The following is a 57,671-nucleotide window of genomic DNA, read 5'->3' as shown; positions in this document are numbered from 1 at the left end:
CACCTGGCTCCATGTCCTTCTCTGCAATTACGCCATCCTCATCATCGTCTGTGTAAACCTGACCATCGGCTTCCTTAACTGCCATGGCGTATGACTGGATAGCTGTCTCTTTATCAAGAATCAACTGGTAAAGTGGATCGTCCTTAATGTGACCCTTCTGAGTATCAACAACTTCACCATTTTCATCTGTTACTGTGATATCAACATTTCGATTCTGTAACATATCATTGACATCACCGTCCTCACCAATGATTTCAGTAATATCTGAATCTACTTTTGTGATTTCATCAATGTATGTCTGAAGTCCTTCTGCTGCAGATGGCTTTAAAAGCTTAACCTGGAAAGGCACTCCTGTGATTGCATTGTCATTTGTATCTGAGAAATAGATTGTCAAATCCTTTTCAAGGGATTCGCTAGTGAGTACAACGCTTTTGAAAGCTGGGATGTAAACGTCCTCTGCGGCTGCCTCTTCCTCAACTTCTACTTCTTCAACGACCTCTTCGACATCATCATGCATAATAGCATAGATTCCTGCGCCGCCTGCACCAAGTGCAGAAGCCCCCACCACTACAGCCAAAGCAATTCTTGCTGCTTTGCTGGTGGCAAAGAAAAATCGTATGCTCTCCAATATTCCTCTCATATTCATCATCTCCCAATAATTCTTCTAGTCTACTCCATGTTGTCTGAAATACACTGTAATGCTGCTGCTACAACCTTATCCATGTCGTAGTATTTATACTGACCAAGGCGTCCTCCGAAGATTACACTCTTCTCGCTTTTGGCACGATTTGCGTACTCCTCGTAAACTGCATTGTTCTTATCATTGTTAACTGGATAGTAAGGCTCCACACCTGGCTGCCATTCAGAAGAATATTCCTTTGAAATAATGGTAGTAGGCTGCTGTCCAAACTCAAAATGCTTGTGCTCGATAATACGTGTGTAAGGCACATCTGCCGCTGTATAATTTACAACTGCATTTCCCTGATAGTTATCGCAATCAAGTTTCTCTGTCTCAAAACGAACAGAACGATACTCAAGCTCGCCGTAGCAGCTACCATAGTATTCATCAATCTGACCTGTGAATACAAGCTTGCCCCAGCTTACCTTTGTTCCATCGTTGAGCTCGCCCTCTGTTGACTCGGGCGCGTTCTCCACGCCACCAACCATATCGAAATAATCCTGGCTGAGAACAACATCTGCGCCCTCAAGCATCTTCTCCACAATCTGAGTGTAACCACCCATAGGGATTCCCTGGAATCTATCGTTGAAATAGTTGTTATCGTATGTAAATCTGAGTGGCAATCTCTTGATGATAAAGGCTGGAAGCTCGTCACATGGGCGTCCCCACTGCTTCTGTGTATAACCCTTAATAAGCTTCTCGTAAACATCTGTACCAACAAGTGAAAGTGCCTGCTCCTCAAGGTTCTTAGGCTCTGTGATATTGAGCTCCTTAATCTGCTCTGCAATCTTTGCCTTAGCCTCTGCTGGAGTCTTGATTCCCCACATCTTAGAGAAAGTATTCATGTTGAATGGGAGATTGTAAAGCTCATCTCCATAAACTGCAACTGGGGAATTAATATAATTATTGAACTCAGCGAACTGGTTCATATAATCCCAAATCTTCTTGTCGCTGGTATGGAAAATATGTGCTCCATAAACGTGCACATTAATTCCATCCTCTTCTTTTGTGTAAATATTGCCGGCAATGTGGTCTCTACGGTCAATAACTAAAACGCTCTTACCACGCTTGAGAGCCTCATGGGCGAAAGTCGCACCAAAGAGGCCCGCGCCGACTACAAGATAGTCGTAATTTTTCATTTTATTTTCCTGAATACATATCGTTATAGTACTTCTGATAGTCACCAGATGTTACATTCTTCATCCAATCCTCGTGCTCGAAGAACCAAGCGATTGTCTTCTTGATGCCTTCCTCGAAGCATGTCTCTGGATACCAACCGATTTCAGCCTTAATCTTATCTGGAGCGATAGCATAGCGTCTGTCATGACCCTTTCTATCTGTTACATACTTAATAAGCTTCTCTGATACAAGCTCCTTACGTGGGTCTCCCTCTGGAAGCATCTCCTGAAGTGTGTCAAGGATGATGTGGATAATCTGGATGTTCTGCTTCTCGTTGTGACCACCAATGTTGTATGTCTCGAAGAGCTTACCCTGCTCTTGAACCATATCGATTCCCTTAGCGTGATCCTCTACATATAACCAGTCACGTACGTTCTTTCCATCACCGTATACTGGAAGATCCTTGCCCTGAAGCGCATTGTTGATGATAAGTGGAATGAGCTTCTCTGGGAACTGGTAAGGGCCATAGTTGTTAGAGCAGTTTGTAATGTTTGCAGGGAACTTATATGTATCCATGTAAGCCTTTACAAGCATGTCTGAGCTGGCCTTTGAAGCTGAGTATGGTGAATGTGGATCGTATGGAGTTGTCTCATAGAAGAAGGCGTTATCGTCATCTGGAAGTGATCCATAAACTTCGTCTGTAGAAACGTGAAGGAACTTCTTTCCCTCCTTGAATGAGCCGTCTTCCTGCTCCCAAGCTTCCTTAGCACAGTTGAGCATTACAGCTGTACCAAGTACGTTTGTCTGAACGAATACTTCTGGGTTAACAATTGAACGGTCTACGTGAGACTCTGCTGCGAAATGAACTACACGGTCGATATCGTTCTCCTGGAAGATCTTTCTGATTGCTTCCTTGTCGCAGATATCAGCCTTTACAAATGTGTAGTTGTCACGGTTCTCGATGTCCTTAAGGTTCTCGAGGTTACCAGCGTATGTAAGCTTATCAACGTTGATGATTCTAATCTCGTTGTCATACTTCTTAAACATGTAGTGAATGTAGTTAGAGCCGATGAAACCTGCTCCACCTGTTACTAAATAAGTTCTCATTAATTTATGTTCCTTTCTTTTTAAACGTAATCTTTTGCTTTTGCAATTAATCTATTATACGCAGAGAATAAACTGCGGATAGATGCTCTTGTAATATTTGAGCTTACGCCAACACCGAATGTTGTGTTGCCGTGACGCTCGTCACGCATTTCAATATATGCTGCAGCCTTTGCACCTGAGCCCTGTCCCTGTGAAAGTGTATGCTCGGTGTAATCGATAAGTGTGAACTCAAGCTCTGGTACACACTGCTTGATTGCAAGCTTAACAGCATCGATAGGTCCGTTTCCTTCTGCCTCTGAATGGAATTTCTCTCCATTGTAGCTGAAGTCGAGGACTGCAACTGTATCGTCTGTCTCTTTGCTATCCTGAATAACAACATATTCAAGAGTAAGTGGCTCCTTGTTCTCAAGATACTGAGACTTGAATGCCTCCATAATGCGCTGTGGTGTAACCTCGCCGCCCTGCTTTTCAGAAATGTACTGAACAACATCGGCAAACTCACGCTGCATCTTCTTAGGAAGCTTGTAGCCGTAAACTGTATCCATAACAAAGGCTACGCCACCCTTTCCAGACTGGCTGTTGATACGAACCACAGGCTCGTACTTACGTCCGATATCTGCTGGATCGATTGGAAGATATGGAACCTCCCAGAACATATTCTGACGATCCTTCATAGCGCGGACGCCCTTATTAATAGCATCCTGGTGTGAACCAGAGAATGCTGTAAACACAAGCTCACCTGCATATGGGTGTCTTGCGTCTGTAGGCATTTTTGTAACTCGCTCACAAATCTCAACGATTTCCTTGATATTCTCAAGGTGAAGCTCTGGGTTAACACCCTGTGAGAACATATTGTAAGCGATTGTAAGGATATCTACGTTACCAGTACGCTCGCCGTTTCCAAGAAGTGTTCCCTCTACACGGTCTGCGCCAGCAAGAAGTCCAAGCTCTGTAATAGCAACACCTGTTCCTCTGTCATTATGTGGATGAATTGAAAGGATGATGTTTTCTCTGTCCTTGAAGTGTGTGCTCATCCACTCTATCTGGTCTGCGTAAACATTAGGTGTGTTCATCTCCACTGTTGCAGGGAGATTGAAAATGATTGGTGCAGGAGTGGCTTTATTCCATGTGTCCTGCACTGCTGTACAGATATCAAGTGCAAACTCTACCTCTGTACCTGTAAATGACTCTGGCGAATATTCAAGCTGTAAGTTGCCATCAAATTTATCAAGACGGTCTTTAACCATCTGTGTACCCTTCTTGGCAATCTCAATAATCTCGTCCTTTTCAGCGTTGAAAACAACATCACGCTGAAGTGTGGATGTTGAATTGTAAATGTGGAAAATTACATTTTTGATTCCTTTGATTGCCTCAAATGTACGGTCGATTAATTCTTCTCTACACTGAGAAAGTACCTGAACCTTTACATCATCAGGAATCTTATTTTCAGCAACTAACTGTCTTAAAAAATCAAATTCAATTTGACTGGCTGCGGGAAAGCCTATCTCTATTTCTTTGAAGCCTAGCTTAATTAGGAGGTCGAATAGTTCCATTTTTTCGTCAACCGACATTGGTTCGACGAGAGCCTGATTGCCGTCACGTAGATCAACTGAGCACCAAATTGGAGCCTTGGTAATCTGCTTGTTTGGCCAAGTACGCTCTGGAAACTGTAACACTGGGTTCGCTTTGTAACGCTTGTAGTTCAACATTGTTCTTCCTCCTAAAACTATATAACTTTATTCTCCAAGACCTTCCTCAATAGATGAGACAAGGTCATCAAGAGCCTCCTTTTCGTCTGCACCTTCGCAGAGTAATTCTATTTCTTCACCGCTTTTAACACATGCTCCGAGTACGCTTAATACCGACTTTGCATTTGCTTCATAGTTGTCGTTGGTTTTAAATGTAACTTTAGAACCATATTTCATGGCTATCTCGCAAAGTAGTCCCGCTGGGCGTAGGTGAAGTCCCGTCGCATTTCTAATCTTAACTTTTTGTGAAACCATATAAATTCTATTCTCTAAATAATCCCAAAATCCTAATTACAACATTGTGCTGGTGATTAACTCAGCTAATTCTTTTGCATCTGCCTCAATCTCAGCCTGATTCTTTCCCTCGATCATGACACGAACAAGTGGCTCTGTGCCTGATGGGCGGATGAGCACGCGGCCTTCGCCTGCGAACTTCTCCTCAAGCTTCTTGATTGCATCTGCAATCTCAGGATACTCCATGTAGCTTTCCTTCTTGTGGTTTGGCACCTTGGCATTTACAAGTGCCTGAGGTAATACCTCCATGATAGAAGCAAGCTCTGAAAGCGACTTACCTGTCTCAACGATAACCTTGAGAAGGTGAAGTGCTGAAAGTAATCCATCTCCTGTGGTGTTGTCATCTAAGAAGATAACGTGACCACTCTGCTCGCCACCGATGTTATATCCGTTTGCAAGCATGTTCTCTAATACATATCTGTCACCAACCTTTGTGATTTCAAGGTTGATTCCCTGCTCCTTAGCCATAAGTGTGAAGCCAAGGTTTGTCATTACTGTAACAACGCAGGTATCCTTCTTGAGGGTACCATTGTCCTTCATGTGCTTTGCGCAGATTGCCATAATCTGGTCACCGTCAACAAGGCGTCCCTTCTCATCTACTGCAAGCATTCTGTCGGCATCGCCATCAAATGCGAGACCAACCTGAGCATTCTCAGCAACTACACGAGCTCTAAGCTCATCCATGTGAGTACTTCCGCAGTTGCTGTTGATGTTTGTTCCATCTGGATTGTTGTGGAGTGTGATAAGCTCTGCGCCAAGCTCTGAGAGACATGCGACGCTTGTGCGATAAGATGCACCTTCTGCACAGTCTATAACAATCTTTAAACCTGATAAATCAAGTGGAACTGTCTTCTTAAGGAAATCTACATACTCACGACCAAGGTCGAAGCGGTATTCAATCTTTCCAATCTCAGCACCTGTAGGAAGGTTAACTCCCTTCATGTCTGATTCGATAAGGGCCTGAATCTCATCCTCAAGCTCATCTGAAAGCTTAAAGCCATCACCGTTGAAGAACTTGATTCCATTAAACTCCATTGGGTTGTGGCTGGCTGAAATAACAACGCCGGCATCAACCTTGTGCTTACGTGTAAGGTAAGCGATTGCAGGTGTTGGAAGAACTCCAACATATACTGCGTTTGCACCAACTGAGCAGATACCTGCCATAAGTGCAGAAGCAAGCATTGTACCTGAAATACGTGTGTCACAGCCAACAATGATTGTAGGCTGGTGGCTTGCTTCCTTAGTAAGTACATAAGCGCCTGCCTGTCCAAGTGCACATGCAAGCTCTATTGTCAGCTCTGAGCCAGCTACTCCTCTGACTCCGTCTGTTCCAAATAATCTTCCCATTATTAATCCTCATTTCTTTTTATCACTGCCTACTGAGACTAATTGTTTGTAGCCTCGATAACTGTAACAGTGACAGATGTATTTTGAATGGTAATACCATCAAAATTATCAAATTGTAATACTGCATTCTGGCCTTCGCCAACACTGAGTCCTGAGCAATCGATGTAGCCCTTAACATTCTCAGCCTTAAGTGCTGCCAAATCCTCCTCCGTACCGAAAATATCTACGGTGATTGCTTTGGCATCAAGTGAAACAGCCAGTCCCTCAGGAACACCCTTCAGCTCGATATTCTCGGCTGGGACACTGATTGTAGACGCTGTCTCGTTAGACATTGTTACATAAATTGCAACCTTCGATGAGGTGCCCTCTGCAAGCTGTACACCATCAGGCAGATAAGATGAAATATCAACTGATGTTGTAAATGAGCCTGTAAGGTTTGACAGATTGATAACTGTTTCTGGAATGGTGATGTTGCTAACTTCATTGAGTGCGCTAGGCTCACCAATAATCATTACAGATGATGGATCTGTCTTTATGCTTCCAAGTGTAAGCTCAGGGGAAAGAATTCCGCTTGTCTTAACCACTATGTCTACTGCCTTCGTATTTACGAATGAAACGCTGACGCTTACTGTAGATACTGACATATTGAGCTGTGATGTATCTACTGTCTCGCCCTTTGCATCGTAAAACTTTGGAATAACATTTTCTGTGAAGTTGCTTGTAACACCTGTGATGTTGGCTGAAGCAACTACAGTGTCAATTTTATTCACAATATCCTGTGGACCGGTGACAGTGATAACTGTTGGGCTGCAGGTAACTTCCTCAACTGCAAGCTCCGGTTCAAGGGTGCCGCTTGTCTGTGCACTAATGACGAATCTCTCTGTCGTTAAATCCTTAAGGTTAACGTACAGATAATTCTGTCTGCTGGAAATAGTGATGTAGTTTGCGTATGACTTGGCTGCGATTGTAACCGGCACACGCTCGCTATTTTCCAGATTGTTCATATCAGCCACTGCAGAGAAATCTGATGGTGAAAGCTTCTCTATGATAGAACGCTTTGCTGTAACTCTGAAGCTGACTGTATTTACGCCATCCTTAATCTCGTATAGCTTTCCTGCCTGTGTAAGCACATCCTCATTTGTGACTGTAACAACCGAGGTGAATGTTCGTGTCTGCTTAGGGTCGTCGATATTTACAACAACAAGCCAAAGCAGGAACGAGAATATGATTGCTAGAATCTTAATTCCTACATTCTTTGTGAGGGCATTAATTATTTTCTGCTGCATTTATTTGCCCTCCTTTTCAGTTTGTGTGAAAGCCTCTACTGCTTCCTCAGGACTCTGGAGACGTTTGAGCTCTGCAATAAGCTCGTCCTCCTTTACATCGCGAACGATGCGTCCCTCTCTTGCGTAAGAAACAGTACCTGTCTCCTCTGAAACAACAATTGTGAGGGAATCTGAAACTTCACTGATTCCAACTGCCGCTCTGTGTCTGGTTCCAAGGTCCTTTGAGAGAGCCATATTGTCAGACAGTGGCAGGTAGCAGGTAGCCGAAACTACTCTGTCCCCTCGAACGATGACAGCTCCATCGTGAAGCGGAGTGTTCTTTTCAAATATATTGATAAGCAGCTGTCTAGAGACTACTGCATCAATGCCAATACCTGTACGCTCAAACTCAGTGAGCTGCATATCCTTTTCTACCACGATAAGGGCACCTGTCTTAACAGCTCCCATCTCATAGCAGGCGGTAACAAGACCTACGATTGTAGAATCGTCGAATTTCTTTGCACCTGTCTTAAGAATATTCCACGTGAACAGTGATGTTATCTTTCTGCGACCAATCTGCTCAAGTGCACGACGAAGCTCTGGCTGGAACACCACAATAAGCACCGTCACCGCAACTGAAACCAGCTTCTCACCCAACCACAGGATGGTGTTCATCTGGAATATAGCTGCTATAAGGAAGAACAGCATAATAATCAGCACGCCTCGGATAAGCATCCAAACGCGGCTGTTCTTAACCCAGACCAGCAGGTGGTACATAAAGTATGCAATTATGAAAACCTCGATTACATCTGTGATGGAAACATCGGGAATATTTACATTGAAATAATCATCGATGAAGGCATCAACAGCGTTTACAAAATCAACCACCGGATTTCCTTCCTTCTACCCTAAAGGGTTTTATATTTTCTTAACTTCCTTATCCTCTTCTGCAATACGAATCTTTGGAACAGCTGTGACGTAGTAATAATAATCATCATCCTCAAACTGAACCTTCTCGATTCGAGAATAATCCAAATCTAGTACGAAGTAATTCAAAATGAATCCAACTGCAAATACTAGAATATTTCCCAAAATAAGTCCCGGAATCTCACCCTTCTGGCTGGTGAGTAGGTAGCCTGCAAGCATAATGATGAATTCAACAGTAACACCTGCTGCATTAGCAACCATCCAAGACATATTTATGCTAGACTGTCTTAACATGTAAACAACCAAAAACATAGCTGCCATGGCGATAATGAAAAACCAGAACATGCGATTCTTCAGCATCTGCTCCTGAACAAGTGAGAACACTGAAACATCAGAAGTCTCATCCACGATAGCTGTGGTATTATCCTTAATAACATGGAGATAAAAAGCGATAACTGAGCCACAAATAACCGATGTAAGCTCGTTAACATTTGACATTAGGCCTGTGGCCAGTGACATAACATATGGCGCACCAAAGGAATAGCAGATTGGCACTGTAACCATATTAGAAGTGACCTTGCTTCTAAAATAAGCGCAAACAAGGTAACCCACTACCACCAAACCAAGTGCAACCACTGCAACCATTGGTGAAAGGGATACCAAATCTATCAATAATACAATTGTAAGAACGAGCGATACTCCCTGAATAGGGAAAAACGCACAGACGAAAGCGATAATAATGGAAACCCAAATCTGACTGATGTGCTTATTGTGACCGAAATTAGCTCGGATACACATAAGACCAACAAATGCCACCAGGGCGCTCCATATTTTTAAGAAAAGCATTTCTCTCGAAAGTACAAATCTTCGTACATCATCTCGTAATCTAATAAAAGCGTTCATTTAGAATTCCTCTAGTCCTTTTTTATCGTCGTAATCTCTGGCAAGGAGTGGGCGTGTCTGCTGCACTTCTGCCTCGTACATATGATTGAGCTTTGAGTATTTCACTGCAAGCTCCTTGATAAGGCGTTTGCCGCGCTTGTAGCGCTTCGCTGCTCTTGCTCTGGCTGAGTGAACATGAATAATAATGTAGGCTGCGTATACTAACAGCCCTGCCAAAGCTATCATTAATATGTACATTGTTGTGATATTCTCAAGAACGTTGCTAACCAGATATAAAACAATGGCCGCATATATAACACCATAGAAAAGAGTGCCTGCAAGGAAGCCTCCCCATCCATGAAGCGCAATATATTCTTTCTTAGAATAGCGAAGCATAGGCTGATACTCATGACCCATTTCCTTTTCGAAAATGGCCATAGCAGTCATATGCTTGACGCGATCTTCATTTATCATAAACAATTATCCTCTGTCTTCTACACCTAGTAATTCAGAATCAGTATAGCATAAACAGTTTCTAAAAAAAACACCTACCGAGATTACCCGGCAGGTGTAAACATCGATTTAGTTTATTTTAGATAAAGCGCATCTTGTTCTCTTTCTTTGGCTTCTGTACTGGAGGTGGTGGAGCCTGTGGCTTTTCAATAGACTTAGACAAAGCATCAGCTGTCTTATTCTTGCAATTCTCACAGTATTTACCTGTTCTGATAGTTGCCCCACAGATTTCACACTCGATACCAACTGGAGAATCATCGGCAAACTGAAGACGCTCTTCACGGATCCACTGACGAATCTGGTTAGTGGTTACCTCATTAGCATCAGAAATTTCCTGAATGGAAGCACGTGGATTCTCTCTGATATACTCTTTGGTATTCTGGAACTTCTTCTCGATATCAGCGCGGCAAGCCTCACAAATATTTGGGCCACCTAAATAGTTAAACAACCTTCCACATGTTTTACAGTTACGCACATCCATAGATGATACCTCCTAAATTTACTGCATCTCACCAATGCAGATGCTCATGCCATAGACCTGTTCCATTCCCCCTTGCTTAAGCACTTTAGCCACTTCATCCATTGTTGTACCAGTTGTGTAAATATCATCAACTAATAGCACTTTTTTAAATTGTACATCATTTTCCTGCAAACTAAAAGCTTTTAACAGATTTTTCTTTCTTTTTATGGCATTTAACTGTTTCATTGCCTCAGTATCTTTATCTCGTTGCACAATTTTATCAGCCATGGGGATACCTGAAATCTCGCTCAAAGCCCTTGCAAATACCGCTGCCTGATTATATCCTCGACGTTTTTCCTTATATTTATACATAGGCACAGGCACTATTGCCTCGATTCCATTTTTCTTTATCCAGTCTCCATAATAGTAAAGGCCGTGTCTAGCAAAAGTTTTGGCATAGCACCTTCTGTTTCCATATTTAAAACGATACATGGCGGCCTTCATATCCCCAGTGTACTGGTAGATTGCCTTGTTTTGAATAAAGGTTCTTGTGGTGCAAACACAATTTCTACAAAACTCCGCTCTATCATCTGAGATAGGGGTGCCACATTTCATGCAGGCAACAGGTCCAACCAGCTTTACTTTTGAACTGCAGGTAGCGCAAAACCCAATTTCTTTTTCTATTTTTAATAAAACTTTATCACAAGCCACGCATCGTTTTGGATACAATACACCTAACAAGGGGGCTATAATACTCTTTATATGTAAATACATTCAATACTCCTTGAAAAAAACAAATCACTACATATATAATTTAGTAACCAAATAAAAAAGGAATTTTAATATGAAAAAACGATTTTTAAGTTTGATTTTAATAGCAACCATGGCATTTTCCATGACCGCTTGTGGAAAAAAGACTGCTGAGCAGCCTGCTAATGAGGTAAAAGATGAATCTGAAAATGATTCGTATTGCTATAATATATCAGCCCTTTTATCAGAAGACAATACCTATAATCAGGTTTTACTTCAGGGCTTCACAGATTGTCTTACAGATTATCTTGGAGAGCACCATTTCAAAATCACTAAAGAAGCTGTTGACGAAGAAAATTCCAGCGACATGCTTGTGGCTCATACCATTTCAAAGTCACCAGATATGATTTTCACAGCTGGTAAATCCACTCTTCTTTCTGCAAAGAAAGGCACAGAGATTATTCCTATCGTTGCCACAGGCATTGTAGATTTTAAGGGCACACTTCGAATTGCCAGCCTTAATGGTAAATCTTGGGACAAGACTACAGGCACTAATGTTACAGGTGTCAGCAGTAAGCCAAGCATCGTTGATCAGGTTTCACTGATGATAGAGGCTACAAAGGATTTACAGACAGTTGGAATTCTCTTCTCAGCAGATGATACTGATGCCATCTATCAGAATGAGATTTTCGAGGCCTACTTAAATCAGGCAGGCATCCCTTGGAAGGAATATTTGATTCCATCTCCAGTAGAAACTTCTATTAGTAGTGAAGAGGAGCAGAACTCTACAGCTCTTTCAGCCAGCAAGTACGTTGCTTTCTCGGCTAAGCAGGGCATGAATAACGATATTATCTCTCTAGATGACAGCGCAGACCCAGGTCTCAATTCTACTTCATCTACTAGAGTTGCTTTAGTTTCTGAATTCTGGGAGGGAGGAAAGGTCCTTCCTGTTACTGAAGAAGTTTCTGAAGATGAGAGTGCAGAAGCAAAAGATACTACTGACAAATCAACTAAAGATTCAAAGTCTTCTAATGAGGAAGAGGAAACAGTTCCTACTCTTGAAGAGCTTATTTCAGAAGTTTGCAATGAGTGTTCCGCTATTTATATTCCTTATGGAAGCACTCTTTCAAGCGAGATGGAAACTATCGGAAATATTACAACCGCAGCTGGTGTTACTGTAGTTGCTGGTGATACTGAAGTTGGCGAGCATGCTCTCGTTACACTTTTCCAGGATCCTTACACTCTCGGTTATGCAGCTGGAAAGAAGGCTGTTAAGGTCTTCAACGGTGATGAGATTTCATCAATAAAGATTGGTTCAGGCGATGGTGATGACGCCGTTAAGCTTTACAACGGAACAATCGCAGAGAAATTCGAAATGGAATTTCCAAAGTCTTTCAAGGAGCTTAACGAATTCCTTGATACTTATGAATATGGCAGTACTACCACAAGGTACACTGCTTCGGGGGAAGAATAATTTATGATTCTACATGTAATCAAATCCAACATTTATTCCGGTGCGGAAAATGTTGTCTGTCAAATAATCAAAGGACTTTCGGACAAGGAGGAGTTCATTTATATGGCTCCTCACGGTCCTATTGAGGACAAGCTCAAATCTATCGGTTTGTACGATTGCTACTACGGCATTGAAAAACTGGATGCCACATCTATAAAGTCAGCAGTCGATAAATTTCATCCTACAGTGGTTCACGCCCATGATTTCACCGCCAGTGTTCTTTGCGGTCTTGCACTAAAAGGCAGTGTTCCAATTGTTTCCCACTTACACAACAATCCACCATGGATAAAACAGCTTAATACCAAATCCCTTTCTTATCTTTTTGCCTGCAGATATTTTAACCATATCCTTATGGTTTCAGATGCTGTAAAAGATGAGTACAGATACACTTCAAAGATTAAGTGTCCTATCAGTATTGTAGGGAATCCATTCTCTGTTGACGGTGTTGTTTCTCAGGTAGATAAGGACGCTGATGCTTCTGCCCTTTCAAGCGACATTCTTTTTGTAGGTCGTCTTGTGGAACAGAAGGATCCTCTTCGTTTTGCAGAGATTGCAAAGGAGCTTATTAATTCTGGCGACGTTAACACCGCCAGAGTTATCGGTGATGGAGAACTTTTTGATTCATTAGCTAACTTCGTGTCAGAGAATCAGCTTGAAGGAAAGCTTATTCTCGAGGGATTTAAAAAGAATTCCTACGATTACATGGCTAACACTAAAATTCAGATTATGCCTTCAAAGTGGGAAGGCTTCGGGCTGGTAGCTTTGGAGGCAATGTCTTTAGGCCGTCCAGTTCTTGGCACTCAAAACGGAGGTCTGGTGAATATAATTGATAGTACTTGCGGAAGTGTTTGCGCTTCTACTTCAGATTATGTGGATGCCGCCAGAGAATTATTATCTAATCATCAGCTTTACGACAGCAAATCTGAAGGTGCTAAAGCCCGAGCATTAGAATATAATAACATCAGCGAATACTGTGATAAACTTTACAAAATATACGAGGACGTCAGATGACAAAACAAGAATATAAAAGAATTCTCAGATGTGATTATTTAAGATATTCAAAGGATACTTCCCTGGTGGGTCGTATCAAAACATATATGATGAAGCCTGGTTATTGCTGGTGCCATTGGTACAGAAAGTTCTGTTATCTAAACAGCAAACCTTATCTAAAGCCATTGGCTTTTTTGACTAGGCTTCACTTCCATAACATATCCGTGAAATTTGGAATAGACATTCCAAGCCATATTGTGCCTATAGGTGAAGGCTTTTACATTGACCATTTCTCATGCATAGTCGTTCACACCGATGCCATCATCGGAAAGAATGTGACTATCCGTCAGGGCTGCGTTATTGGAACAAACGGACGTGGTGTTCCTGTAATTGAAGATGGGGTAGACATTGGGTCTGGCTGCGCCATCATCGGGCCAATAACTGTGGGAGCCGGAGCAATCATTGGAGCGCATTCAGTAGTTACTCATGATGTACCAGCTGGCGCAACAGTTGCTGGCAACCCAGCTCATATTCTACATATCGATTAATTATCTGACAACATTACAAAATCTTGTATGTTTACAGAAATCTTTTTGTATGGTATTATGATAGTAGCTATAAGTATCGATATCTATGTCCCGACTTAGACAAAGGATTGTCGAAGGTTATATTATCAAGGAAGAAAGGAGGGACGTCTCATGGCACGCATAGATGCAGCGTACAACTATTTCATGACCACCTATGGTAGCAACATAGGCTCTCGTTATGAATCCCATAAGAAAAGTGAGTTACGCGACACCTACAACAAAATAGTGAAGGCCAACAAGGACGCTCCTCTGTACAAAATAAAGGATATGGAGGACACTGGGCAATTTGCAATTGACATCAAAGAGCATGCCAATTCTATGTCTATGTCCTGCTCTAAGCTTTCTTCCGCTGGGGACAGCATAGAAGATCTCCTTAAAAAGAAAATCGCTTCATCTTCAGATTCAGAATCAGTAGAAGCCGTATTCGTTGGCGATGATTCTGTTAATGCAGATGATTTCACAATAGACGTTCATTCACTTGCTCAGCCACAGATTAACATGGGCAACTTCCTTCCTGCAGAAGGACATAACTTCGAGGAAGGCCAATATGCCTTTGATTTAGATATTCGTAATCATTCTTATGAATTCCAGTACAACGTTAACGCTGGCGAGACTAATCAGACTGTACAGCAAAAAATCATCCGCTTGATTAACAGCTCTGATGTTGGTTTGAACGCATCCCTTATTACTGGAAGCAATGGCGATAATGCTATTCAGATTACTTCGAAAGCTACAGGCTTACCAGAAGGTAGTACTACTTTGTTTAACATCACTTCTGATACTTCTTGGAATGAGCTAAATACACTGGGTATCGACAAGACTATTCAGGATCCAGTAAATTCCAGCTTCACCTTAAATGGTAATGAACATTCATCTATGTCCAATACCTTCACCGTTAACAAAGCTTACGAAGTTGCCCTTAAAGCTCCTACTCCTGAAACTGTTAAAGTAGGTCTTATGAAGGATACCGAGGCTCTGACAGATGGTGTGAGCCAGTTGCTGACCAGCTACAACGGAATGATTAACATTGGACTTAAGTACAATGGTGTTCATCAGAATCGCACCCTTTTAAATGAAATTTCTTCTATAGCAAAGGGTATGCAAAGCAGCCTTGAATACGCTGGTATCCATATCGACGAAATGGGACATCTCATTCTCAATGAATCCCAGCTGTCAAAAATAATAAACAGCGATGATAGATACGAAGCTTTCACGGTTCTTAATGAATTAAAAGCAGCCATCAGCAGGGCTGCCTCAAAGGCTTCCATTAATCCGATGGCTTACGTAGATAAAGCTATAGTAGAATATAAGAATCCTGGCAAATCACTAACCGCACCTTATGCTACCAGTGCTTACTCAGGAATGTTAATGAATTATGGTCTCTAGAATTTCTTTAATGCGCTGCTCGTAAGAGCAGTGCATTTTTATGTGCTCATATCCCGTTCGGGCAATTTGCTCTCTTTCAGTATCATGGCGCAGGTAATAATCCACCTTCTCATACAAGTCCTTTTGATTGTAATACCAAACGAGATGCTTCTCATTCTCGAAGAACATAGGTAGTTCAGCCTGAAAATTTGAGATACAGAATCCACCTGCTCCTAAAATATCGTAAACACGAAGTGGTACTCCACTTTTGATGTTTGGGATTGTCATATTTAAATTGATTTTGGAGCCTCGGAATACCTTTGGCATTTCCTCCCAGTAATCTACACTGCCCCTGTAATTAACCTTGATTAAATCCTTTATATTTGAATTGGTGTAGATACTCACATCATGGTGTTTTGACAACTCTATCAATATGCTTCTGCGCTGCTTTTCTGCTATCTTAAATCCAAGGGTTGTTACTGAGAAAATCAAATTCAAATCAGACAGAGAATCCTCTGATTTTTCCAGCTCAAAATACTGCTGCAACTCCATAAGAATTTCAGGAGTAAGCATCCTGTCGATGATATTGATTCCCTGTAAGTCCTTCTGGGCTTCCATGGTAGCTTCAAAATATCCACGGAGATACTCAGGTAACGTAAACTCCATCTTGTCATAGGAATTTTTCTCATAGAGAGAGCCCACGAAGCTTATCTCATTTTTGTATAAATCCAAATCTGTAGAATTCTCAAAAAGATAATCCAACCTTTCTGTATCAACGGCTAACGGTAGATGATAGACATGGTCTGCTCCCATCCCCTTAAACTCTTCTACATTGGTCAGATCAAACAAAAAGATTCTATTTACATCATTAAATACAGATTTATGGTACATGGAAATCAGAGGGTTATCGCAACTCCAGCAAACGTACAAGAGTCCCATCTCCTGACAGACATTGGAGATAAGCGGAAAGTAATTCACCGTGAAGAAAAACTCATATACGTCTTTACAAATTATTTCTCTGAGCTTTCCTGCAAACTCTTCATCCACATCATAATTGAGGAGGTCCTGATAGACCTCCTCCACTTCATAGCCTAACTTTATGAAGGTGTATTTTATATCTTTATAATTGTAGGCTTTCCAGCGGTACATTAATATTTTCATACTATACCCCACCAGTTACACTAACAAGCATAATATTTCCCCGCTCAACTAACATGTTTCGCTAAGGAAACATTATAGCTTGTTAGCTACTGGTTCATCTAAATATGCAGTGTTTCTACTCCATATGTATTCTTAATGGCCATGATAAGTTCCTGATACGTAGCAACTGCCTCATCCACCTGCCCCGCCGCATCCAATTCTGCTATCTGGCGAAGGATGGCATCTTCCAGATCGTACATTTCCTGGAATTTTGCTGGGTCTTTTGCTTTAAGATTATCCAGCATCTGCTTTCGGCCATACATATCTGCCAACTGACTTACAGCTGGGTTCATCATAGGGCGTCTTCCAATCATGTCCTTTATATATGACAGTGCTTTTGGTACCTCCTTGCTTTCACACTCAATGAAATCATTTATATCGCATCCCAGCTTGGTTTCCTGAGCCAGGGTAAAGGAAGGATTCTCAGATGGGAATAAGGAATCATGTGCTCGCTGCCATTTTACTACCGCCTGAGCGTAGGCTCCTAAAACATCCAGCAGTTGCTTGTAACTGTCCCAGCTGTCTACATTTGCAATCTGCCTTTCAAGGATACGTACATCCATGAAAAGGTTCATTTCCTTCTCACCATCAGTAGTTTTGAAGGCGTTCCTTATATTCAACAGACCTTCCTCATCAAATTCTTTCACTATGTCATCAATAATCTTTTCAAGGAGATTTCTGAAGCCCTCACTAGTGAAGAACTTGTTCAAAACATCCCTGATTTCTTTTTTATAGCCAACCTTTGCTGCCTCAGCAACAAGGGTCGTAACAAAACCTCTATTAAGTCTTACCACCTTTGAATCCCAAGTTATTCTTCTGTAATAGTGCACTAGAGGTCCATAGTCGTTCTTTCTAAGACCGCAGGTCATGGCGTAGCAGTACATGAGGTTCATGTTGGTTTCATTGAAAGTATCACTGGAGAATATTCCGCCCTGGATGAACATTAATCCTCGGTCATTACCAACCTTCTCATATACATCAAAATAGAATTTAATCTCCTCTTCGCACTTATCATTCTCGTCTCTTACGAAGTAGACCTTTGCCGCATAGAATGCCAACTTCGCCATTGGAAGTGGGAAAATCAAATCCTTCTCCTTCACTTCCTTGTAAAAATCCAGGATTTCATCCAGCATCTCAAGTCGAGCCATGGCAATAACAACACCACAGGCAAAGCTACCACGATATTTATATTTTATATCTTCCTTTGTTTCACCTGTCTTTCTGAAGGTAGCCATACAAAGGTCCAAAAGCTCCTGATTGTATTTGATTGCCTTATACTCCTGAGCCAGCTGATATGGCCAACGTAGCTCGTCAGGCTCCTCTTCCATCATTTCTTTAAGCAGCGGGATATTTCTGAGGGAATGCTTAACATTATCTTCCTCAGACTCATAAACGTATCCGAAGTGTCCTGCTCTGGCATCCATGAACATAGTATTTCCAGCGCCAGGATATATGTACTCGTGGATTTTTCCCTTGAAGCATACATCAGGATCCACACGGCACATTCTCATGACCTCTACGTCCTCATATTCCTTGGCTTCAAAGTCCAGATAATTTCTCTGGAAGTAGCCCCCCACGTTGTAGTTTGTGCATTTTGGGTCTTTGAAAAACTCCACAATATAAGTGGTATCAAGAAACCACTCGTCATCATCTATATATAAAAACATTTTTCCATTGGCCTGATCCAGCTGGAAATTCCTAGCTGCAGCAAAATCATTTACCCATGAAAATTCAAAAACCTCATCGGCATATTTTTCGATAATCTTTCTGGTCTCCTTAGAGCAGCCAGTATCGATAACCTGGAGCTCTGAATCGATTGCCTTACGAATAGGCATCAAAGATTTAAGGCAGCGCTCTGTTGTATCTGGCCTGCCACAGCATAAAAGTGAAATTGTAAGAAGTTTTGTCTTAGGTTTGTTATTCATTTTTTTCTCCGCCCCATAATCACCAAAAGGCTCGTCATGTGACGAGCCTTACTTTTTTATTATTAGTATGTTCCGATTACTAGTGGTCTGTACATTTCCTCTCCTTCTTCAAGTGGTCCTGCACTGCTTAAGCAGGAATCAATCAACCGATTGATTTCATTGCTAACGATGCGCTTCTCTCCGGGAGCGTCTACCAATCCTCTAAAGTCGTAAATATCAATACTTCTAATTTCTACTATTCTGTTTTCTATCTCACTAATAATGTCGCAAATCTTGTGATCAATTCTAACTTTTCTGTCCATTACTAAAACTGTATCACTAAGGTTTTCACTTATATCGTAAACCATGTTGCAGTAGTTTTCAAATTTTTCTACGATGTCCGAGTAATCCATGCCCATTGATTCTAAGTACTCACCAAGTACTAATGCTTTCTGCTGGCAGGCGATGAGGACTTTTAAGTCTTCTGCATCATTTCCTGTACCACCCTGTGCGAATCTTGTGTTCGCTGTGTAAAGCTCCAAAACCATTGTTAACATCTTGTTTCTTGTAAAGTATGCCATAAGCCTTACCTCTTTCTATCTATGAATCCATCTATGATGGAGATGTTTTCTTCGTTAAATATTTATTAAATTGTCCTTCTTAGTAATTTCCCCACCTCGATGAGGTGGGGAGTGAGATTATGGTATTTTGTAAACAGGTGTTACTGTAGGAGATTCATAACACCCTGTGTTGCCTGATTAGCCTGAGCCAGCATTGACTGTCCTGCCTGCTGTAAGATATTGTTCTTGCTGTACTCAACCATTGTATCAGCCATGTCTGTATCACGGATACGAGACTCTGCAGCTTCTGTGTTCTCAACTACGTTGTCGAGGTTTCTAATTGAGTGCTCTAATCTGTTCTGGATTGCACCAAGTTCTGCACGCTGTGCTGATACTCTCTGAATTGCATCGGCGATTGCGTCGATTGCGTATGTTGCAGCCTTACCTGTTGCGTCTGATACGTTGATACCGTTAATACCGATTGACTTAGCGTTCATAGCTTCGATAGTAACGTTAATCTTATTTGTCATGGCTGCGTCTGCACCTACGTGAAGGTTAAGTGTAAGTGCGTTCTGGATATTTACATAACCCTTGTTAAGTGTGAAGCTGATTGATGTAACTGTTGTCTGTCCAGTCTCACCACCGATAGTCTTCTTTGTCTCTGTGATTTCCCACATATCAGTACCAGTATTACTTGCTGCCTTATCTGCCTTTGCTGCTCCGTCTGTAGCACCTACTGAAGAAGCTGCCTTAAGCTCTGTGAGAACCATCTGGTAAGCTGTTGTTGCCTTTACAAGAGTAACGTTTGCATCATCAATACCTGTTGTTGGGTTGTATGATGTAGAGAATCTCTGTACTTCATTACCGTTGTATTTAATAACTGAACCCTTAGTAATGAGCTTGTTGAGGTATCCGTTTGTTACCTTTGCGTTAGCTACATCAGATCCGATTTCATCAGGATTAATTGTATATGTCTTTCCATCGATTGAAATTGTATCGCCCTGATCAAGCTTCCAGATACCTGGGTCATCCTCTGTTGTACCACCACTTAACTTATCCTCAAGGTGAAGTGCTCTTGCTGCCTCAGCGTTTGTTGAAGCACCGATTGTGTACTGAACACCACCGATTCTATATCTTTCACCAGCTTCAAGAGATTCCATTGTGAATGTAGCTCTTGTTGTATTCTGGATAAGAGTTCCATCAAGACCAGCGTCATGAGCTGCGATGTACATTCTCTTTAATCCGATATCGCCCTTAAGAAGGAATGTCTCGTTGAACTTTGTTGTAGAAGCGATACGATCGATTTCCTGTGTAAGCTGGTCAATTTCGTTCTGGATATCATCACGATCTGATTCTGAGTTTGTACCGTTGGCTGCCTGTACTGCCAGCTCGTTCATTCTCTGAAGCATGTCATGAACTTCTGTGAGGGCACCTTCAGCTGTCTGTACTGAAGAAACACCGTCTGAAGCGTTTGTAGATGCCTGGGTCAAACCACGAATCTGTTTTCTCATCTTCTCAGAAATTGAAAGACCTGCTGCATCATCTGCTGCTCGGTTAATCTTATAACCACTTGAAAGCTTTTCAGTACTCTTTGACTGAGAGTCTGTTGTAATGTTCAATGTTCTTGAAGCATTAGCTGCCTGCATGTTATGTTGTACTACCATAATAATTCCTCCATGAGATTCTGCTAAATCCTTTTAGCATTTAAATCCGTTTTTCTGATAGCCCAACATCCGTGTCCGGCCCTGGTTATTTAATTTGTTTTCTAATAAGATTCGAATTCGATTTTGTAAGGGTTTTGCTGTTTGTAATTGTTCCTTACACCTTATTTATCGATACCAATGCACAAAACTTTACCCCTTTTTAGAAAAAACTTTAAATTGTCTAATAATTCCCACCATATCAACTATGTAATAAAAAAGCCGCAAACCCTTGAAAATAAAGGATTTGCGGTCTTCGTAAATACGTTAAAAAAAGTAACAAAAATTCCTGTAAATTTTTATTAAAAACACCTCAAGGGGAAGGCTATTTCTTTTTATCCATAAATGCCGGGTCATCTACCTTATTATGAGCCATCATGTTCTTATAATATGATGAAACTACATCGCCAGATTTCTTTACTTCACGAACTTCTTTTTTGATGTTTGAGAAACGGGTCTTGGCATATTCTTTGTTCTTATATTCTGTAGCCTCCACATCTGCAGTAAGTTCTGTAATCTTTCTTATTAAATCCTGCATAAGACGAATCTCATCTGCATAAGTAGCTCTATCTTCATCTAAGATAGCCTTCACACGATTGAAAAGCTGCTCGAAGCCATCATCTAACATAACAATCCTGTCGATAAGCTCCGACTTCATATTCATATTCTTCTCCAAATCATCAGGTGATGTATTTGGGTCCTGCAAAATCGCAGCCTGCTCCTTATTTCTTATAAGAAGTACCTCCAAGATATCCACCTTCTTCTCCAGAGACTCCCGTAGCATCACTACATAATCCATATTTTCCATAAGCCCCTCCAATAAAATATGGCTCCCCGTAGTACGAGGAGCCACGTTACGTTTACGTGTTATCCAGCCTGCTGCCCATCCAACTTCTTTCCGTTGGCCGTGAGCTTCATAACATCCTTCCAGGTGTCGCGCATGGTGCGCAGGTGCTTCAGCACCTCCCTTAAGGTTTCTGGATCCTTATCTATCATAGCATGTCTTAAACAGCTCCTAAGATAAGAATACACAGCATGGAAATCCTTTGCAACAGGATATTTATCATCAAGGGTAATCTCAAACTCCTCGATAATCCTGTCTGTCTTGCGGATATTGTTGTGTGCCTTCTCAATATCCTTATTTTCACATGCAACAATAGCTATATTACAAAACTTTATTGCGCCTTCATACAGCATCAATGTCAGCTCTGCGGGACTAGCTGTCAATATCCTGTTTTTTGCGTAAGCATCATACCCATTCATTGGTGTCATATAAACCGCCTCCTCGTAAATCCTTTTTGCTGTCTATACTTACTAGTCTCATCATCCACCAAGCATTGATGTAATTGAAGATGAACTGTTCTGCAACTTAGCCAGTGCCGACTCCATTGCTGCAAACTTCTTATAGTAAGCGTCTTCCATATCTGTTACTCTGTCAGCCCAAGTCTTAATAAGCTTTGAGTAATTAGAATACTCTGAAGCCATTTCCTTGTCGTTGTAAACCGTATATACGGATTTAACAGATGTGGACTTCATCTTAGCATCCAAATCATTGTACAAGCCTGTTGTAAGCTGCTTTAAAAACTCGATAACAGACTCAGGATCCTCTGACAAAGCAGCTCTAAGCTTGTCCTGCTTTCCAGAAGTCTTTGAATCCTCCGAATCACCATCGATATGGTAAGCATAGCCCTCATTCTTTTCTGCATTCAGGCTACCAAGAGTGTGGATTCCCAAAGTACCACTTAATGACCATGTCTTTCCATTGATTTCATAGGTCTTCATCATGGCCATCGTCATGGTAGAGATGATACCACTCAAACTTGTATCTCTACGAAGCAAGGAATCTTTTATCTTCTGCTCCCACTTTTCGATTTCGCTTTCGGACATCTCATTCTTCTCATCATCTGTAAGAGGCTCGTAGTCCTTGGCAGAATCGGCATTGTAGAGCTTCTGCATTTCGTTCATCAAGCTGTTGTACTGACTAAGGAAATCCTTAATCTTGTCATATAAAGCATCTGTATCGTTAGATACAGTTATTGAAAGCACCTCATCCTCTCCAGTCTCTCCTAATGCCTCTACTGTCAGTCCATTTACAGTAATGGAATTAGTGCTGCTGGTGTAGGTAACATCGTTTAATACAATTTCAGCATCCTGACCATCGATTTTCTTTCCTGTGTTGACCTTTGTTAAATCAATCTCACCTGATTCCATCTTGCTGGCCAGATCGATTCTGTACATAACATCCTCTGCCAACTGCAGGTTGTCGCTCTGTGACCAGAAATTACTGTAGCTGCTGTCTGTATCACTGTTCTTGCTACCAAAGGTATTCTGAATATAAGTAGCCCATTTTGCATTGGTAGGATCCTCAAGAACAGTATCTACTTCAGCCTGTGCAGCATTAATAGCGGCAAGCTTTGCTGCTTTTTCTGCATCCGTTTCCTCTGGCATAGCCTTAGCCTTTGCCAGAATCACATATTTATCTCTAACAGCATTGATTGATTTAACCAACTCGCTCTTTATAGCAGTTTTTGCATCATCATTAAACTCAGCATTATCATAAATTTCTTTACCATAAGCTGTAATCTGCTCATCTGTGAGAGTAGACCAGTCAACGTTCTTGTCATCGAGATATTTAGCTACATCTCTAACTGCTGGCTCAAAATTCAAATCACTTTCGGCCTGAGTCTTTTCCTCATCTGTAGCAGTATCACTGTTAATAATATCCTTATAGGTTTTAGCAAGCTTAATCCACTCTGCAAAACCACTTGCTGTAGCTACTCCAGCACCGTACTGCTTCTTTACAAGATTAGCTCCCTCAGTGGAGGTTCCAATGGAATTAAGCTCTGAATCTGTTAGAAGTCCCAGCTTTGAAAGCGCATCCAAGCCCTTTGCGTTTGTAGCCTGAAGTGAAAACTCACCAGCCTGACCCGAACTCTTTCCACTTACAAAGATTCTATGATTCTTCGCATCAAAATTCGCCTGTACACCAGCATCATTCAGCTTAGATATAAACGAACTTATAGTCATTGAGCTTTCTATATCAATCTTTGTTGTACCGCCAGAATTAGTTCTTACCTGAATACTTGCTTTTTCATTTTCTCCAGTCTTAATTCCAAGAGACGCAAGAGTACTATCAGCCGCAATACTACTATCCAGCTGACCGCCTGTAATATACGCTGTAGTTGCCAGTTTTTTAATCTGCAGCTTCTGAGTACCATTGATAGCCTCACCACCTGCGGAAACCTTAGCTTTATTTGAATTGCTAACACTGGCTTTCTTGGTTACATAGCTGGAGCCATAGCGCATGTTACCAACAGATGTATATAAGCTATACACCTTGGTATTCAGGTCCTTCCAGGCATCCTGTTTCCACGAGAGCTTGGTCTGGGCCTTTTCGTATTTTTCCTTCTTAAAACTGTAGGCAGACACAAGAGCCCCTACAATGGACTCAGTATCAAGACCCGAAGTTAGTCCCGAAATTCTAATAGGCATAAAAATCCCTCCTATTATCTCTTCTCATCGACCATAATTCCTGCAAGCTCCCAAGCCTTTGCAATAAGGTCTAAGGTTTCCTCTGCTGGGAATTCCTTGATAACCTTCTTTGTCTGCTTATCAACCATCTTAATGGTGACGCGGTTTGTACCCTCATGGATACCAAACACTGCTTCAGCATTGCCCTGAGCGGAATTAATTTTGCTGATGGCTTCCTTCAAAGATGAAGTAGCCTGAACCTGTTTCTCTTCTGCTTCTTCCTGCTCTGGATTTGAATTCTGTGGGGCTTTATATTCAGGTTCGCTAGCGCGTAATTCCTTTGCTGCTGCCGCGAAATCTACTGGTGTACTCTGTGTTGCTTGAACTGGCGCTGTCTTTCCTGAACTTCCCTGTCCCTGGTAGTTGCTAACTGCACTACTTACTTCGCCTATTTTCATGGTACTCCTCCTTTTAAACTTCCTTGTATATATAAAAAGGTTTATAGTCTTCTAACTCCTATATCGTACCGAGTTAAGCGAAAGTTTATAGCAAATTTAAAAATTTATAAAAAAATTAAGCCTCCCCTCAATGGGAAGGCTTGTTGCCGTAACTAGCGGATTATAGTAAATTCTTAATTGCTTCAACATCATCCATTGAGATCTGCTGAGCTGCCTCATTTTCTTTCTGGATTTCAAGGTAAACTTCCTTGCGATAAATTGATATATCCTTTGGAGCTGAAATACCTATTTTGACTTGATCACCGCGAACTTCAAGGACTGTAATCTCGATGTTGTTGTTGATCATAATAGCGTCGCCTGTTTTTCTAGTTAATGCCAACATCGCTACTCACCATCCTTTCCATGTATTGCGTCATGAATAAGGTATCTTACCGGCTCGTTTCCATCGATGATAATCTGATCACCTACATTAGTGTCAGTATTAATAACGATAGGTGCCTTTAAATTGATAGATGCCTCCTTTGGATTCTTAGGAACACGCACAGTAACAAGTACGTAGGTGTTATCCTCATTTAAATCCCCAAGCTGTTCTAGTGAATCCTCGTTTAAAGCTGGTGCATAATCCGGCTTCACAACGTGCGGAAGCATAACTGGCATAGCAAAATCTGTCTCATCCAGAGATTGCAGCCACATGATATTGCCCTTGTCCTTCTTCTCTTCGTCGAAAATGAGCGTGTATCTCTTCATGTCTGGAAAACCTATAAGCCCATGAATGAGATTGATGATTTTTTCATCAGCAATTTCAATTTCGCCGAATAATCTGGTATTTACGCGCATTATCCTTTCTCCTTTGTGAAATTATTGGTTACAAGTAATTCAACAATGTAGAATCGCCCAGCTTTCCAGCGGCTGTAAGCGACGCCTGATATGCGGTGTAAGCGGCTGTATAATCGATGATTATCTGGGATAAATCTAAATCATCGTTTGTAGACTGAAGACTCTGTACAGTTTGTCGCTGATCCCCCACGCGTTTCTCTGTTAATTGTAGCGACTGCTTCTTACATCCCAAATCAGTAATTCCTAAACTTATTGTAGCATAATATTCATCAATTTTGCCTAGTTCGGTGCTAAAAAGTTTTTTTAAATTATCTTGGAAATAATCTCTTTCTTTCTCAATAGCCTTATACCAAGTGTCTAAATAGCCCTGATATTCGTCACCAGCGTATTGGGTTTCACCCTTCATTCTTTTGATTTCATCCAGCTTATTATTGGCTTCAATAGTATTCTTTACTGCCTCAATCATCTCTGAAAGATCACGCTGGATGTCGCTTGTGAATACATCACAGGCCTCTGTATTAATAGAGATAGTCTGATTCGCAGCTACCGTATATTCGATATCAAAGTAGATTCGCTTTCCATTTTCATCATATTTTGTATATGGAATATTTGTATCTACATCGTTTGGATCATAGCGCTTCTGGCAGTTGTAATAATATTCAGGTCGAAGCTCGCCCTCTTTGAAGCCAGTCTTGTCGTACTCAATATCTATAGTGGCATTCTTGTTTTTTAGTGTAGCTGCAACATTCTTTCCAAGTATTAAGTCTCCTGTTTCTTTGATGATAATTATGGCATCATCTGGAACAGTCTTAGTTCCCTTTGCACTTAATATATTTGTTGCATCTGTTGCATCAGCTATTTCTGTATCGCTCCATTCTGTTTCATTGGCGAATACAAACAGATTGATTCCTCCATCATTACGTGGAGTAGTATTATCATTTATAACTGTGTCAATCTCATCCTCCGTCTGACCACCTGATAAATCGTAATATGAGAAAGCAGCTATCTGATTTCCATCTCCATCCTTGATTGTCATCTTATTAATCGAATCATGGTCTACATCAGTCAGCGCATAATTAAGACGGATTCGATAGTAATTTGTCTGCTCCATATCATCAATAAAGGTATAGTTTGGATCTGTTGGGTCAAGACCTAGGAATGGATTCTTTACTTCATCAGCAGTGGTTGGCACCTTATTTACGCCATCATAATATCTGTGCTCTTCCATGTTTGTCTCTGCTGTAAGAGTCTGATTAATTCTATATCTTGTCTGAGTTTCATCCTCTGTAAATACAAGATTACAATTTGTTCTGTAGCCTGTAAAAACTGTACGCTTTGCATAATCAGCATTTCCTTCTGCAAACACCTGCTTCTGAAGTGATTCAAGCTGTGTAATCATTGTATTTCTATCATCAGCATTATATGTATCAGAAGCGCCTGTTACTGCAATTTCTTTACAGTCCTTCATAAGACTTCTAATGTTGATAAGTGATGTCTCTGAAACGTCAAGCCAACTGGCTGCATCAGGAATATTCTTGCTGTAGTACTGTGTAACCTGAGAGAGCGTGGTAGACAATCTGAGGGAACGAACAGCAACTACTGGGTCGTCAGAAGGACGGTCAATCTTCTTCTGGGAAGTCATTTGTTTGTTTCTGGTGTTGACCGTCTCCTTAGTGCTGTTGATATTGGAAGCCGCGTTGTTCATTATCATTTTGTTTGTAACTCTCATAAAAATCACCTCTAAAACACTACTTTTTTTCAGGCTAGCGGGAAAGCAGGGGCCATTTATAATTGCCTTCGGCAATGGGCCCCGCTGTGGGAGAACATTTTCATAAGCTAAAGCATATGAAAATATCCTCCATATTAAACTCCAGTCTGAAGTATCAATCTATCATATATTTCGGCGAACACCGATATACATTTAGATGCCAGGTTGTAAGCATTCTGGAATTTCATTAAATCCAGCGCCTCTTCATCTTCATCAACACCTGACACTGACATTCTCTGCTCGGAAATCTGCGTCTTAATATTGGTGAAGTTCTTTGTGAATATGTTACACTCCTGCGTGTCTACAGTAACATCCGCGTAGATACACTGAAGGAATGCATCACCGCCACCACCTCTGAATAGCTTTGTCTTGCTCTGTAATTTCTGAAGTTCCTCTACTAGATTAGCTGCATCAACACCGTCCGTATAATTACCCTTGGTGGTTGTAGCAAATAATCCTGCATCCTTATCAGAATCCTTTGCGATAGTGACGTTCTTCGCTGTCAGGAGATAATAAGATTCATAATTCTTTGTCGCATCCTCATCATCTGCTGCACTGTAAATAGTTGCAGATGTTTTGTCATCTCTCATCTGATGCTCGATATTTAAATCAATCTTATCTTTAGCAATGAAGAAGGCGTTCATTAAATCACCGTTCAAATCCACACCCATCTTGTTAAGATATTCATTTAATTTTTCCTGACTATCAATTAGATTTCCTTCTGCGTCGTATACCTCTCCAACCTTTATTTCTCTGATATCTGTTATCGGATTTCCGTTATCATTGTATACTTCTGTTCCGATTTCTATCTGATTAAAAGCCTCGCAGAAATTTCTCAGGAAAAGATTCATCTGATTGTGGTAATAAGGAATTCCCATATAATCCACATCATCACCTACCTGAAGCTTTTTGGAAAGCATATTTCCCTGCTCCTCTACTGTCAGTGTCTGGTTCAGATAGAAGGTTATACTTTCAATATTTCCATCTTCATCTGTGTTATAAGAAAAGCTGTTGTAGGTATATTCCTTGTTGTTTACGTCAAGAGAACCACGTGTTGGCATGTTCAGCTCGTTGATATCTGTAATAGATAGATTCTGAACGGTGATGGTCTCGGCGTCAGCATTTGAAACCACGGCATGAAGGTTCTCATTGTTATTACCATCACGAACCTCAAACATAGCCTTCAGTTCTCCACCATTTCCACTTGGAGTAGCGTTAAATTTGTTGCCATCCTGAGTCCAAACGATTTCATAAAGACCATCGATATCAGACTGATTGTGATTCTGATCCAACTCTCTTGATACTACAGAAAGAGTGTTGTGCTCATAGGTATCTACAAGAATTTGTCCGTTAATATAGACCTGATAATAAGTAGCGCCTGTATCCATATCTGGATAATTTGAATTCTGTACCTTCTTTTCAGTTGCAGATACATCCACAATCTTTGAAAGCTTATCGACCAGAACCGCACGCTGGTCGCGAAGCTCATTTGCATGTCCTCCACCCTGCTCGATAGTATTAATCTGCTTATTGAGGATGGATATCTTTTCAGCTATCGAATTAATATCATCCACGGCTGTTTTAATCTCATCATTAATTGAGCTCTGCAAATCATCCAGCTTGGTAGCCAGCTGATTAAAGTACTCTGTCAGCTGCTTGGCTGTAGAAATGAACTGCTTTCTTACTGTGTCATCTCCAGGATTTCCCTGAAGAGTACTCATGGCGTTGTACATCTTGGTATAAATAGTGGTAAATCCAGTGTCCAGATTGGTCTCATTGAAGTAGTTCTCAATCTGCTTCATGTAATACTCTTTCTTCTCATAGAAACCTAGAGCTGAGGAATTATTCCAATATTTCTCATCATAATAAAGATCTCTTCGCTGAGTAACTGACTCTGCCTCTACACCAGTACCGGTAGTACCCCAGCTCTGGTAGCAACGGAGTGCTGATGAAGCTACAGTGTTTACAACCTGTCGACTGTAACCATTCGTATTTACGTTAGAGATGTTGTTTGCAGTGGTGTTAATCTGAGCCTGTGAAGTATTTAAGCCAGATGCTGCAATTGTTAATCCAAAGAATGTTGATGACATAGGCTAATTCCTCCTGTCATTACCGATTAAACATGTCCAAGTGATGTGACAAGATGCTCAATCATTTCGTTTACTACGTTTATATATCGGCTGGCTGCGTTATATGCCGACTGATATTTAATCATTATTGTAAGCTCTTCATCAGAAGATACCCCGATTACACCCTGGCGGCTAAATTCTATTTCTTCCTTTGTTCCCAGTAGCGATTCTGCTGTAGACTTATATACGTTACCAGTGTTTCCGATTTCACCAATCCACTTAACGTAGAAACCTGAGTAGCCACAAGGTGTGGTATCGCTAGGATTAAGGTTAAAGTCCTGAGCTGTCCAAATAGCACTGAGGGCTGCACCCAAGTTGTGATTAACTGCTATCTTATTTTCCTTATACATGAGATGTGGAAGATAAGATTCCTGCTTTTCAAGCTCCTCATTCATTCTGAGGTTCTTTAAGGTGTAGCAGGTATTAGCATCGTCTAAATCTTCTTCGTTGTATACATACACCTGGACTACTTCATCATGAGTAGTACCATTACCATCATCAATAGTTACAGTTACATCCATAATCGAATTGTTTTTGAATCTGTCATAAGCACTTCTTACAAAAAGCTCTCTTGGTGGATACTCCAAATCGCTACCTAACGAACAATTTTCCTTATCAAGGATGTGCACTTTGCTGGCATCAAGTGTGACTGTCTCACCATTTTCATCTATGTAGGTAGCTGTTACAGCCCCTGAATAAACTTCATCTAAAGCTATGATTGGACTGTAGATGTTGTTTATTTCAGTTACAATCTGATGAATCAAGGTATCAAGCTCTGCCTCTGAATTCATCATAATAGAGTTTGCGATTCCTTTTTTATAATCATCAGAAGAAATATAATTTCCATCCTCATCATAAAAACTTCTGTAATCGCTCCAGGTCTCTCCTCTTGCCAAAAGAAGTGCCTTTACCTCTCCAATATCCGAGTCCTTCTCTGCACTTACGTTTGTTAAGTCATATATTGGATAGTAGTAATTCTGACTTGGATCGTCAGGATCATTTATCTCTGACATATGTGGCCAGTAAGGTGTAACGAAACCAGTCTTTCTGTCTGTAAGATTTCCAACTGGGTGATATGTTACCTCGTCGATAAACTCCACCTGCTCAAGCTCCACATGAACAACGCCCATGTTGTCCTCACGATATGTGATTCTTGCTAATCCTGAAAGTTCATCAATCAACAGATCTCTCTTATCTCGAAGGTCCATGGCCTTCTCGACGCCTGCTGATTCAATGGCCTGTATTCTTAAATTTAACTCGACCATCTCTTTTCCAATTTCATTGATGCGGTTCAGCTTCTCGGAAATCTTTGAATTGATAATGGTCTGATAATCTTCAAATCCATCTTCAACCGTTGTAGCACGGGACAAAAAAAGGCTAGCCTTCTGCAACACAAGATTCTGGTTAACTGTATCTGAAGGATCTTTGGCGAACTCTTCAAAGGCCTCCTCAAAATCTTTGATGGCGTCTTTGAAAGCCTGGCCGTCAGATTCCTGCAGATGAGTGATAACCTCCTGCACTGCTTCTGAGCTAGCGTTATAAAAAGAATGTCGCCCATTCTCACTTCGATATGCTTTATCTAAAAAGATATCGCGAGCGTGGACGATCGTTCCAACTTCCACACCGAGTCCACGGTACTGTGTACTCACTGCGGCTTCACCTATTTTTTGATAATTTCTATCTTCATAAACAACCTGCTCACGAACATAACCTTCGGTATTTACGTTCGAAAGGTTGTTAGCTGTTGTATTTAATCCATGTGATGCTGACTGTAGGCCAGATGCTCCAACATATAAGCTTCCAAAACTATTAGCCATAGGTCCTCCTTAAAGCTGCTAATCTTTAAGGACATCCGTTTCCTACTGTTTAGCGTCAAATCCTGATTTACCTAACAAATCTCCTGTAGTCTCCGCATCCCTGCCATAATTGGACGTCTGTGGTGCCTGTCTTGCACTCTTGATTAGGGTAATATCAAATTCAATCATCTCCAGCGCCTGGCGCAGGAGATTCTGAGTCTGAATATTAAGCACCTGAGCATTATCAGCTGCTTCCTTCAATTTACCCCTGGCAGTTATAAGTTGTTTTCTTTCTACAGGCTGGTTCGCCAAATTATCGATCATCCATGAAACGGTAATCTGCTCCCCGTCATGACCCATTACTGCCGCAATATGTCGCAGTAATTCGGCGCGTCGCTTCTCCAACTCCAATAAGGAGTCTGCGATGGCTTGCTCCTGAGAGGTAATAGCTTCCAGTACGTCAAGCTTCTTATGGATAATAGAATCCTTCTTTTCTCCATTAAGACTAATTAACTTTTCATACTGCTCTGTTTCACCATCCATAGTTAAGAGCAATTCATCCATTAAACTAGCCACGCAATCTTCCTCACTTAAACTAAATCTGACCGAACTGAGACAATAACTTATCTGCGAAGTCTTCTGTGCTGACTTCGTAAGTACCAGCTTTGATTCTAGCCTTGATGTCTGCTACTAGATCTTCTCTGATATCTGCCGCCTCAGATACTGCTGCCTTAGCTACATGGTAGTCTTTACCTGTAGATGAAATCTGAACCTGGTCACGGCCCATTCCATTTGTTTTAGCAGCCTGTGTCGTGTTTTTAGTGTTTGATGACTGATAGAGCTGAGCTACCTGATTGTAAGCCTCTATACGCATATCGCCACACTCCTTTCCTCCCTTATTCAGGTGATTCTTTTTCGGGTTATCCCCCAACCATCTTTTTCCTACATTCCATTTATCGGAACAATTTAGTAAAACTTTATACCTATAATAAAAAAATTTAACAAAATTTTCAAAATTTCTTCTGTCATTATTATTATCGGCATCAAATAAAAAAAATTGACCCCAGAGTTGAGAGGTCTCTGGGGTCGGTCTGAGAATTGTATTGTATAGAGAAATAAGATATAAGCTAATTCATAATCGCCTCTAATGGATCTAAATCTCCATCAGGGTCTTCAAAGATATATTCAGCTCTTTCTGCATCTATTGCTTCTGGATCTATTGCTTCTGAATCATAACCATAGTTTTCATACTTCTTTGAAAACTCATCATAAGTAATTATGTCATCTTCATCTGTATAGAAGCCTTCAGCCTTTAATGCCTTAAGTGTATTTGTACAATCTACTGTCAGCTCTGCGTATATGCTTTGTTCATGCATAATTGTCTGGCCGCCATAAGCATTATCATAGAAGGTTTCGCTGTCAGAGAAGTAAACTACATCCGGATTTCTAACTATAAAGTCAAAGGAATTATATAAACGCACCTTGTTATTCTCGTCATATTTATAATCATAGCCTGCAAAATCCTGCTGGAATACCTTTCCTGCTTCAATATCCTTAAGGAAGGCTTCATATACTCTCTTGTATTTTGCTTTTCTCTCCTTAGTGCTGAGCTCATCAAACTCATTGTATTCAAAGTAATAATCATTGTTTTCTGGAACATCTACTAAAGTAGCAAAGTCCATACTCTTAATCTCACAGTCATTCCAGATATTTCCAATGATGTGCTCTTTGATTCTTCCTGGATTATTAACAAAATCCAAGATTGGCTGTGTAGCTGCCACATACTCTGAAGATACTACTGATGCCTCTGTGTTGATTACAGGATAGCTTCGAATGATTATATCTCCATTTTTTAACTTGTAGCGGATAGAGAAGGTTTTTCCATCCACATCTGGATAATTGTAATTAATATTTCTAAGTTCCTTCTTATCTGTAAGGAAGTTCTGATGAATCTGTCTGAAGGCCTCGATATCCATCTCATCTGTAAAAACCATGGTGTAATTGTTATCGATACCTGCCCACTGAATGTCCTTTAACGCTGGAACTCTGTTTTCAATTCCCAGCACATCTAGTCTCATACAAAGAAGTACTCCAAGTGCTGCAAGTGAATAAACGGCACAGGCAAAAGCTTTCTTGGCGCAGAAAACTCTTAAAGTCTTCTCAATAAGCATCTGTGTAGCAAAATATATTATCGCTCCCAAAATCAGCGCTGATACAATAGCTATTCCATATTTCATGTCATAAGTAAGAGATGTAAGCGCCTCTACCATTCCTGAAATGAAAGCACCTGCTACCATCGAAATAAAAAAGGACATTCCAACGGAAAATACTGGTTTCATAAATGGAACAGCAATGAAATCGAGTACTGTCTCAAGCTTCTTAAATCTATAAAGCTGGTAGCTCACAATAATGATAACTAGCGCAGCTGCTGCGTAAATTGCAAGAACATGTCCGCCTGTAAAGCTGTGCTTAAACTCTATTACTCGCTCGTAGTTGTCATCCATAACTACATCAGAAAATACCTTGGCATTATTAGGAATGTATAACACAGGAGTCCAAATCCTATACTGTATTCCGTTCATAGCCTCTGACAATCCCCACATGAGGATACTTGCAGTAAGACGAAATGCAATATCCATCATAAGATAGAGGAAATTAAATATAAAATAGAAGATAATGCCAGTAACAATCTGACCTGAAATCATCAGCGAAAAAATCGCTACTGCCGTAAATAGCAAGGTTGATACTGCTACAATAAGTGCCCAATACCATATACAAGAAAGACCATCACATCCACGGGCCGCTGCTGCAATTGTCATAATGACTGATGCCAATATTACTGGCACAAGGCTTACAGTAAGGCTTGATAAGATACCTGTGAAAAACAGGCTTCTTCTAGTAACTGGAAAAGAGTGCATCATATAGCTGTCTCTTCTATTGAATAAATACCAAAAGGTAATTCCTGTAACGATAATGGAAATTATGATGGCAATAAAGGTAGTCGGCATAGTACTCATATGCTCGAAAAGTCGCATTTCCATTGTATAACCAAGTCTTGAGTACCAGTCATCTCCATTTATATTAGCAGTGCTGATTACGAAATATACTGGAAGCATCAACAATAGGAGGACGAAATATAGTAACCCTGCAATCCATGTTCTGCTAATATTCTTTTTAAACAAAGCCATATTAAAAAATGATGTCTTTGACTGCATAGTTCTCACCTCCCAATTCATAAATAAATATCTCTTCAAGGGTAAGTGGAAGCACATCCATCAGAAGTGGATTCATCTGACCAATTGCCTGCTCTGCAGCTCTAGGTTCTCCCTTGACTATAAGTGTATGTACACGTCCGTTAGTAATCTTCTTTAATACTGTAATATCATCTGGAAGCTTTGGCATCTCGCCCTCAAAGGCAATCTGAATCTTAGTAATGGAAGTCTGAAGCTCATCAAGTGATCGCTCAATAAGAATCTTTCCATTATTCATAATGCCCACATGGTCGCATACATCCTCAAGCTCTCTAAGGTTATGTGAACTTACAAGAACTGTAAGACCATTCTCCGCAACATCGGACATAATAAGGCTCCAAATCTGACGGCGCATTACAGGATCAAGACCATCCACTGGCTCATCCAAAATCATAAGCTCTGGTCTGGCTGCGATAGAAAGCATAAATGCTACCTGCTTCTGCATTCCCTTTGAAAGACTGCGAACCATCTTCTTAGGATTAATTGCTGGAAAACAATCCATAATCTTCTTGAAAAGTGCCTCGTCAAAATTTGGATACATATTCTTATAAAACTTCATCATATCCAAGGTGTTAGCCTGTGTGAAAAAGAAGATATCGTCTGGAATGACCGCATATCTGCTCTTGATTGCCTGATTTTCATATACTGGCTGTCCATCAATAAGAACCTGTCCAGCATCCTGTTTATATACGCCACAAAGGTGACGAATAATAGTAGACTTACCAGCGCCATTTGGTCCTACCAAACCATAAATGGCACCCTTTTCTACATGCATATTTAAATCATCAAGGGCAATGAAGTCTCCAAATTTCTTTGTAACATTATTTACCTGAATCACCCGTTGCCCCTCCCTTCGCTATCTCTTCAATTCTTCTGATAAGGATATCCTTATCCTGGCACAGATACAGAAGTTCTTTTACTATCTCATCGAATTCTTTCATAAGTTCTTCATTCCTCCCAGTTGCAACATCCGCTCTTTCTGCGGCATAGCTGCCTTTACCTGCTATTGTGTAAATGTACCCTTCCTGTTCCAGCTCACGATAAGCCTTCTGGATGGTGTTTGGATTGATAGATAAACTTGTAGCAAGCTCTCTAACACTAGGCAGTTTCTCATCCGTCCGTACAGCCCCTGACACCACCAGGCGTCTTAGGCCATCCTTTATCTGCTCATATATAGGCTTGGAATCCCTGTAATTTAGTTGAATCAAGCTAGTACCTCCTCACGGTATTCAGTTATACTGTATTAGCTGTTCTAATACACTTATAGCACACCGTATTTTTAGTGTCAACAAGTTTTTTGGGGAATTTAGAAGCATGTCCTGTAAAGTAAAAAACTGCAAGACCTTTCAGTCTTGCAGTCAGTATTGAGAATATAGATATCTATAAATTATAAGAAATTAACTCTGTCAGAAATATGCTTTTGCATATTTATTACATCATGGTCATAAGGCTCATCCATAAGTACTGATTTGATAATGAAATCAGCCGATGCCTTATTAACCGCAATTGGAATATCATAAACCTGTGCAATTCTCATAAGAGCCTTAACATCAGGGTCATGTGGCTGTGCTGTAAGTGGGTCTGAGAAAAATACGATTAAATCGATTCTTCCCTCCACTACCTTTGCTCCGATTTGCTGATCTCCGCCAAGAGGACCTGAATTATAACCTCTAACTGTAAGACCTGTTTTATCGGATACCAGACGGGCTGTAGTACCTGTGCCGCAAAGAAAATGATTCTTTAAGATATCTTTGTTTGCCTCGCACCAGTTAACAAGAGTCTGTTTCTTTCCATCGTGAGCAATCAAAGCAATGTTTTTCTGTCTCCCAATAGTAAAAGTAACCTTATCTTCCATATAAGCCCTCCGTTTGTGCTGTTTATTTATGCTGCGTTACATACCTCAAACAACTCATCACAGTGATTTCTAATCAAATCCTCGAGGCTAAGCCAGTAGCTAGCATCCTCCTCTGTGTGATTACTGTATGCATATATATCAGCAATTTTTTCGCAGAATGTCAATAGCATTTCGTCCTCTGCGCCTTCAATCATTGCTGGTAATCTATCCTGAAGCAGCTTGTATACGTCCTTCTTCGCCTTATATTTTAATAATGCTCTATATAAAGCTTCTTTCTCCGCATCTGAGATATTCTCGATAAAGCCTTCTAATTTCTCTTTTGCCTGCATAAACAAAACCTTCCTAAATCTATACTAAATACAAAACATTATTTTGTATAACGTTTTGCAACAGGAGGTAATTTATCATGAAAACTTTGGCAGGTCAATCAATTTTCATATCTTTGGCAAGAACACTCAAATTTTGGCAATATTTCCAATCGTTATTGGCAATAATTTTTACACTAAATTTCGTCCTCTTTTGCTATATCCTCAGCAGACATGTATTTGCGGAAAACTCTCTCCAGTATAGGATGTACTGAAGATGCAACCATACCTGGAAGAAATACCAGAAAAATTGGGAAGCGGTATACTAATAGACCAAGAAGTACCAAAACTCCAAGTATAGCAATACTCCAACCAATATTAAGTATCATGAATATTGCTGATACCTTAAAGGATTCTTTAAATCCATTCGCAAATCGTGCAATGTAAGCAAAATGATAAATCGCCCAAATAATAGTAACCACAAGCAACACTGTAAAGAAAATAAACATTCCAGCAAATGGGCTATCGTGACTGATAACATTTTTGGTAATATAAATATCTCCTGAAAGGATTCCAAACATCACCATAAAGATAAGCCATGATAATGTAGACTGCTTGAAGTTTTCCTTAAATGAGTGAAAGAACTCTAATGTGTAGCCTCTGCCCCTATAAACACATTTGTGAATCGCATAATAAAGTGCTGTAAGGCTGGCTCCAATTGTAAAAATAGGAATAGAACAAATCAAAAAATAAAAGCCTATAATCAGCATATCTGTAATTTTTGTAATGCCGTCAAAAAATCTACTATTAAAAAATCTACCCAAAATTATTCTCCTTTTTCTATTTTATATATAAGATCGTAGAAGTTCTGTAAGTATTCTTCGCTTCCACTCAAATCTGCTATCATCAAATACTTCATCTTTTCATCAAGTCCAAAGTATTCCTGAATTCCCGTACCTGTGATATCAACAGCCACATCATAATTACCTGTTATGCCGTCATCATCTGTAACATCTACATTGTATAATCGACCTTCACTGGTCCACAAATCCAAAAGCTTATCTGGTGCTGTTGTTTTTAAATCTCGAACAACACCCATATCTACTAAATATTTAACCCCCACTTCGTCAGTAAAAGCAAAATCAAGCTGGCCAGTCATAATGTAAATATCAAGCTTATTTCCGTAGCCACCCATATTTACATCATCATATGTATAAAAATCTGCTGAAAGATTAAATCCATCGTGCTTTGCCATTTTAAGCACATCATGCATTTCATCAGCTACCTTTTCATTGTACTGGCTAGAATTGATAATCATTCCATAAAACTTGTACTGGACATAGGTGAGTGCGTGATGAACACCCCAGGTGATGGCTCCTACAATTAAAAGCGCTACTATTATATGAAACTTGTAATACTCCCATATATATTCCAGCTTCTGTCCAAAGGTCATTTGAGAAAGCTTCTTTTTCTCACCCTTTAAGGTCTTGGTGACCTGCTCTTGTTCTTTATCTACATATTCCATAGCATACCTCTTATTACTTAGTCTAAGAGATATAGTACATAAAAAAAAATGCTACTTCAATAAAGAAGTAGCATTTTTAATAAACTTTTTATATTAGATGTTTAATAGCTTTGCGTATGCTGCAAGAGCATCTGAAGTATCACCTGAAAGAACCTTCTTTGCAAGTGTCTTACCAAGCTGAACACCTTCCTGATCGAATGAGTTAAGGTTCCATACGAATCCCTGGAACATTACCTTATTCTCGAAGTGTGCAAGGAGTGCACCAAGTGTCTCAGGTGTAAGCTGATCACCAACTATGATTGATGATGGGCGGTTACCCTCGAAGTACTTGTTTCTATTATCATCATCCTTACCACAAGCGAAGGCCATAATCTGAGCTGCTACGTTAGCGCAGAGCTTCTGCTGTGATGTGCTATCCTCGATAACAACATCTGTAGCCATCTGGCTCTTCTTGAAGCCAACGAACTGAAGTGGAATGATATCTGTTCCCTGGTGAAGAAGCTGATAGAAGCTGTGCTGTCCGTTTGTACCTGGCTCACCAAAGATAACTGGGCCAGTAACATAATCAACAGGCTCGCCGAAACGGTTTACACTCTTTCCGTTTGACTCCATATCAAGCTGCTGTAAGTGAGCAGGGAAACGGCTAAGTGCCTGTGAGTATGGAAGAACTGCTGTAGTCTCATAACCGAGAATGTTTCTCTCATAAACACCGATAAGAGCATCAAGCATTGCAGGGTTCTTGCGAACGTCTACATTGCGAGCAAGCTTATCTTCTTCTGCTGCACCATTTAAGAATCTAGCGAATACATCTGGACCAAATGCAAGTGAAAGGATTGCGCCACCTACTGAAGATGTAGATGAGTAACGTCCACCGATGTAATCATCCATGAAGAATGCGTCAAGGTAATCAGCTGACTTTGCAAGTGGTGAAGCATCTGATGTAACAGCAATCATGTGCTTAGATGCATCAAGACCAGCCTTCTTTAAAGCATCCTTAACGAATGACTCGTTTGTAAGTGTCTCAAGTGTAGTACCTGACTTAGAAACGAGAATGAAAATAGAATGAGCAACATCAACACCAGCAAGAACTGATGCAGCATCATCTGGATCTACGTTTGAAATGAAACGAGCTTCCATCTTGAATGTGCCTGTTACTTTTGCCCAATTCTCAAGAGCAAGATACATAGCGCGAGGACCAAGGTCTGATCCGCCGATACCTATCTGAACAGCTGTAGTGAACTTTTCGCCATTCTCGTTAACGATTTCACCATTGTGAACCTTGTTAGCGAACTCTGCGATACGCTCCTGCTGCTTAACATAGAACTCCCTTTTGTTAACCCCATCAGCAATAACATCCCCGCCAAGCTGACCACGTGTAAGCTGGTGAAGAACTAATCTCTTTTCCCCTGTATTAATAACCTCTCCGTTGAAAAGTGCTGAGTATTTGTCGATAAGCTCTGCTTCGTCAGCAAGGCCCTGAAGTGCATCAAGAACAGTGTCATCAACCTGCTTTGCAGCGAAGTTGTATGCCATACCATTTGACATTGGAACTGAGTACTCTGCAACACGCTTTGCACCGTTTGCTCCAGCCATAACTGACTTAAGCTCTACCTGATTCTTCAACCCCTGAAGAGTCTTGTAAGATTCAAGCTTATCAAAATTATTCCATGCTACCATTTTCTTACTCCTTTTATAATGTAAAATACTTTTGCTCTCATGAAAATAGCTAAAACGTTTTCTAACCAAAAATTTTATAATAAAACAGGGTGTAATACAATAGATTACACCCATTTTTCAATATCTTATTTCAGTTAATACACAAAGTTTTTTATTAGTGTTTGAGCAACTTTTGTTGCGCACAGCTTCTATATTGCACCTAGCTGCATCCTGTAATATTTCTCGTAAATGCCACCCTCTTTTATGAGCTCTTTATGAGTTCCTCTTTCCTTGATTCCATCACCATCTAATACAATGATTTCATCTGCTCCAAGAATTGTAGATAAACGATGGGCGATTGTGATAGTGGTTCTTCCCACTGCCAGCTTATCCAAGCTCTCCTGAATGTAACGCTCGCTTTCATTATCAAGGGCGCTTGTTGCCTCATCCAAAATAAGAATAGGTGGATTCTTAAGGAATACTCGTGATATAGAGATACGCTGCTTCTGTCCACCAGAAAGTCTGGTGCCTCGCTCGCCTACCTCTGTATCAAATCCATTTGGAAGGCTTTCGATAAAATCAAGGAGGTCAGCATTTCTTGCAGCCTCTATGATTTCTTCCATTGTGGCATCTGGCTTTCCGTATGCTATGTTCTCTTTGATGGTTCCATTGAACAGATAAACATCCTGCTGCACAATACCAATATACGAACGAAGAGATTTCTGTGTAACAGTCTTAACATCTACGCCATCGATGCACACCTGTCCGCCTGTAACATCATAAAATCTAGGTATCAGAGCGCAAAGTGTAGTCTTTCCTCCGCCTGATGGTCCTACGATTGCTACGGATTTTCCTGCATCTACATGAAGGTCTATGTTTTCAAGAACTGTCTCCTCTTCCTCGTATGAGAATGATACGTTTTTGAAGTCAATCACACCTGTGACATCTTTAAGCTCTTTAGCATCTGGGCTGTCAACAATCTCAGGCATTGTATCCATAACCTCTGTGAATCTCTCAAAGCCAGCCAAGCCCTTCTGGAGCTGCTCTGTAAATTCCACAAGAACATTTACTGGATTGATAAAGATATTTATATAGAGGGCGTAGATTGCCAAATCCTCACCTGTCAACTGTCCTTTAGCAATGAAATATCCTCCTGCAACCAAAACAGTTATAAACATAAGTCCTTCAAAAAGACTGTTTCCTGCATTGAAGGTTCCCATAAGGATATAATTCTGCTTTTTAGATGAAAGGAAAGAAATATTGCTCTTGTCGAATTTTTCTGTCTCAATATCTTCGCCAGTAAAGGACTTTACAACTCTGATTCCACCGAGAGTATCCTGTAGCGACGAATTAATTCCAGCAATCTTCCTGCGGTTGTCTGCAAAAGTTGCTCGCATCTTTCTGTTTTGCTTAACAGCAAAAATCGCCATAAAGAAAACCACCACCATCAGACAGCTAGTCATAGGAACGTTGATTCTCATAAGAAGAATTAGTGAACCGATTATTTTAATCACTGAAATAAATATGTTCTCTGGACCGTGATGTGCCAGCTCTGAAATATCAAACAAATCTGATACCAGCTTACTCATCATCTCTCCTGTGTTGTGATTGTCATAGTAAGAAAATGAGAATGCTTCATAGCGTTCAAAAAGCTCTCGTCTCATTCCCGATTCCATCTGAGCACCCATCATATGTCCCTGATAACTGACATAATATCTACAGGCACTTCTCACTATATACATTGCAAGTAAAAGCGCTGCTATAATTCCAAGCTTGCTGAGGATGACCTCTGGTGCCTCAAGGAAAAGTGTAGCTCTCAGGATTCTCAGGAACTGAGGGAAGGTAAGATCAATGATTGATAGTACTGTGGCGCATATCAAATCTAAGATGAATACACCTATATATGGTTTGTAATATGGGATAAATCGTTTAATTAGTTTCATTTGATACCTCGTATAAAATCTAGTTGCATCTAATCTTTCATATTACAATACCATTTTTACATACAAAAAACCACCGGCTCACATGAACCGGTGGTTGAATATTAAGCTTCTAATTCTTCAGCTTTAACTGCATCTGTCTTTGTATCCGCTGCTTCCATTTTCTTCTCATAACGATTGTAAATAATCCAAGCAGCAAGACCAAATACTACAGGGCCACTGAGTGACCAGAATGTAGTCTTGAAATCACCATCAAGTGCTGGCTGGATGATTGCAAATGCGTTTGCAAATAAAAGTGTAAGTGTTACAACATAGCCCCAGATGTTTGCTGACTTCTGAGATTTGAAAATAACAAAGCTTCTATCAATTCCCTGAAGCTTCTTGAACTTAGGGAATGCGAATGAAATGAACATGTAAGGTACTGTCATTCCAACGTTAACCATAGCTGTAAGGATAACGAAGAACTTCTGCATTGAATCTCCACCAAATGAAACAAGGAGAATCATAACGCTTACGATTGCACACTGTACCCACATAGCATTCTTAGGCATACCATCTGCTTCGATCTCACCCATCTTACCAGGCCAAAGTTCCTTTGGAGTACCCTCGATAATCTGCTTAAGTGGTGAGTAAACAAGTGTAAACAAAGCTCCTGCAAGAGCAAGAAGCATGATAAGTGCATAAACACGAGCAAAGCCGTGAGCAAGTGCAACCTGAGTAGCTGCAGATGCGCCGAACACCTTACCAAATGTAGCAGCAAAGTTTGACATAATTACATATGAAACATTTCCAAGTGTAATGCTGTCAGCACCAAGTACCTCTGCGTAGTTTGTAAATGAACCTACAAGCATGATAAGAGATGCATAACCAACTACGATAACCATAGCTGCAATGATGATTCCCTTAGGGAAGTTCTTCTTAGGATTCTCTGTCTTATCTACAAGACCACCAACTGCCTCGATTCCGCCGTATGCAAATAACGCATATACGATAAATGAGAGGAGCATGATTGGACTGCCCTGGTATGCAACATTAAGAGGAACCTTAAGGGACTCCATACCTGCGAATGGCTGCTCAAGCTGACCACCGCGAGCGATAATCATAATGATAGAACCAACTACTACCATGATGTTGATAGTAAGAACTGCTGTACCACCAACAGATGTTGCCTTGCTAATCTTATCAATACCCTTTGAATCGAAATATGTGATAAAGATGAAGAACAATACAGCCATAAGACCAAGAAGTCTTGAACCAGATAAAAACTCGATTCCGAATAATGACCATGTTGATGTTGTATCCTCACCAAAGATGATGTTTGAAACTGGTACCCAGATACCAGATGATACGTTTACCATCCAAAGAACGTAAGATGTGTACCACATAAATGTACCGATGAATGCGTACTTTGGTCCTACTGACTTACACATCCATGAATACATTCCACCTGTCTCATCCTTGAAAGCAGAACCAAACTCTGCAACCATAAATGCAAATGGAATAAAGAATAAAATACCTGCGATTACAAACCAAGGAATCGCTGCATATCCCATTAAGTAATAAGAACGTGGAATGTTGTTAAAACCGTAAACTGATGTAAAAATCATCAGAATGAGGGACATAAGCCCTAATTTCTTTTCTTTCATTACTAACTTCCTTATAACAAAATATACTCTTAATTTAATTTTCGCATAAGCGAAAACTCAAATATTATATCATGTCATAAAGGAATTCTCTATAATTTAGTTATATAAAACAGTGAAAATACAATGTGTTAACACTTTAAAACGCAAAAGAAATATACACTAATATTAGTTGATGATGAAAAATAGCACCCAGCAATTTTGCCAGGTGCTACATTCTATCTAATGGCAGAACCATCTGCCCATCTATCCATGATTTTTGTAGAACATCGTTTATTATATCATCAGGTTGATAATTCCCTATTAAAAATGGAGATGTGGGATCATGTTGGCTGCTTAGTTTTAATACTGTTTCTGATTCTGCATTTGCATAGCAATATCTGCATAGATGCTTGCAGGTATTATAGGCTCCTATGTCACAGGTAAGGTAGCAGGAGCATTCTGCCCTGGCCCCTTTCTTTTTATGGACAATTAGTTTTTGGCCAATAGCTTTCTCGTAATCTGCTATGGTCATACAGCCTCCACAGTCTGCGCCGAACTGTGCCAGTTCATCTCCTTCTGCACATGGCTTCACAGTCATTCCGTGGGCTGCGGCTATTTCTATAATCTGCTTTCCCATTCTAAGACGCTGGGCTTTTGTTACCTCTTTTACCTCTGGGAAATTCCTTCTTACCTTTGGGTAAAGGTCTATAAAACTTATAACTACCGTTTTGGTATAACCATCCAATTTTTCCGCTATCTGCTTGAAGGCCTTGATGTGGTACTCTTCCGTATATCTATCCAAAATAAAGATTGGGTCATAGCGCCAACCAATACTGTTGACCCCTACATAGTTAGACAGCTTTATAAAATCTTCTATCAGCTTGTGCTTATCCGGTACATTGGGCTCAATATCTCTTCCATATGAAGTCAGGGTCACAAACCAATACTGTCCATAGTCCTTTAGCAAATCCATATACTTAAACATAGGCGCTGGATTCTTAGTACAAAAACCGATTACATCCACCACCTCAGGATTCAGCCTGTATCTACTTACTTGCTTTGGATTATATGGATTTCTAACACAGACATATCCTTCTCTCAGCCTGTTCGCAAACCAGTCTGAATAAAACGCTGGAATGTCCGTGCGCTGCCCTGTGTTTATTATCATAATCTACCTTTCATTCCTCTACTCTAAATACTTGGCATTGACATACTTTGTATTTCTCGCTTGTCCTATCTTTTTTATTGAACCACTCTTTACCATTTTACCTAGCACTGCCTCAACGGTTGTAGGGCTAACATCTAGTAATACTTCACATATCTCAGCCTTTGATACAGGTAAAACACTATTTAAAACTGTTTGCTCTACCCTTTCACTCTTTGCAATCTTTTTCCCATTCACAGTTGAAAAGCGCTTATCCAATTCTTTGTAACACTTATATAGTGTAGACAAAAAATTCTTCATGAACTCAAAATATGAATTCTCATTTTCATGCCATCCTTGAGAAGAAGCATGCAATGCTTCATAGTAAAATTCTTTTGAATTATTTATCTGTTCCTCGAATGAGACATATTTACATACATCGTATCCGCTCTTATATAACAACAAAATAGATAATAATCTCGAAACTCGTCCATTACCGTCTGCAAATGGATGTATGCATAAAAAATCCAAAATTACACATGGAATCAAAAGTAACTTGTTAACCCTTGGATTATCTCTTGCATCTATATAAGCTAATATAAGTTGTTCCATTGCATCATTAGTTTCGCTTGCTGGTGGTGGTGTAAATCGTACTTTACGTCTTCCATTTTCATCAACCTGTAATATTAGATTGTCATCAACTTTATATTTACCTGACAGTTCATATCCTGCCAAATCTGTCATCATCTGATGAATATGTAAAATTGTATTCTCACTGAAACTCATAGATTGATGGTTTTTATGAATCTCATCTAACACATCTCTGTATCCTGCAATTTCGCGTTCACTATGGTTTAAAGGGGCACTATCTCCATCTACAATTTCTTTAATTCTCGCGTCAGTAGTAATAATTCCCTCAATAGCATTTGATCCTTTTACAGACTGTACTCTTGCTATTTTTTCAAGTTCAGTATATATGCTTTGATTAGCATCCTTGCGTTCAGACGATATTGCATCAAATGCTGCAATTGATGCTGTTAAATTAACCATTTCAGCAGGTAACATTCCCTCATCTAAAAAAGAATAATCATATTTATGCATATAGTACCTCCTCAAGTATCTGCATATAATATACAATAAAATATGCAGATACTCAAACAGTATCTGCATATAAATTGACTATTAATATGCAGATACTTACTTTTTTGTATGCAGAAAAGTATCCACATCATTAACAGCCTGTAGCTCCACACATGCTGCTACTTTATCTTTTAGGATTAAGCTATAGGAATCCTCCATAGATAATACCTGGTGAATTCTTTTTTTATCTAACTATCAAATATCCGATAACTGGACCTAAAAAAATTGCTATATATATCAGTGTAATCCATGGCTGATAGTCCACATAAAACTCTTTAAAGGTTAATCTCCATGGATGCTTAATCAGAACCCATCCCACCAAATCAACTACTATGCATATGATTGCCCAGATTGCACCTGCTATTAGAGCCGCAGATAATGTCTGAGCCTCTAATCCTCTCATATAAACACATCCTAATAAAGAAAAAATAACAATGTTGTACAGTGGATGCCAAGGCTTGGTCTTCTCATAACCTTCTCCCATACCTGGGCTCTCCTTCATGGATTTCATGTGTAATACCTTGATGTTAAAAATGGTTTGACCAATTCCAATCCATGTAACAATCACATAACCAATCAGTAACAGTAACAATAATCTCCCTAAATTCATAATATCTTCTCCTATTCTCCAGCTACATATTCAAGTGAGAACTGCTCACATACTACCTTTGATTCCTCAGTAAATGGAATGCCACTTTCCTCTGCGCACTCCTCGAAAAATTCCTTATGCACTCTTCTCCAATAATCTAATGTTCGGTCGCCCTCACCTTCTGCAAATGCGTGTGATTCTGGAACCTCATTGAATGGAAGAATAAATACTTCCTTAGTCCTAATGACACAAACTGCCTCTTCTTTACCATTTAGTATTACACTGTATTCTCCCACTTGTGGAAGCTCATCAAGTGCATCCTCAGCCACATAATCATCATAGGAGCTGGCTGTTCCATACTTAATTCCTTTGACTACTAAATCTGCCAATTCATCTGCAGTCTCTTCATCATCTCCGAACCCCCATGCCTCATATGGCGTACTAATATCTACATTCTTCTTTTCACAAAACTCTTTCCATAATTCTTTTTCTGTCATTTTGTCACCTCATGTTTTAAGTATTTATTATCTGCTTAGTTTTTTCTCCATCAAATAAAATCTGCCCTTGCGCCAGTCAGCATGACCACGCTTAGCATATCCAGTCTTTCCATAAAGACTAAGTGCATATGGATTCTCCGAGAAAACATCCAGTCTCACTGAATCATATTCCATATCTGTCAGCTGATTCTCGATGTGCTCAAGCACCTTCTTGCCCACTCCATTATTCTGAAAATCTGGTGATACACATAATCTATGAATGATACATGGGTTTTCATTTTCCCATTCGCATTTACGATATTCGTCATCACACTCTTCGCTTATTACATAGATTGCCGCAAGCTTATCATCCTCTGATGCCACATAAAGTGTTTCCTTCTTAATGTCATCTTCAAAATCATCAGCTATAGGATATATATCATCCCACTGCTCTATACCCTGCTCAGACATGAGCCTCTTGGCCGCATCTACCATAATGCAGATTTCCTGTATATCTTCTAATGTTCCTAGTCTGTAATCCATCTTCAAGCCTCCATTTCAAGTAAAACAACTATTATTTCTTTGCCACTTCCTGCAACTCAAAGCGATACTTCTGCTTCACATCGGGATACTTCACATGGTCAACCTCTGATAAAAACATCTCCTTAGGTCTTACCCAAAGTGAACCATCATCATAGAGCTTTCTATAGATAACCATTTCTTCCTGAGTTTCCGAATCTCTGGCAACATCCTCTACTAAATAATAATTGCCTTTGAAATGTTTATATATTCTATGTAACTGTAGTTCCTGCATCACTAATCCTCCCAATAATAATTTGTACTCTACTATAAGTGATTTGTGAGTATAAATAAAGCCCTATAGCAGTATTTTTATCTACTATAGAGCCTTATTTATTACATTCTTTTTTACCGATTACAATATTCTAATACTTTGTTATAAAAATTCTTATCCTCTTCAAAAAGGCCGTGTCCAAGTCCATCAAATATCTCCAACTCACTACCAGCGATGCCTTCTTTCAACTCATACGGTGCATCATTTCCGACTGTGTTATCCCTGTTGCCTGATAAGATGTATGTTGGACACTTTATTTTTGCCAACTCTCCACGGGCATCAAAATTTAAGATAGCATGAGCATTTATAAGGAATCTGTCATAGCTTGCTGGCTTTGTGAATCTGGCTAAGGTAGGAAGATACTTCTTATTCTTTTCATTGAATTTAGGCGTATAAACCTTTTCTGCAGTATCAAGCATAAGATTCGTATGTGTATCATTACTTGTCATATCAATCCACTTAGTGACAACGCTCTTAATAGTGTCATTAGCATATGGCGCTGTCACCACAAGAATAAGCTTTTCCACCAACTCAGGATGATTTGCAGCCAGGTACTGTGAAACCATTCCTCCTTGAGACACTCCCATAACTATTGCTTTATCTATCCCAAGATTCTTCAGTGCTTCTGCCTGATCATCTGCCATTTCTTTTATAGAGTAGTTTTCTGGAAGATCATTTTTTCTGCTGAACATATAGACTGTGTAATCTTTAAAAAAATGTTTGTATGAACCTGCCAATAAAAATGCTTTGCCTTTTACTGTCCACAAACCATCTGATAATCCTGGTAAAACAATCAGATTCTTTTCCCCTTCTCCGAAAGCCACATAATACATATCTGTATTTCCGACTTTCACACAGCCATTCTTTCGCATTATATCTCCTCCCTGTGCCCATCTAAGAAATTTATTGCTCTTTTAGATTATATCTCCATCTAAATACTGCAACTCCGATGATTACCACATATCCAATAAATGATAACAGTGTTGGTAATTCTCCCAAGAAAAGAATACCAAGGATTGCAGCAAAAATCACCTGTGTATAATCGAATACTGATATCTCTTTTGCAGGTGCAAATTTATATGCAGAAGTAATTCCAAACTGACCTATTGTGGCAGATAGTCCTGCCATGACAAGACATAACAATTGAATCGGCTTAAGAGGGACATAGTTCATAACTATAAATGGAATTGTAACCACTGTTGAAAACACAGAAAAGCAAAGTACTATTATCGGTGTTCTCTCACCTTTCTTACCTAGTCTTCTAACAAAAACATAAGCTGTTCCTGCTCCGAATCCTCCATACAATCCAATAAGTGCAGGGACAAGCTGCATATTACTTCCAGTTGGTTTTACAATCAGCATCGCTCCAAGGAACGCAATAATTACAGCCAATATATCAATCTTCTTTGGCTTCTCTTTAAGAATAGGGATGGAAATCAAGATTGCAAAAAATGGTGACAGCTTATTTAGCATGTTTGCATCTGCGATATTCAACTTATCAATGGCATAGAAGTTTGCGATAAGTCCACTTGTGCCAAACAAGCATCTGAAGAATATATCTGTTCCGCACCCTTTTTGAATTCTAATCTTCTCACCAGATTTAGCTAAGAGAATCAGTGATGCAATGATAGCAACCGCATTTCTGAAGAAGGCCTTCTCCATAGTTGGAATATCTCCTGATATCCTTACAAAAAAAGTCATCAAAGAAAAACCAAAGGCCGCAAACAATATGCATATTATTCCTTTTGATTTATTACTAATTTTATTAATGTCTTTCATCATTTTTCTTCCGTATAAACAAAAACCTTCTTGGATATTTCTATCCAAAAAGGTTTTGAATGTTTTTATTAGTATAACTTTGCACCAGCTGGGATGTGGTTATCAATCATGAGAAGGTGAAGCTCTTCACCGTCTGAATCCTTGAGGTTGTTAACTGCTGAAAGTAACATACCGCAAGACTCGATACCCATCATAGCACGTGGTGGAAGGTTTGTAATTGCTACAAGTGTCTTACCAACTAATTCCTCTGGCTCATAGAACTCATGAATTCCTGAAAGGATTGTTCTATCTGTGCCTGTTCCATCATCAAGTGTGAACTGAAGAAGCTTCTTTGACTTTGGAACTGCCTGGCAAGCCTTAACCTTTACAGCACGGAAATCTGACTTAGAGAATGTCTCAAAATCAACTGACTCCTCGAATAATGGCTCGATAGCTACATTTGAGAAATCAAGCTGGCTGTTTGGTGTGAAGAAGCCTGTTGCCTCTTCTGCTGCACCGCTCTTCTTTGGTGCATCAAGACTCTTCATAGTAGGGAAGAGGAGTACATCACGGATAGCCTGACTATCTGTAAGTAACATGCAAAGACGATCAAGACCATAACCGATACCGCCTGTAGGTGGCATACCGATTTCGAGTGCGTTGAGGAAGTCCTCATCTGTGTGCTCAGCCTCATCATCGCCTGCTTCTGCGTTAGCATCCTGTGCTGCAAAACGCTCTCTCTGATCGATTGGATCATTAAGCTCTGAGTATGCGTTACACATCTCCCATGTATTAATGAAGAGCTCGAAACGCTCTACCTTTGTAGGGTCTGTAGGCTTCTTCTTTGTAAGTGGAGAAATCTCGATTGGATGATCAGTAATAAATGTAGGCTGAATAAGATTCTCCTCGCAGAACTCCTCGAAGAAGAGGTTAAGGATATCACCCTTCTTGTGACGGTCCTCAAACTCAACGCCCTTTTCACGAGCGATAGCCTTTGCTGCCTCATCATCAGCAATAGTATCAAAATCAACGCCTGCAAATTTCTTTACAGCGTCTGTCATTGTCATTCTCTCGAAAGGCTTGCCAAGGTCGATTTCGATTCCGTTGTAAGAAATCTTTGTAGAACCAACAACCTTCTCAGCAAGACGACGAAACATAGTCTCTGTAAGCTCCATCATACCTTCGTAATCTGTGTATGCCTGGTAAAGCTCCATAAGTGTGAACTCAGGATTGTGACGAGTATCAACACCCTCGTTACGGAATACACGACCGATTTCGTATACACGCTCGAAACCACCAACGATAAGTCTCTTAAGGTAAAGCTCAAGAGAAATACGAAGCTTAACATCCTCGTTAAGTGAGTTGTAGTGTGTCTCGAATGGACGAGCTGCTGCACCACCTGCGTTAGAAACAAGGATAGGTGTCTCAACCTCCATGAAATCACGCTCTGCAAGGAAATTACGGATTTCCTTCATCATAAGTGAACGCTTAACAAATACGTCGCGAGAATCCTTGTTCATTACAAGGTCAACATATCTCTGACGGTATCTCATATCTGTATCTGTAAGTCCGTGGAACTTCTCTGGGAGAATCTGAAGAGACTTAGAAAGAAGTGTAAGCTCCTCAGCGTGGATTGAAATCTCACCTGTCTTTGTTCTGAAAGCCCAACCCTTGATACCATAGATATCACCAATATCAGACTTCTTGAAATCAGCGTAAGAATCCTCACCGATTGCATCTCTTGCAACATAAACCTGAATATCACCCTTACGGTCACGTATGTTACAGAAGCTAGCCTTACCCATTACACGCTTGAACATCATACGTCCTGCAATGCTAACGTGGATTGGCTGAGCATCCATGATTTCGCGGCGCTCATTGTAATCATCGTTAACTGCCTGCTTTGCAGCCTCTTCGTCCATGCCATCTGTATTTACTGGCTGACGACCTGCAAGAAGCTTAGCCTCATGCTCTTCGTATAAATTTCTAGCCTCATCTGTGTGATGAGTCTGGTCAAACTTTGTAATCTGAAATGGGTCCTTGCCTGCCTCCTGAAGTGCAGCAAGCTTTTCGCGGCGAACCTGAAGTAACTGATTTGTATCCTGGCTGCCACCATTGTTCTGCTGTGCCATATTTTCTCCTTTGTTATTTCATATATATTTAATTAGATTAGTAATTACATAAAAAGTCATTCAATTATAGACCTAGAAAACTCTAGGTGTCAAGGTTTATCAGACCATCTGCACAAGCCAAACGTCACTCTTCACCATGAAGTATCCCATGATGTTTTTGATAAGCTCTGTACCCTGTACAAGGAAGTAAACCCATACGATTCCAAGACCAGTATAATGAGCCAAAACGAATGCACATGGTGCAACTATAACCCATGTAAACACTGAGTCGAAAAGGAATGTAACAAGAGTCTTTCCACCTGAACGAAGTGTAAAATATGAGCAGTGACTAAAGCTGCAGGAAGGCATCCAAATGGCTGCCACTGCAATAAATCTTGTTGCAAGAGAGCGAATCTCTGGCGCAACGTTGTATATACGTGGGAACAGACCTCCAAATGCAAACATCATAATAGCCATGATTGTACAGCAGAATACACTGAAAGCTATCATCTTATTATCTGCATCCTTTGCCTCTTCCAATTCACCAGCTCCCAAGTACTGACCAACAACAATGCTGATGCACGCACCAAGCTGAATGAATACAATGTTGAAAAGGTTCGCTATAGTGTTTGACATACTAAGTGCTGTCAGTACGTTCATTCCTCTTACTGAGTAACTTTGAGTAACCATACTCATACCTGCTGCCCAAAGCACTTCATTAAGCATAAGTGGTGCGCCTTTTATAAGAATCTGTCTTAATACGTTTGCTGGCAAACCAAATCCTGTATAGGCTCCCTCCAGATATCTATTGAGCTCTCTATGAGAATGTGCCCATATCAATACGATTGCACACTCTATGTATCTGGCTATAACTGTAGCAAGAGCTGCTCCTCTTACACCCATCTCTGGGAATGGTCCAAAACCAAAGATTAAGCAATAATCCAAGATAGCGTTTGTTGCTACCGCAACCATACCTGCCACCATAGGAACTACTGTCTGACCTGTTTCTTTGATATTTGTAGCATAGGCCTGATTTACTGCAAATGGTATAAGTCCCACAAGGATTATTGATAGATACTGGAGACCGTATTCCAAAGCAAGCTCTGGTGATGCACCTTCACTTTCTGTAAGGAAAAGTGAAATCAGCTGACTACCAAATACATTGAAAATCAGAATACCTACGAAGGTTGCCAGCAGAGTCGCATAAAGCTTAAAGCGGAAAGTGTACATATGACCTTTGTGGTCTCCCTTTCCAAAATACTGAGCGCCATAAATACTTCCTGCTGAGGCTGCACCAAATATTGCTAATGCAAATACAAAGTGTAGCTGGTTAACTGTTGCGACGGCAGAGATTGCTTCCTGTCCAAGCTGACCTACCATAATGTTATCCAAAAAGCTTACAAAGTTTGTAATGAAGTTTTGGATAATCATAGGAGTTGCAAGAAAAATGTATCTCCTGTAAAAAGCTTTATCACCAATAAATGTCTTTTTAAATTTTGCTAGCATTTTGTCCTCCTTGTAAGAAAAAAAGGCGCCGCAACCCATCGGGTTGTGACGCCGTAAATCACATAAATTACTTAGACTTCTTTGCTGCAAGAATCTTGTACTGGAACTCACCAGCTTCAGTCTCAACTGTAACTGTATCGCCCTTCTTGTGTCCAAGAATAGCCTTACCAACTGGAGACTCGTTTGAAATCTTGCCCTTAAGGCTGTTAGCCTCTGTAGAACCAACGATTCTATACTCAACTTCCTCGTCGAACTCTACATCAAGAAGTGTAACTGTCCAACCGATGTTAATATTCTTTGTGTCATGCTCGTCTGTAACGACCTCAGCATTCTTAAGAATCTTCTCGATTTCTTCGATACGAGCTTCGATATCTCTCTGCTCATCCTTAGCTGCATCGTACTCAGCGTTCTCTGAAAGGTCACCCTGCTCTCTGGCTTCCTTAATCTTCTGAGATACTTCTTTACGTTTATTGACCTTGAGATCCTCAAGCTCATCCTCTAATACTTTAAGTCCTTCGGCTGTAAGTAAATTCTTCTTTGCTTCCATAATTTTCCTCTCCAATCGGATGTATTTTTCAATGGATTTTACGCATAAAATCCCTCTAAATCTTAGTAACTTTTTGAATTATAAGCCACACACATATTGATGTCAAGAATTCCCATATTGGTTCATAAAACTTTCAAAAAGTTTTTCTAAATCATCATATGACTCAACATTATTTATTGCCCCACGAAGCTTGCTGGCCCCCTTGTATCCTGCGGTATACCAGGCTGCATGCTTTCGCATTTCCCTGATTCCAAGGTAGTCTCCCTTAAATTCAATCTGCAGCTTTGCATGACGAAGCATAGTCTTTACCATCTCTTCCATAGGAGGCTTTCCAATAATATCTCCTGTCTCGAAGTAATGGAGAATCTGATGGAAAATCCATGGATTTCCCTGAGCTCCTCTGCCTATCATAAAGCCATCACAATTAGTCTGCTCCTTCATTGCGATAACATCCTTTGCATCAAGGATATCACCATTTCCAATTACAGGAATGTTTACTGCAGCCTTTACATCTGCGATGATGCTCCAATCAGCCTTGCCTGAGTAAAACTGTTCGCGAGTTCTACCGTGAACTGCCACTGCTGCTGCACCGGATTCCTGAGCCACATGCGCCATCTCTACTGCATTAACATGTTCATCGTCAAATCCCTTTCGAATCTTAACAGTAACAGGCTTATTAATTGCCTTTACCATGCTCTCGATGATTTTTCCAGCAAGTACTGGATTTTTCATAAGGGCAGAGCCATCACCATTATTAACAACCTTTGGCACTGGGCATCCCATATTGATATCTAAAATATCAAAATTTCTGTGCTCAATCTTTGCAGCCATGGCTCCCATAATCTCAGGGTCGGAACCAAAAAGCTGTAGGCTGACAGGTCGCTCACGCTCATCAACAGTGAGCAGGCTTTCTGTATTTTTATTGTTATACATAATCCCTTTGGCACTGACCATTTCCATGCAACAAAGGGCTGCTCCCTGTTCCTTGCATAGCAAACGAAATGGCAGGTCTGTTACGCCTGCCATTGGTGCCAAAATCAAATTGTTTTCTAAAGTTACATTTCCAATTTGTAATTTTTCTATCATAAACTCGATTATTTCTTCTGCTTATCGTAAATAAACTTCATACCGTAAAGTGTAAGGTTTGGGTTGTAAATATCGATGCACTGAGTCTCGCTAGAAATAAGATTTCCAAGACCACCTGTAGCTACAACCTTAACATTCTCATAACCACTTTCTTTAATCATATTCTTAACTATATATTCTGTCTGACCAATCTGTCCATACACAAGACCTGCCTGCATAGAAGATATTGTTTCCTTTGCAAGAATCTTCTCAGGCTTCTTAATCTCAATTTCTGGAAGCTTAGCAGCATCTTCCCAAAGGGCCTTCGCGCTGATACGAATACCAGGTGCTGTAACTCCAGAAACGAATGCTCCATTTGCATCCACCAAATCATAAGTGGTAGCTGTTCCAAAGTCAAGTACAAGAACTGGTCCACCATAAAGCTCGTAAGCACCAGCAGCATCAACGATACGGTCTGCACCAATCTGCTTAGGATTTTCTGTAGCAATTCTGATACCTGTCTTAATTCCAGCCTCAACAATGATAGGCTGAATATCAAAATACTTAATGATTGAACTTGTAAGAGAGTGCATTACGTTAGGAACAACGGATGCAATAATTACATCATCAATCTTTGTATAATCCAAGTTGTTTGAACGAAGAATCTCGCGGAAGGTGATTCCGAATTCGTCTGATGTACGGTTAATCTTTGTAGTAACACGGAAGCTTCCTAAAAGCTCCTCGCCATTAAAAACACCTAAAGTGATATTTGTATTTCCAACGTCAATTGTAAGAAGCATCTACATGCCCTCCCCTAAGAATACTACTTTATAATATGTTTCAAGCGCCTCAAATAATTCCTCGCGCTCTCTTTGCATTCGCTTTACTATCAAGGCTGACCCAATCTCATCATAGAGAAGGTCATCCTCATTGTGATCTACCTGAATGCGAAGGCTACCGTCCTCATCATAAATCATCTGGATGGTACCGCTGACTTCCTCTGTGTACATAACGCACATAATTTTCAGTTCATCCTTTACCATTGGAGGGAGTCCCTCGAAATCTGGATTTAAATAATATTTTTTAGTGTAGCAGCTGGCGCCACAAAGTACTACTTCATCTTCCATTATACGTATCCATATATTCCACGTACCGAAACTTCTCCGGTGCGGATTATCCTTTCTTCGCTGTCCACCTCTACAATCAGCTCCCCCTTTTCATTAATACCAAGGGCAACTGCCTCGTAAGAGTTCTCATGGTCTTCTATTCTAACACGATTACCGCGATTGGCAAGATGCTTCTCATATTCTTCCTTAAGCCCTGTCATATCTTGTGTCTCAATGAAGATATTATAATACTTTTTGAAACTATTCCATATCTCTTTTGTAAGTTCTTCTCTATGACCTTGTCCGCCACCTACTTTTTCCAGCTCTAAATCTACTGATGTAGCCTTGAAGGCAATGTCTTCTGGGAAGGTACGGTTGTGTACATTTACGCCAATGCCAACTACAACAAACCAGACTTTATTATCCTTCATCTCCATCTCGGTAAGTATTCCGCAGATTTTCTTTCCACCGATGACGATGTCGTTTGGCCACTTTATCTGTCCATCTAATCCGTATATACGATACAGGGCATCTCTAACAGCCATGGCCGCCACAACAGTAATCGTAGGTATGGCTTCAAGCTTTATCTCATCTGGTCTTAGCAACATTGAAGTAGCAATAGAATCATGGGATGGTGACTCCCACTTTCTTCCTATACGTCCCTTTCCTGCAGTTTGCTGACCAGCAGAAATCACGAGCCCTTGAGACTCTTCCTCATGGGCTCGTGATTTAATTCTATCGTTGGTTGAATCTACCGATTCAAAATACTCATATCTAATTTCGTTAAGCATTTCCTAATGTTGCGTACATAACAGCCTTGATTGAGTGCATACGATTCTCAGCTTCATCGAAGACTATTGAACGCTCACTTTCAAATATTTCGTCTGTAACTTCCATACAGTCGATTCCAAACTTCTTATGAATCTCTTTACCGATGGTGGTATTTAAATCATGGAATGCTGGAAGACAGTGCATAAACTTTGCATTTGAATTCGCATATGCGAATGCCTTAGCGTTAACCTGATATGGCGAAAGGTCTTTGATACGTTCCTCCCATACCTCGTCAGGCTCTCCCATTGATACCCATACATCAGTATATATCACATCTGCATTCTTGCAACCCTCAGCAACATCCTCTGTAAGAGTGATTGTTGCTCCAGTCTCCTTGGCAATAGCCTGGCACTTTTCTACCAACGATGCTTCAGGAAAATATTTTTTATTTGTGCAAGCCACAAAATCCATACCCAGTTTTGCACATGTGACCATAAGTGAGTTACCCATATTATAACGGGCATCGCCCATATATACAAACTTAATTCCTTTAAGCTTTCCAAAATGCTCTTTGATTGTCATCATATCTGCAATCATCTGTGTAGGATGAGACTCGTTGGTAAGACCATTCCATACAGGCACTCCTGCATATTTAGCCAAATCCTCTACGATGGTCTGTTCAAAACCACGATATTCAATACCGTCGTACATGCGACCAAGTACACGTGCTGTATCGGCAATTGACTCCTTCTTTCCAATCTGTGAGCCAGATGGATCTAGATAAGTAACATTTGCGCCCATATCATAAGCTGCCACTTCAAAAGAACAACGGGTACGTGTAGATGTCTTTTCAAATATTAATGCAATATTTTTTCCAGCCATATAGTTCTTCTGTGACTTTCCCTGTTTCTTCTCTGCCTTAAGCTGTAAAGACAAATCAATCAAACCATTGATTTCCTCAGGTGTGAAGTCCAACATCTTTAAAAAGTTCTTTCCCTTTAAGTCCATAACGTACCTCCTTTGTTCATGTATAAATATTCATTCTCTATGGATTTTTATACAGTATATATTAAAAAAGC

Annotated in this window: 57 protein-coding genes (1 of these 57 only partly in view); 4 read left to right on the top strand and 53 right to left on the bottom strand. The window is 40.3% G+C overall.

All coding sequences use genetic code 11. From position 1 onward, the window contains the following. The 12 genes from BMZ41_RS06155 to BMZ41_RS06100 form a co-directional block, all read right to left on the bottom strand. Nucleotides 1-640 carry the start of a glycoside hydrolase family 25 protein gene (locus BMZ41_RS06155; RefSeq protein ID WP_177184162.1) on the bottom strand. Its footprint begins 1,961 nt before the window's first position, so 640 of the gene's 2,601 nt are visible here — the first part of the coding sequence; its start codon is at nt 638-640; the stop codon falls past the left edge of the window. A 29-nt stretch (nt 641-669) separates the two neighbouring features. After that, nucleotides 670-1,818 carry a UDP-galactopyranose mutase gene (gene glf / locus BMZ41_RS06150; protein ID WP_090527717.1) on the bottom strand — a complete coding sequence of 383 codons (1,149 nt, stop codon included), beginning with the start codon at nt 1,816-1,818 and terminating at the stop codon, nt 670-672. A 1-nt stretch (nt 1,819) separates the two neighbouring features. Next, nucleotides 1,820-2,905 carry a dTDP-glucose 4,6-dehydratase gene (gene rfbB, locus BMZ41_RS06145; protein WP_090527714.1) on the bottom strand — a complete coding sequence of 362 codons (1,086 nt, stop codon included), beginning with the start codon at nt 2,903-2,905 and terminating at the stop codon, nt 1,820-1,822. Between the two features lie 20 nt (nt 2,906-2,925). Next, nucleotides 2,926-4,614 carry a 2-isopropylmalate synthase gene (leuA, locus tag BMZ41_RS06140; RefSeq protein WP_090527712.1) on the bottom strand — a complete coding sequence of 563 codons (1,689 nt, stop codon included), beginning with the start codon at nt 4,612-4,614 and terminating at the stop codon, nt 2,926-2,928. 27 nt (nt 4,615-4,641) lie between these two features. Beyond that, on the bottom strand, nt 4,642-4,908 hold the full coding sequence (locus BMZ41_RS06135) for an HPr family phosphocarrier protein (protein WP_090527710.1): 267 nt from the start codon (nt 4,906-4,908) through the stop codon (nt 4,642-4,644). 36 nt (nt 4,909-4,944) lie between these two features. Then, nucleotides 4,945-6,294 carry a phosphoglucosamine mutase gene (gene glmM / locus BMZ41_RS06130; RefSeq protein ID WP_090171248.1) on the bottom strand — a complete coding sequence of 450 codons (1,350 nt, stop codon included), beginning with the start codon at nt 6,292-6,294 and terminating at the stop codon, nt 4,945-4,947. Nucleotides 6,295-6,332: 38 nt separating this feature from the next. Then, nucleotides 6,333-7,580 carry a CdaR family protein gene (locus BMZ41_RS06125; RefSeq protein WP_090527707.1) on the bottom strand — a complete coding sequence of 416 codons (1,248 nt, stop codon included), beginning with the start codon at nt 7,578-7,580 and terminating at the stop codon, nt 6,333-6,335. Then, on the bottom strand, nt 7,581-8,447 hold the full coding sequence (gene cdaA / locus BMZ41_RS06120) for a diadenylate cyclase CdaA (protein WP_242870724.1): 867 nt from the start codon (nt 8,445-8,447) through the stop codon (nt 7,581-7,583). A 30-nt stretch (nt 8,448-8,477) separates the two neighbouring features. Further along, a complete protein-coding gene (locus BMZ41_RS06115) occupies nt 8,478-9,389 on the bottom strand; it encodes a hypothetical protein (RefSeq protein WP_090171242.1) in 912 nt (303 codons plus the stop codon). Next, complete coding sequence (locus tag BMZ41_RS06110) at nt 9,390-9,842, bottom strand: hypothetical protein (protein ID WP_090171240.1); 453 nt, start codon at nt 9,840-9,842, stop codon at nt 9,390-9,392. It abuts the gene before it with no gap. A 118-nt stretch (nt 9,843-9,960) separates the two neighbouring features. Then, nucleotides 9,961-10,362: a flagellar protein gene (locus tag BMZ41_RS06105; RefSeq protein WP_090171237.1), complete on the bottom strand. Its 402-nt coding sequence runs from the start codon at nt 10,360-10,362 to the stop codon at nt 9,961-9,963. 18 nt (nt 10,363-10,380) lie between these two features. After that, nucleotides 10,381-11,115 (bottom strand): ComF family protein, encoded by a 735-nt coding sequence (locus BMZ41_RS06100; protein ID WP_090527704.1) that lies wholly within the window; start codon nt 11,113-11,115, stop codon nt 10,381-10,383. 70 nt (nt 11,116-11,185) lie between these two features. Here BMZ41_RS06100 and BMZ41_RS06095 point away from each other — a divergent pair, with 70 nt between their 5' ends. From BMZ41_RS06095 to BMZ41_RS06080, 4 genes are all read left to right on the top strand, one after another. Continuing rightward, nucleotides 11,186-12,565, top strand: coding sequence for an ABC transporter substrate-binding protein (locus BMZ41_RS06095; RefSeq protein WP_090527701.1), 1,380 nt, complete (start codon nt 11,186-11,188; stop codon nt 12,563-12,565). A 3-nt stretch (nt 12,566-12,568) separates the two neighbouring features. Then, the gene (locus BMZ41_RS06090; RefSeq protein WP_090527698.1) at nt 12,569-13,615 is read left to right on the top strand and encodes a glycosyltransferase; all 1,047 of its coding nucleotides are present in this window, start codon (nt 12,569-12,571) and stop codon (nt 13,613-13,615) included. Further along, nucleotides 13,612-14,142, top strand: coding sequence for a serine O-acetyltransferase (locus BMZ41_RS15915; protein ID WP_090527695.1), 531 nt, complete (start codon nt 13,612-13,614; stop codon nt 14,140-14,142). Before BMZ41_RS06090 ends, BMZ41_RS15915 begins: the two co-directional genes overlap by 4 nt. A gap of 150 nt (nt 14,143-14,292) precedes the next feature. Then, a complete protein-coding gene (locus BMZ41_RS06080; protein WP_090171223.1) occupies nt 14,293-15,567 on the top strand; it encodes a hypothetical protein in 1,275 nt (424 codons plus the stop codon). Here BMZ41_RS06080 and BMZ41_RS06075 read toward each other — a convergent pair. From BMZ41_RS06075 to argF, 41 genes are all read right to left on the bottom strand, one after another. Then, entirely contained in the window at nt 15,547-16,707 is a 1,161-nt protein-coding gene (locus tag BMZ41_RS06075; protein ID WP_090527691.1) for a CgeB family protein, read from the bottom strand. The two genes, BMZ41_RS06080 and BMZ41_RS06075, sit on opposite strands and share 21 nt — an antisense overlap. Before the next feature lie 98 nt (nt 16,708-16,805). After that, nucleotides 16,806-18,671, bottom strand: coding sequence for a glycosyltransferase (locus tag BMZ41_RS06070; protein ID WP_090527688.1), 1,866 nt, complete (start codon nt 18,669-18,671; stop codon nt 16,806-16,808). 62 nt (nt 18,672-18,733) lie between these two features. Then, nucleotides 18,734-19,231 (bottom strand): hypothetical protein, encoded by a 498-nt coding sequence (locus BMZ41_RS06065; RefSeq protein ID WP_090527685.1) that lies wholly within the window; start codon nt 19,229-19,231, stop codon nt 18,734-18,736. Nucleotides 19,232-19,371: 140 nt separating this feature from the next. Further along, on the bottom strand, nt 19,372-20,874 hold the full coding sequence (locus BMZ41_RS06060; RefSeq protein WP_090527681.1) for a flagellin N-terminal helical domain-containing protein: 1,503 nt from the start codon (nt 20,872-20,874) through the stop codon (nt 19,372-19,374). A gap of 361 nt (nt 20,875-21,235) precedes the next feature. Next, entirely contained in the window at nt 21,236-21,718 is a 483-nt protein-coding gene (locus BMZ41_RS06055) for a hypothetical protein (RefSeq protein ID WP_090527678.1), read from the bottom strand. Between the two features lie 59 nt (nt 21,719-21,777). Further along, nucleotides 21,778-22,182 carry a flagellar export chaperone FliS gene (gene fliS / locus BMZ41_RS06050; protein ID WP_090171205.1) on the bottom strand — a complete coding sequence of 135 codons (405 nt, stop codon included), beginning with the start codon at nt 22,180-22,182 and terminating at the stop codon, nt 21,778-21,780. A 51-nt stretch (nt 22,183-22,233) separates the two neighbouring features. Further along, nucleotides 22,234-24,402, bottom strand: coding sequence for a flagellar filament capping protein FliD (gene fliD, locus BMZ41_RS06045; protein ID WP_090527674.1), 2,169 nt, complete (start codon nt 24,400-24,402; stop codon nt 22,234-22,236). A 14-nt stretch (nt 24,403-24,416) separates the two neighbouring features. After that, nucleotides 24,417-24,839 carry a flagellar protein FlaG gene (locus BMZ41_RS06040; RefSeq protein ID WP_090527671.1) on the bottom strand — a complete coding sequence of 141 codons (423 nt, stop codon included), beginning with the start codon at nt 24,837-24,839 and terminating at the stop codon, nt 24,417-24,419. Nucleotides 24,840-24,999: 160 nt separating this feature from the next. After that, nucleotides 25,000-25,221 carry a carbon storage regulator CsrA gene (gene csrA / locus BMZ41_RS06035; protein WP_090167478.1) on the bottom strand — a complete coding sequence of 74 codons (222 nt, stop codon included), beginning with the start codon at nt 25,219-25,221 and terminating at the stop codon, nt 25,000-25,002. Between the two features lie 2 nt (nt 25,222-25,223). Beyond that, nucleotides 25,224-25,676, bottom strand: a complete 453-nt coding sequence (gene fliW, locus BMZ41_RS06030; protein ID WP_090167476.1) for a flagellar assembly protein FliW — start codon at nt 25,674-25,676, stop codon at nt 25,224-25,226. A 28-nt stretch (nt 25,677-25,704) separates the two neighbouring features. Continuing rightward, on the bottom strand, nt 25,705-27,405 hold the full coding sequence (locus BMZ41_RS06025) for a flagellin N-terminal helical domain-containing protein (protein WP_242942017.1): 1,701 nt from the start codon (nt 27,403-27,405) through the stop codon (nt 25,705-25,707). A gap of 134 nt (nt 27,406-27,539) precedes the next feature. Continuing rightward, the gene (flgK, locus tag BMZ41_RS15570; protein ID WP_177184161.1) at nt 27,540-29,534 is read right to left on the bottom strand and encodes a flagellar hook-associated protein FlgK; all 1,995 of its coding nucleotides are present in this window, start codon (nt 29,532-29,534) and stop codon (nt 27,540-27,542) included. Nucleotides 29,535-29,560: 26 nt separating this feature from the next. Further along, nucleotides 29,561-31,390 carry a flagellar hook-associated protein FlgK gene (locus BMZ41_RS06015; protein WP_090527956.1) on the bottom strand — a complete coding sequence of 610 codons (1,830 nt, stop codon included), beginning with the start codon at nt 31,388-31,390 and terminating at the stop codon, nt 29,561-29,563. A gap of 42 nt (nt 31,391-31,432) precedes the next feature. Continuing rightward, nucleotides 31,433-31,945: a flagellar protein FlgN gene (locus BMZ41_RS06010; RefSeq protein ID WP_090527668.1), complete on the bottom strand. Its 513-nt coding sequence runs from the start codon at nt 31,943-31,945 to the stop codon at nt 31,433-31,435. Nucleotides 31,946-31,964: 19 nt separating this feature from the next. Further along, on the bottom strand, nt 31,965-32,243 hold the full coding sequence (flgM, locus tag BMZ41_RS06005) for a flagellar biosynthesis anti-sigma factor FlgM (protein ID WP_090167473.1): 279 nt from the start codon (nt 32,241-32,243) through the stop codon (nt 31,965-31,967). A 253-nt stretch (nt 32,244-32,496) separates the two neighbouring features. Next, the gene (locus BMZ41_RS06000; protein ID WP_090527665.1) at nt 32,497-34,584 is read right to left on the bottom strand and encodes a hypothetical protein; all 2,088 of its coding nucleotides are present in this window, start codon (nt 34,582-34,584) and stop codon (nt 32,497-32,499) included. Then, the gene (locus tag BMZ41_RS05995; protein ID WP_090167469.1) at nt 34,559-35,458 is read right to left on the bottom strand and encodes an ABC transporter ATP-binding protein; all 900 of its coding nucleotides are present in this window, start codon (nt 35,456-35,458) and stop codon (nt 34,559-34,561) included. Before BMZ41_RS05995 ends, BMZ41_RS06000 begins: the two co-directional genes overlap by 26 nt. Further along, nucleotides 35,442-35,828 carry a GntR family transcriptional regulator gene (locus BMZ41_RS05990; RefSeq protein ID WP_090167467.1) on the bottom strand — a complete coding sequence of 129 codons (387 nt, stop codon included), beginning with the start codon at nt 35,826-35,828 and terminating at the stop codon, nt 35,442-35,444. The genes BMZ41_RS05995 and BMZ41_RS05990 overlap by 17 nt, the downstream gene beginning before the upstream one ends. 179 nt (nt 35,829-36,007) lie before the next feature. Beyond that, complete coding sequence (locus BMZ41_RS05985; protein ID WP_090167465.1) at nt 36,008-36,475, bottom strand: methylglyoxal synthase; 468 nt, start codon at nt 36,473-36,475, stop codon at nt 36,008-36,010. 26 nt (nt 36,476-36,501) lie between these two features. Further along, complete coding sequence (locus BMZ41_RS05980; RefSeq protein WP_090527662.1) at nt 36,502-36,804, bottom strand: hypothetical protein; 303 nt, start codon at nt 36,802-36,804, stop codon at nt 36,502-36,504. Between the two features lie 173 nt (nt 36,805-36,977). Further along, nucleotides 36,978-37,604: a YesL family protein gene (locus tag BMZ41_RS05975; RefSeq protein ID WP_090527659.1), complete on the bottom strand. Its 627-nt coding sequence runs from the start codon at nt 37,602-37,604 to the stop codon at nt 36,978-36,980. Between the two features lie 2 nt (nt 37,605-37,606). Then, nucleotides 37,607-38,305 (bottom strand): hypothetical protein, encoded by a 699-nt coding sequence (locus BMZ41_RS05970; protein WP_090527656.1) that lies wholly within the window; start codon nt 38,303-38,305, stop codon nt 37,607-37,609. Nucleotides 38,306-38,398: 93 nt separating this feature from the next. Continuing rightward, the gene (locus BMZ41_RS05965) at nt 38,399-39,982 is read right to left on the bottom strand and encodes a glucose-6-phosphate isomerase (protein WP_090527653.1); all 1,584 of its coding nucleotides are present in this window, start codon (nt 39,980-39,982) and stop codon (nt 38,399-38,401) included. Between the two features lie 188 nt (nt 39,983-40,170). Further along, nucleotides 40,171-41,904: an ABC transporter ATP-binding protein gene (locus BMZ41_RS05960; RefSeq protein WP_090167457.1), complete on the bottom strand. Its 1,734-nt coding sequence runs from the start codon at nt 41,902-41,904 to the stop codon at nt 40,171-40,173. Between the two features lie 101 nt (nt 41,905-42,005). Beyond that, on the bottom strand, nt 42,006-43,547 hold the full coding sequence (gene yjeM, locus BMZ41_RS05955) for a glutamate/gamma-aminobutyrate family transporter YjeM (RefSeq protein ID WP_090527650.1): 1,542 nt from the start codon (nt 43,545-43,547) through the stop codon (nt 42,006-42,008). 208 nt (nt 43,548-43,755) lie between these two features. Next, nucleotides 43,756-44,694 (bottom strand): DUF1848 domain-containing protein, encoded by a 939-nt coding sequence (locus BMZ41_RS05950; RefSeq protein WP_090527647.1) that lies wholly within the window; start codon nt 44,692-44,694, stop codon nt 43,756-43,758. 18 nt (nt 44,695-44,712) lie between these two features. Then, a complete protein-coding gene (locus BMZ41_RS05945; RefSeq protein WP_090527644.1) occupies nt 44,713-45,771 on the bottom strand; it encodes a Fic family protein in 1,059 nt (352 codons plus the stop codon). A 223-nt stretch (nt 45,772-45,994) separates the two neighbouring features. Next, nucleotides 45,995-46,420 carry a hypothetical protein gene (locus BMZ41_RS05940; protein ID WP_177184160.1) on the bottom strand — a complete coding sequence of 142 codons (426 nt, stop codon included), beginning with the start codon at nt 46,418-46,420 and terminating at the stop codon, nt 45,995-45,997. Between the two features lie 11 nt (nt 46,421-46,431). Beyond that, the gene (locus BMZ41_RS05935) at nt 46,432-46,896 is read right to left on the bottom strand and encodes an ASCH domain-containing protein (RefSeq protein WP_090527641.1); all 465 of its coding nucleotides are present in this window, start codon (nt 46,894-46,896) and stop codon (nt 46,432-46,434) included. A gap of 27 nt (nt 46,897-46,923) precedes the next feature. Beyond that, a complete protein-coding gene (locus BMZ41_RS05930) occupies nt 46,924-47,418 on the bottom strand; it encodes a GNAT family N-acetyltransferase (RefSeq protein WP_090527638.1) in 495 nt (164 codons plus the stop codon). 31 nt (nt 47,419-47,449) lie between these two features. After that, a complete protein-coding gene (locus BMZ41_RS05925) occupies nt 47,450-47,689 on the bottom strand; it encodes a DUF1653 domain-containing protein (RefSeq protein WP_090167444.1) in 240 nt (79 codons plus the stop codon). A gap of 113 nt (nt 47,690-47,802) precedes the next feature. Continuing rightward, nucleotides 47,803-48,600, bottom strand: coding sequence for an alpha/beta fold hydrolase (locus BMZ41_RS05920; protein ID WP_090527635.1), 798 nt, complete (start codon nt 48,598-48,600; stop codon nt 47,803-47,805). A 31-nt stretch (nt 48,601-48,631) separates the two neighbouring features. Further along, nucleotides 48,632-49,510, bottom strand: a complete 879-nt coding sequence (locus BMZ41_RS05915; RefSeq protein ID WP_090527632.1) for a DMT family transporter — start codon at nt 49,508-49,510, stop codon at nt 48,632-48,634. Between the two features lie 65 nt (nt 49,511-49,575). Then, complete coding sequence (gene lysS, locus BMZ41_RS05910; RefSeq protein ID WP_090527629.1) at nt 49,576-51,618, bottom strand: lysine--tRNA ligase; 2,043 nt, start codon at nt 51,616-51,618, stop codon at nt 49,576-49,578. Nucleotides 51,619-51,717: 99 nt separating this feature from the next. Then, nucleotides 51,718-53,103, bottom strand: a complete 1,386-nt coding sequence (locus BMZ41_RS05905) for an MATE family efflux transporter (protein ID WP_090167436.1) — start codon at nt 53,101-53,103, stop codon at nt 51,718-51,720. A gap of 67 nt (nt 53,104-53,170) precedes the next feature. After that, nucleotides 53,171-53,650 (bottom strand): transcription elongation factor GreA, encoded by a 480-nt coding sequence (gene greA, locus BMZ41_RS05900; protein ID WP_090167434.1) that lies wholly within the window; start codon nt 53,648-53,650, stop codon nt 53,171-53,173. A 102-nt stretch (nt 53,651-53,752) separates the two neighbouring features. Further along, the gene (dusB, locus tag BMZ41_RS05895) at nt 53,753-54,736 is read right to left on the bottom strand and encodes a tRNA dihydrouridine synthase DusB (RefSeq protein ID WP_090527625.1); all 984 of its coding nucleotides are present in this window, start codon (nt 54,734-54,736) and stop codon (nt 53,753-53,755) included. Between the two features lie 8 nt (nt 54,737-54,744). Next, nucleotides 54,745-55,515, bottom strand: a complete 771-nt coding sequence (locus BMZ41_RS05890) for a type III pantothenate kinase (protein WP_090527622.1) — start codon at nt 55,513-55,515, stop codon at nt 54,745-54,747. Beyond that, complete coding sequence (locus BMZ41_RS05885; protein WP_090167428.1) at nt 55,516-55,842, bottom strand: DUF6145 family protein; 327 nt, start codon at nt 55,840-55,842, stop codon at nt 55,516-55,518. Next, nucleotides 55,842-56,612, bottom strand: coding sequence for a biotin--[acetyl-CoA-carboxylase] ligase (locus tag BMZ41_RS05880; RefSeq protein WP_090527619.1), 771 nt, complete (start codon nt 56,610-56,612; stop codon nt 55,842-55,844). The genes BMZ41_RS05885 and BMZ41_RS05880 overlap by 1 nt, the downstream gene beginning before the upstream one ends. Further along, nucleotides 56,605-57,600: an ornithine carbamoyltransferase gene (argF, locus tag BMZ41_RS05875; RefSeq protein WP_090527616.1), complete on the bottom strand. Its 996-nt coding sequence runs from the start codon at nt 57,598-57,600 to the stop codon at nt 56,605-56,607. Before argF ends, BMZ41_RS05880 begins: the two co-directional genes overlap by 8 nt. Between the last annotated feature and the right edge of the window lie 71 nt (nt 57,601-57,671).

It is taken from the genome of Pseudobutyrivibrio sp. UC1225 (assembly GCF_900115215.1).
GTDB lineage: Bacteria > Bacillota > Clostridia > Lachnospirales > Lachnospiraceae > Pseudobutyrivibrio.
The sequence above is the reverse complement of the archived record's forward strand: the minus strand, read 5'-3'. Positions and strand labels throughout refer to the sequence as shown.

What these genes read in the sequence shown, in the direction of transcription:
- BMZ41_RS06135 (WP_090527710.1), bottom strand. Translation starts at nt 4,908, where the DNA reads ATGGTTTCACAAAAAGTTAAGATTAGAAATGCGACGGGACTTCACCTA.
- BMZ41_RS06000 (WP_090527665.1), bottom strand. Translation starts at nt 34,584, where the DNA reads ATGCAGTCAAAGACATCATTTTTTAATATGGCTTTGTTTAAAAAGAAT.
- BMZ41_RS06040 (WP_090527671.1), bottom strand. Translation starts at nt 24,839, where the DNA reads ATGAAAATAGGCGAAGTAAGTAGTGCAGTTAGCAACTACCAGGGACAG.
- BMZ41_RS06065 (WP_090527685.1), bottom strand. Translation starts at nt 19,231, where the DNA reads ATGGCATACTTTACAAGAAACAAGATGTTAACAATGGTTTTGGAGCTT.
- rfbB (WP_090527714.1), bottom strand. Translation starts at nt 2,905, where the DNA reads ATGAGAACTTATTTAGTAACAGGTGGAGCAGGTTTCATCGGCTCTAAC.
- BMZ41_RS06060 (WP_090527681.1), bottom strand. Translation starts at nt 20,874, where the DNA reads ATGGTAGTACAACATAACATGCAGGCAGCTAATGCTTCAAGAACATTG.
- leuA (WP_090527712.1), bottom strand. Translation starts at nt 4,614, where the DNA reads ATGTTGAACTACAAGCGTTACAAAGCGAACCCAGTGTTACAGTTTCCA.
- BMZ41_RS05945 (WP_090527644.1), bottom strand. Translation starts at nt 45,771, where the DNA reads ATGCATAAATATGATTATTCTTTTTTAGATGAGGGAATGTTACCTGCT.
- fliW (WP_090167476.1), bottom strand. Translation starts at nt 25,676, where the DNA reads ATGCGCGTAAATACCAGATTATTCGGCGAAATTGAAATTGCTGATGAA.
- BMZ41_RS05890 (WP_090527622.1), bottom strand. Translation starts at nt 55,515, where the DNA reads ATGCTTCTTACAATTGACGTTGGAAATACAAATATCACTTTAGGTGTT.
- BMZ41_RS05960 (WP_090167457.1), bottom strand. Translation starts at nt 41,904, where the DNA reads ATGAAACTAATTAAACGATTTATCCCATATTACAAACCATATATAGGT.
- flgK (WP_177184161.1), bottom strand. Translation starts at nt 29,534, where the DNA reads ATGTCATCAACATTCTTTGGATTAACAATTGCAGCATCTGGCTTAAAT.
- BMZ41_RS05925 (WP_090167444.1), bottom strand. Translation starts at nt 47,689, where the DNA reads ATGCAGGAACTACAGTTACATAGAATATATAAACATTTCAAAGGCAAT.
- BMZ41_RS05880 (WP_090527619.1), bottom strand. Translation starts at nt 56,612, where the DNA reads ATGCTTAACGAAATTAGATATGAGTATTTTGAATCGGTAGATTCAACC.
- argF (WP_090527616.1), bottom strand. Translation starts at nt 57,600, where the DNA reads ATGGACTTAAAGGGAAAGAACTTTTTAAAGATGTTGGACTTCACACCT.
- BMZ41_RS06115 (WP_090171242.1), bottom strand. Translation starts at nt 9,389, where the DNA reads ATGAACGCTTTTATTAGATTACGAGATGATGTACGAAGATTTGTACTT.
- BMZ41_RS05940 (WP_177184160.1), bottom strand. Translation starts at nt 46,420, where the DNA reads ATGAATTTAGGGAGATTATTGTTACTGTTACTGATTGGTTATGTGATT.
- BMZ41_RS06125 (WP_090527707.1), bottom strand. Translation starts at nt 7,580, where the DNA reads ATGCAGCAGAAAATAATTAATGCCCTCACAAAGAATGTAGGAATTAAG.
- fliS (WP_090171205.1), bottom strand. Translation starts at nt 22,182, where the DNA reads ATGACACCAATGAATGGGTATGATGCTTACGCAAAAAACAGGATATTG.
- BMZ41_RS06100 (WP_090527704.1), bottom strand. Translation starts at nt 11,115, where the DNA reads ATGTATTTACATATAAAGAGTATTATAGCCCCCTTGTTAGGTGTATTG.
- dusB (WP_090527625.1), bottom strand. Translation starts at nt 54,736, where the DNA reads ATGATAGAAAAATTACAAATTGGAAATGTAACTTTAGAAAACAATTTG.
- BMZ41_RS05920 (WP_090527635.1), bottom strand. Translation starts at nt 48,600, where the DNA reads ATGCGAAAGAATGGCTGTGTGAAAGTCGGAAATACAGATATGTATTAT.
- BMZ41_RS06080 (WP_090171223.1), top strand. Translation starts at nt 14,293, where the DNA reads ATGGCACGCATAGATGCAGCGTACAACTATTTCATGACCACCTATGGT.
- BMZ41_RS06075 (WP_090527691.1), bottom strand. Translation starts at nt 16,707, where the DNA reads ATGAAAATATTAATGTACCGCTGGAAAGCCTACAATTATAAAGATATA.
- BMZ41_RS06025 (WP_242942017.1), bottom strand. Translation starts at nt 27,405, where the DNA reads ATGAGAGTTACAAACAAAATGATAATGAACAACGCGGCTTCCAATATC.
- greA (WP_090167434.1), bottom strand. Translation starts at nt 53,650, where the DNA reads ATGGAAGCAAAGAAGAATTTACTTACAGCCGAAGGACTTAAAGTATTA.
- BMZ41_RS05985 (WP_090167465.1), bottom strand. Translation starts at nt 36,475, where the DNA reads ATGGAAGATAAGGTTACTTTTACTATTGGGAGACAGAAAAACATTGCT.
- BMZ41_RS05980 (WP_090527662.1), bottom strand. Translation starts at nt 36,804, where the DNA reads ATGCAGGCAAAAGAGAAATTAGAAGGCTTTATCGAGAATATCTCAGAT.
- csrA (WP_090167478.1), bottom strand. Translation starts at nt 25,221, where the DNA reads ATGTTGGCATTAACTAGAAAAACAGGCGACGCTATTATGATCAACAAC.
- fliD (WP_090527674.1), bottom strand. Translation starts at nt 24,402, where the DNA reads ATGCCTATTAGAATTTCGGGACTAACTTCGGGTCTTGATACTGAGTCC.
- BMZ41_RS15915 (WP_090527695.1), top strand. Translation starts at nt 13,612, where the DNA reads ATGACAAAACAAGAATATAAAAGAATTCTCAGATGTGATTATTTAAGA.
- BMZ41_RS06095 (WP_090527701.1), top strand. Translation starts at nt 11,186, where the DNA reads ATGAAAAAACGATTTTTAAGTTTGATTTTAATAGCAACCATGGCATTT.
- glf (WP_090527717.1), bottom strand. Translation starts at nt 1,818, where the DNA reads ATGAAAAATTACGACTATCTTGTAGTCGGCGCGGGCCTCTTTGGTGCG.
- BMZ41_RS05935 (WP_090527641.1), bottom strand. Translation starts at nt 46,896, where the DNA reads ATGACAGAAAAAGAATTATGGAAAGAGTTTTGTGAAAAGAAGAATGTA.
- BMZ41_RS05930 (WP_090527638.1), bottom strand. Translation starts at nt 47,418, where the DNA reads ATGGATTACAGACTAGGAACATTAGAAGATATACAGGAAATCTGCATT.
- yjeM (WP_090527650.1), bottom strand. Translation starts at nt 43,547, where the DNA reads ATGAAAGAAAAGAAATTAGGGCTTATGTCCCTCATTCTGATGATTTTT.
- BMZ41_RS05970 (WP_090527656.1), bottom strand. Translation starts at nt 38,305, where the DNA reads ATGGAATATGTAGATAAAGAACAAGAGCAGGTCACCAAGACCTTAAAG.
- BMZ41_RS06090 (WP_090527698.1), top strand. Translation starts at nt 12,569, where the DNA reads ATGATTCTACATGTAATCAAATCCAACATTTATTCCGGTGCGGAAAAT.
- BMZ41_RS05905 (WP_090167436.1), bottom strand. Translation starts at nt 53,103, where the DNA reads ATGCTAGCAAAATTTAAAAAGACATTTATTGGTGATAAAGCTTTTTAC.
- BMZ41_RS05950 (WP_090527647.1), bottom strand. Translation starts at nt 44,694, where the DNA reads ATGATAATAAACACAGGGCAGCGCACGGACATTCCAGCGTTTTATTCA.
- BMZ41_RS05885 (WP_090167428.1), bottom strand. Translation starts at nt 55,842, where the DNA reads ATGGAAGATGAAGTAGTACTTTGTGGCGCCAGCTGCTACACTAAAAAA.
- BMZ41_RS06015 (WP_090527956.1), bottom strand. Translation starts at nt 31,390, where the DNA reads ATGGCTAATAGTTTTGGAAGCTTATATGTTGGAGCATCTGGCCTACAG.
- BMZ41_RS06110 (WP_090171240.1), bottom strand. Translation starts at nt 9,842, where the DNA reads ATGATAAATGAAGATCGCGTCAAGCATATGACTGCTATGGCCATTTTC.
- BMZ41_RS06055 (WP_090527678.1), bottom strand. Translation starts at nt 21,718, where the DNA reads ATGGAAAATATGGATTATGTAGTGATGCTACGGGAGTCTCTGGAGAAG.
- BMZ41_RS05965 (WP_090527653.1), bottom strand. Translation starts at nt 39,982, where the DNA reads ATGGTAGCATGGAATAATTTTGATAAGCTTGAATCTTACAAGACTCTT.
- BMZ41_RS06105 (WP_090171237.1), bottom strand. Translation starts at nt 10,362, where the DNA reads ATGGATGTGCGTAACTGTAAAACATGTGGAAGGTTGTTTAACTATTTA.
- flgM (WP_090167473.1), bottom strand. Translation starts at nt 32,243, where the DNA reads ATGCGTATAGAGGCTTACAATCAGGTAGCTCAGCTCTATCAGTCATCA.
- glmM (WP_090171248.1), bottom strand. Translation starts at nt 6,294, where the DNA reads ATGGGAAGATTATTTGGAACAGACGGAGTCAGAGGAGTAGCTGGCTCA.
- BMZ41_RS06070 (WP_090527688.1), bottom strand. Translation starts at nt 18,671, where the DNA reads ATGAATAACAAACCTAAGACAAAACTTCTTACAATTTCACTTTTATGC.
- lysS (WP_090527629.1), bottom strand. Translation starts at nt 51,618, where the DNA reads ATGGCACAGCAGAACAATGGTGGCAGCCAGGATACAAATCAGTTACTT.
- BMZ41_RS05915 (WP_090527632.1), bottom strand. Translation starts at nt 49,510, where the DNA reads ATGATGAAAGACATTAATAAAATTAGTAATAAATCAAAAGGAATAATA.